Source organism: Dellaglioa sp. BT-FLS60, assembly GCF_054941065.1.
Map to the genome: position 1 here is coordinate 1 of NZ_JBSOLI010000025.1, position 43,497 is coordinate 43,497.

At 34.6% G+C, this 43,497-nt stretch carries 41 protein-coding genes, 1 tRNA gene and 1 other RNA gene; 7 read left to right on the forward strand and 36 right to left on the reverse strand.

All coding sequences use genetic code 11. The features are described 5' to 3' along the window. Positions 1 to 232: 232 nt before the first annotated feature. From ACVQ8P_RS00675 to ACVQ8P_RS00695, 5 genes are all read right to left on the reverse strand, one after another. Positions 233 to 1,579, reverse strand: coding sequence for a glucose-6-phosphate isomerase (locus ACVQ8P_RS00675; protein ID WP_462296924.1), 1,347 nt, complete (start codon positions 1,577 to 1,579; stop codon positions 233 to 235). Between the two features lie 98 nt (positions 1,580 to 1,677). Beyond that, a complete protein-coding gene (locus tag ACVQ8P_RS00680) occupies positions 1,678 to 3,051 on the reverse strand; it encodes an APC family permease (protein WP_462296925.1) in 1,374 nt (457 codons plus the stop codon). 22 nt (positions 3,052 to 3,073) lie between these two features. Then, the gene (locus ACVQ8P_RS00685) at positions 3,074 to 3,976 is read right to left on the reverse strand and encodes a GRP family sugar transporter (RefSeq protein ID WP_462296926.1); all 903 of its coding nucleotides are present in this window, start codon (positions 3,974 to 3,976) and stop codon (positions 3,074 to 3,076) included. 255 nt (positions 3,977 to 4,231) lie between these two features. After that, on the reverse strand, positions 4,232 to 5,404 hold the full coding sequence (locus ACVQ8P_RS00690) for a class I SAM-dependent rRNA methyltransferase (RefSeq protein ID WP_462296927.1): 1,173 nt from the start codon (positions 5,402 to 5,404) through the stop codon (positions 4,232 to 4,234). Then, positions 5,401 to 6,072 (reverse strand): VanZ family protein, encoded by a 672-nt coding sequence (locus tag ACVQ8P_RS00695; protein WP_462296928.1) that lies wholly within the window; start codon positions 6,070 to 6,072, stop codon positions 5,401 to 5,403. Before ACVQ8P_RS00695 ends, ACVQ8P_RS00690 begins: the two co-directional genes overlap by 4 nt. A 153-nt stretch (positions 6,073 to 6,225) precedes the next feature. Here ACVQ8P_RS00695 and ACVQ8P_RS00700 point away from each other — a divergent pair, with 153 nt between their 5' ends. Next, positions 6,226 to 8,400, forward strand: coding sequence for an LTA synthase family protein (locus ACVQ8P_RS00700; protein WP_462296929.1), 2,175 nt, complete (start codon positions 6,226 to 6,228; stop codon positions 8,398 to 8,400). A 163-nt stretch (positions 8,401 to 8,563) separates the two neighbouring features. Here the strand turns inward: ACVQ8P_RS00700 and dltD are convergent, their stop codons facing one another. The 11 genes from dltD to ACVQ8P_RS00755 all read right to left on the reverse strand — a co-directional run bounded on the left by dltD (position 8,564) and on the right by ACVQ8P_RS00755 (position 20,314). Beyond that, complete coding sequence (dltD, locus tag ACVQ8P_RS00705; RefSeq protein WP_462296930.1) at positions 8,564 to 9,814, reverse strand: D-alanyl-lipoteichoic acid biosynthesis protein DltD; 1,251 nt, start codon at positions 9,812 to 9,814, stop codon at positions 8,564 to 8,566. Next, entirely contained in the window at positions 9,815 to 10,051 is a 237-nt protein-coding gene (dltC, locus tag ACVQ8P_RS00710) for a D-alanine--poly(phosphoribitol) ligase subunit DltC (protein WP_462296931.1), read from the reverse strand. Positions 10,052 to 10,075: 24 nt separating this feature from the next. Continuing rightward, positions 10,076 to 11,272 carry a D-alanyl-lipoteichoic acid biosynthesis protein DltB gene (gene dltB / locus ACVQ8P_RS00715; RefSeq protein ID WP_462296932.1) on the reverse strand — a complete coding sequence of 399 codons (1,197 nt, stop codon included), beginning with the start codon at positions 11,270 to 11,272 and terminating at the stop codon, positions 10,076 to 10,078. Then, positions 11,272 to 12,801: a D-alanine--poly(phosphoribitol) ligase subunit DltA gene (gene dltA, locus ACVQ8P_RS00720; RefSeq protein WP_462296933.1), complete on the reverse strand. Its 1,530-nt coding sequence runs from the start codon at positions 12,799 to 12,801 to the stop codon at positions 11,272 to 11,274. The genes dltB and dltA overlap by 1 nt, the downstream gene beginning before the upstream one ends. 15 nt (positions 12,802 to 12,816) lie before the next feature. After that, a complete protein-coding gene (locus ACVQ8P_RS00725; RefSeq protein WP_462296934.1) occupies positions 12,817 to 12,966 on the reverse strand; it encodes a teichoic acid D-Ala incorporation-associated protein DltX in 150 nt (49 codons plus the stop codon). A 268-nt stretch (positions 12,967 to 13,234) separates the two neighbouring features. Then, positions 13,235 to 14,677: a sensor histidine kinase gene (locus tag ACVQ8P_RS00730; RefSeq protein ID WP_462296935.1), complete on the reverse strand. Its 1,443-nt coding sequence runs from the start codon at positions 14,675 to 14,677 to the stop codon at positions 13,235 to 13,237. After that, a complete protein-coding gene (locus ACVQ8P_RS00735; protein WP_462296936.1) occupies positions 14,677 to 15,402 on the reverse strand; it encodes a winged helix-turn-helix domain-containing protein in 726 nt (241 codons plus the stop codon). The genes ACVQ8P_RS00730 and ACVQ8P_RS00735 overlap by 1 nt, the downstream gene beginning before the upstream one ends. A 130-nt stretch (positions 15,403 to 15,532) precedes the next feature. Beyond that, complete coding sequence (locus ACVQ8P_RS00740) at positions 15,533 to 16,147, reverse strand: cadmium resistance transporter (protein WP_462296937.1); 615 nt, start codon at positions 16,145 to 16,147, stop codon at positions 15,533 to 15,535. Between the two features lie 26 nt (positions 16,148 to 16,173). After that, a complete protein-coding gene (locus ACVQ8P_RS00745; protein ID WP_462296938.1) occupies positions 16,174 to 17,601 on the reverse strand; it encodes a hypothetical protein in 1,428 nt (475 codons plus the stop codon). Positions 17,602 to 17,603: 2 nt separating this feature from the next. Beyond that, a complete protein-coding gene (locus ACVQ8P_RS00750; RefSeq protein WP_462296939.1) occupies positions 17,604 to 19,850 on the reverse strand; it encodes a transglycosylase domain-containing protein in 2,247 nt (748 codons plus the stop codon). A gap of 140 nt (positions 19,851 to 19,990) precedes the next feature. Continuing rightward, on the reverse strand, positions 19,991 to 20,314 hold the full coding sequence (locus ACVQ8P_RS00755) for an ArsR/SmtB family transcription factor (RefSeq protein ID WP_462296940.1): 324 nt from the start codon (positions 20,312 to 20,314) through the stop codon (positions 19,991 to 19,993). Positions 20,315 to 20,464: 150 nt separating this feature from the next. Between ACVQ8P_RS00755 and ACVQ8P_RS00760 the strand changes: the two genes are divergently transcribed. Together ACVQ8P_RS00760 and ACVQ8P_RS00765 are read left to right on the forward strand one after the other, a co-directional pair. Further along, entirely contained in the window at positions 20,465 to 21,199 is a 735-nt protein-coding gene (locus tag ACVQ8P_RS00760) for a peptidylprolyl isomerase (RefSeq protein WP_462296941.1), read from the forward strand. Positions 21,200 to 21,272: 73 nt separating this feature from the next. After that, on the forward strand, positions 21,273 to 21,599 hold the full coding sequence (locus tag ACVQ8P_RS00765; RefSeq protein WP_462296942.1) for a heavy metal-binding domain-containing protein: 327 nt from the start codon (positions 21,273 to 21,275) through the stop codon (positions 21,597 to 21,599). A 49-nt stretch (positions 21,600 to 21,648) separates the two neighbouring features. Here ACVQ8P_RS00765 and ACVQ8P_RS00770 read toward each other — a convergent pair whose 3' ends face one another. Together ACVQ8P_RS00770 and ACVQ8P_RS00775 are read right to left on the reverse strand one after the other, a co-directional pair. Beyond that, a complete protein-coding gene (locus ACVQ8P_RS00770) occupies positions 21,649 to 22,227 on the reverse strand; it encodes a TMEM175 family protein (protein ID WP_462296943.1) in 579 nt (192 codons plus the stop codon). Positions 22,228 to 22,478: 251 nt separating this feature from the next. After that, the gene (locus ACVQ8P_RS00775; protein ID WP_462296944.1) at positions 22,479 to 23,108 is read right to left on the reverse strand and encodes an NAD(P)-dependent oxidoreductase; all 630 of its coding nucleotides are present in this window, start codon (positions 23,106 to 23,108) and stop codon (positions 22,479 to 22,481) included. A 123-nt stretch (positions 23,109 to 23,231) separates the two neighbouring features. Here ACVQ8P_RS00775 and ssrA point away from each other — a divergent pair. Continuing rightward, positions 23,232 to 23,602: a transfer-messenger RNA gene (ssrA, locus tag ACVQ8P_RS00780) on the forward strand. A 286-nt stretch (positions 23,603 to 23,888) separates the two neighbouring features. Here the strand turns inward: ssrA and ACVQ8P_RS00785 are convergent. The 4 genes from ACVQ8P_RS00785 to ACVQ8P_RS00800 form a co-directional block, all read right to left on the reverse strand. Further along, complete coding sequence (locus ACVQ8P_RS00785) at positions 23,889 to 24,695, reverse strand: Cof-type HAD-IIB family hydrolase (RefSeq protein ID WP_462296945.1); 807 nt, start codon at positions 24,693 to 24,695, stop codon at positions 23,889 to 23,891. 72 nt (positions 24,696 to 24,767) lie between these two features. Further along, complete coding sequence (locus tag ACVQ8P_RS00790) at positions 24,768 to 25,574, reverse strand: Cof-type HAD-IIB family hydrolase (RefSeq protein WP_462296946.1); 807 nt, start codon at positions 25,572 to 25,574, stop codon at positions 24,768 to 24,770. A 33-nt stretch (positions 25,575 to 25,607) separates the two neighbouring features. Continuing rightward, positions 25,608 to 25,886 carry a hypothetical protein gene (locus ACVQ8P_RS00795; RefSeq protein WP_462296947.1) on the reverse strand — a complete coding sequence of 93 codons (279 nt, stop codon included), beginning with the start codon at positions 25,884 to 25,886 and terminating at the stop codon, positions 25,608 to 25,610. Positions 25,887 to 26,010: 124 nt separating this feature from the next. Further along, positions 26,011 to 27,393 carry a L,D-transpeptidase family protein gene (locus ACVQ8P_RS00800; protein ID WP_462296948.1) on the reverse strand — a complete coding sequence of 461 codons (1,383 nt, stop codon included), beginning with the start codon at positions 27,391 to 27,393 and terminating at the stop codon, positions 26,011 to 26,013. A gap of 441 nt (positions 27,394 to 27,834) precedes the next feature. On the opposite strand from ACVQ8P_RS00800, the gene trpX reads away from it, so the two are divergent. From trpX to ACVQ8P_RS00815, 3 genes are read left to right on the forward strand one after another with little or no spacing between them, the layout of a single operon-like run. Then, positions 27,835 to 28,833: a tryptophan ABC transporter substrate-binding protein gene (trpX, locus tag ACVQ8P_RS00805; protein ID WP_462296949.1), complete on the forward strand. Its 999-nt coding sequence runs from the start codon at positions 27,835 to 27,837 to the stop codon at positions 28,831 to 28,833. Then, positions 28,830 to 29,723 (forward strand): ABC transporter permease, encoded by an 894-nt coding sequence (locus ACVQ8P_RS00810; protein WP_462296950.1) that lies wholly within the window; start codon positions 28,830 to 28,832, stop codon positions 29,721 to 29,723. The genes trpX and ACVQ8P_RS00810 overlap by 4 nt, the downstream gene beginning before the upstream one ends. After that, positions 29,720 to 30,490 (forward strand): ABC transporter ATP-binding protein, encoded by a 771-nt coding sequence (locus ACVQ8P_RS00815; RefSeq protein WP_462296951.1) that lies wholly within the window; start codon positions 29,720 to 29,722, stop codon positions 30,488 to 30,490. The genes ACVQ8P_RS00810 and ACVQ8P_RS00815 overlap by 4 nt, the downstream gene beginning before the upstream one ends. 41 nt (positions 30,491 to 30,531) lie before the next feature. On the opposite strand, the gene ACVQ8P_RS00820 is transcribed toward ACVQ8P_RS00815, so the two are convergent. From ACVQ8P_RS00820 to glmS, 14 genes are all read right to left on the reverse strand, one after another. Then, positions 30,532 to 31,698 carry an MDR family MFS transporter gene (locus tag ACVQ8P_RS00820; protein ID WP_462296952.1) on the reverse strand — a complete coding sequence of 389 codons (1,167 nt, stop codon included), beginning with the start codon at positions 31,696 to 31,698 and terminating at the stop codon, positions 30,532 to 30,534. 27 nt (positions 31,699 to 31,725) lie between these two features. After that, positions 31,726 to 33,000, reverse strand: coding sequence for a cation:dicarboxylate symporter family transporter (locus tag ACVQ8P_RS00825; protein WP_462296964.1), 1,275 nt, complete (start codon positions 32,998 to 33,000; stop codon positions 31,726 to 31,728). A 140-nt stretch (positions 33,001 to 33,140) separates the two neighbouring features. After that, positions 33,141 to 33,623: a universal stress protein gene (locus ACVQ8P_RS00830; RefSeq protein ID WP_462296953.1), complete on the reverse strand. Its 483-nt coding sequence runs from the start codon at positions 33,621 to 33,623 to the stop codon at positions 33,141 to 33,143. A gap of 40 nt (positions 33,624 to 33,663) precedes the next feature. Continuing rightward, on the reverse strand, positions 33,664 to 33,837 hold the full coding sequence (locus ACVQ8P_RS00835; RefSeq protein ID WP_462296954.1) for a hypothetical protein: 174 nt from the start codon (positions 33,835 to 33,837) through the stop codon (positions 33,664 to 33,666). A 60-nt stretch (positions 33,838 to 33,897) separates the two neighbouring features. Next, positions 33,898 to 35,049 carry an aminotransferase class I/II-fold pyridoxal phosphate-dependent enzyme gene (locus tag ACVQ8P_RS00840; protein ID WP_462296955.1) on the reverse strand — a complete coding sequence of 384 codons (1,152 nt, stop codon included), beginning with the start codon at positions 35,047 to 35,049 and terminating at the stop codon, positions 33,898 to 33,900. 89 nt (positions 35,050 to 35,138) lie between these two features. Next, complete coding sequence (locus ACVQ8P_RS00845) at positions 35,139 to 36,818, reverse strand: oleate hydratase (protein ID WP_462296956.1); 1,680 nt, start codon at positions 36,816 to 36,818, stop codon at positions 35,139 to 35,141. Beyond that, positions 36,815 to 37,171, reverse strand: a complete 357-nt coding sequence (locus ACVQ8P_RS00850) for an ArsR/SmtB family transcription factor (RefSeq protein WP_462296957.1) — start codon at positions 37,169 to 37,171, stop codon at positions 36,815 to 36,817. Before ACVQ8P_RS00850 ends, ACVQ8P_RS00845 begins: the two co-directional genes overlap by 4 nt. 126 nt (positions 37,172 to 37,297) lie before the next feature. Then, on the reverse strand, positions 37,298 to 37,996 hold the full coding sequence (locus ACVQ8P_RS00855) for a ribonuclease H family protein (RefSeq protein WP_462296958.1): 699 nt from the start codon (positions 37,994 to 37,996) through the stop codon (positions 37,298 to 37,300). 144 nt (positions 37,997 to 38,140) lie between these two features. Beyond that, the gene (locus tag ACVQ8P_RS00860) at positions 38,141 to 38,293 is read right to left on the reverse strand and encodes a hypothetical protein (RefSeq protein WP_462296959.1); all 153 of its coding nucleotides are present in this window, start codon (positions 38,291 to 38,293) and stop codon (positions 38,141 to 38,143) included. A gap of 151 nt (positions 38,294 to 38,444) precedes the next feature. Beyond that, positions 38,445 to 38,516, reverse strand: a tRNA-Asn gene (locus ACVQ8P_RS00865). 72 nt (positions 38,517 to 38,588) lie between these two features. Next, entirely contained in the window at positions 38,589 to 38,897 is a 309-nt protein-coding gene (locus ACVQ8P_RS00870; RefSeq protein ID WP_462296960.1) for a hypothetical protein, read from the reverse strand. A gap of 372 nt (positions 38,898 to 39,269) precedes the next feature. Continuing rightward, positions 39,270 to 40,334 carry an ABC transporter ATP-binding protein gene (locus ACVQ8P_RS00875; RefSeq protein WP_462296961.1) on the reverse strand — a complete coding sequence of 355 codons (1,065 nt, stop codon included), beginning with the start codon at positions 40,332 to 40,334 and terminating at the stop codon, positions 39,270 to 39,272. A 149-nt stretch (positions 40,335 to 40,483) separates the two neighbouring features. Further along, the gene (locus ACVQ8P_RS00880) at positions 40,484 to 41,194 is read right to left on the reverse strand and encodes a glucosamine-6-phosphate deaminase (RefSeq protein ID WP_462296962.1); all 711 of its coding nucleotides are present in this window, start codon (positions 41,192 to 41,194) and stop codon (positions 40,484 to 40,486) included. Between the two features lie 141 nt (positions 41,195 to 41,335). Next, positions 41,336 to 43,153: a glutamine--fructose-6-phosphate transaminase (isomerizing) gene (glmS, locus tag ACVQ8P_RS00885; RefSeq protein ID WP_462296963.1), complete on the reverse strand. Its 1,818-nt coding sequence runs from the start codon at positions 43,151 to 43,153 to the stop codon at positions 41,336 to 41,338. Positions 43,154 to 43,497: the final 344 nt, after the last annotated feature.

Sequence of the window (43,497 nt, forward strand, 5' to 3'; positions counted from 1 at the left end):
AAAGGTCATTAAACGCGTTAGTTTTGGTTTTAGAAACTTTTATAGATTTCGCATCAGAATATTTTATACCCTTAAGATTCATACAAAAAAAGGCCTAATCACTAAGTGATTAGAACCTTCATAATATCATTCACCAACAACAGTTGACGAAGAACCTAAAATGATTAGAACCTTCATAATATTATCCACCAACAACAGTTGACGAAGAACCTAAAAATTTAGGCAATTTATCTTAAAGACGTGCGTTTAATTCTTTTGAAAGATCTTCGAAGCCAGGTTTGCCTAATAATGCAAACATGTTCTTCTTGTATGCTTCAACACCTGGTTGGTTGAATGGGTTAATACCGTTCAAGTAACCAGATACAGCAACAGCTGCTTCAAAGAAGTAGATCGTGTAACCTAATGTGTAAGCATCTTGTGTAGGAATGTTCAAAATCATATTAGGAACATTACCATCAGTATGAGCCATAACAACACCTTGGAATGCCTTTGTATTAACAAAGTCCATTGTCTTGCCTTCTAAGTAACCTAAGCCATCAAGATCGCCTTCTTCTTCAGGAATAGCAGTATCATTAACGGGAGTTCCCACGTTGATAACAGTTTCCATCAAATTACGACGGCCTTCTTGAATATATTGACCTAATGAATGTAAATCAGTTGAGAAGTTAGCTGAAGATGGGTAAATACCCTTTTGATCTTTACCTTCAGATTCGCCCATCAATTGTTTCCACCATTCTGAGAAATATTGTAAACTTGGTTCGTAATTTTCTAGAATTTCAGTTGTGTAGCCTTTACGGTATAAAATGTTACGTAAAGCTGCATATTGATAAGCTTCATTTTTTGTTAAATCAGCATTTGAGTATTCAACACGAGCGTCTTCAGCACCTTGCATCAAGGCATCAATATCAGCACCTGAAGCAGCAATTGGTAATAAACCAACAGCAGTAAGAACTGAGAAACGGCCACCAACGTCATCAGGGATAACGAATGCTTCGTAGCCTTCAGCGTCAGCTTCAACTTTTAAAGCCCCAACTTTACGATCAGTTGTTGCATAGATACGTGAGTTAGCTTCTTCTTTACCGTATTTTGCAATCAATTTTTCTTTGAATACACGGAAAGCAATTGATGGTTCTGTTGTTGTCCCAGATTTTGAAATAATATTAACTGAGAAATCACGGTCGCCAATCAAATCAACTAAATCATGCACGTATGAAGGACTGATTGAGTTTCCAGCGAATAAGATTTGGGGTGCATTTCTTTTTTCAGCTGGTAATAAGTTATAGAATGTATGGTTTAAGAATTCAATAGCTGCGCGAGCACCTAAATATGAACCACCAATACCAATAACGACTAAAACTTCTGAATTAGATTGAATTTTTTTAGCTGCTGTTTTAATACGAGCAAATTCTTCTTTATCATAGTCCTTAGGTAAATCTAAGAATCCACGGAAGTCACTACCTGCGCCTGTACCGTTGCGTAATTCACTATCTGCTGCAGTAACAAGAGCTTGCATTTCGCCAAGTTCATTGTCTTGAACGAATTTTGATAAGTTAGAACTATCGAATGAAATATGTGCCATTTTAATTATCTCCCTCATATTCTTTATTTAACAACTTACATTATACAATACTTACTAGAAAATATAACAGTTAAACGGAACTTTAATTACAAAATTGATTATTTTTTTTGCTTACTATGTGAATAGCCATAACCATAGTAGGCAATTAGCCCTAAAATAATCCAAATTAAGAAGGCAATCCAAATATTAAGTGGTAACTGAATCATCAGATAAATTGAAATAATAATAGATAAAATAGGTAATAACGGTACAAAAGGCACTCTAAATTGACCTTTACTTGGTTGACCAAATTGTTTTCTTAAACTAATTAAAGCTAAAGCTAAAATAACAAGTACCGACAATGTCACGATATTGGTTAATTTAGCCAAACTCTCGATAGACATCAACCCACTGGCAATTGCGATTAAGATGCCAACCGTCCATGATGCTGATTTAGGTGCATTCGTTTTCTTGCTAATTTTTGTTAGGTATTTGGGCAATAAACCGTCTCTAGCCTCCGAATAAAGCATCCTCGATAAACCATACGCCAAAGAAATCAAAACGCTTAAAAGCGTCATTATGGCACCAACAGAGATAACATTCCCAATAAGGCTTTGATTAACAAAACGCATCGCAAATGCAACCGGATCGCTCACATTTAATTGTGTATAAGGGACAATCCCCGTCAGCACTAACGTTACAATAATATAAAAAATAGCTGAAATACTAATTGCACCAATGATTCCCTTTGGGATTGTCTTTTGCGGATCAACCACCTCATCTGAGGCCATTGCGATTGATTCAAAACCTAAGAAGGCAAAGAACACCAGTGCAGCCCCACTCATAACACCGCTCGTACCAAATGGCATAAATGGCTGCCAGTTACCTGGCTTGATATAAAAGACCCCTACCACGACAAACAAAATAATAATTGCAAACTTCACAAATACCATAACTTTACTTAAGCGCAACGCTTTTTTAGCTTCAAATGTTGTCAACCACGTAACTAATAGCGTAATTACAACAGCGATAATGTCAACATACGACCCTTTTGAGGCATTATATGAAGCACTCAGCGCAACTGGCAGCTGAATATTAAGACCCATCAAGAAGCCTTGCATATACGCTGACCAGCCCGAAGCTACAGACGCGCCAGCTAAAATATATTCGCAAATAGTAAACCAACTGACGAACCAAGCGATAAATTCGCCAAAAATAACATAAACATAATTATATGAACCACCAGAAACCGGTATTCTCGATGAAAATTCTGCATAAGAAAAGCCGTTCATTATCACTGCAACTGCAGCAATAACAAACGACAAAATAAGAGCAGGGCCGGCCTCTTGACTGGCAGCAGTTCCCGTAACAACGAAAATCCCCGTACCAACAATTGCACCCAAGCCTAAGAGAATAAGGTCACTGGTTTTAAGAGTTCGTTTCAATTTACTGACATTATTAGTTGCCGCAAATTCCTTTTTTCTTAAATCCATTGGCTAGCTCCCCTTTACTATTTTATAAAGTTTTCATAATTCCTAACATAATAACACCAACAATAACAAGAATTGATCCAAGTGTCACATAGACCATTTCACGACTGGTTTTCTTTTCACCTAACAAGTAGATGCTACCAAATGTTGAGATAACAATACCCATTTGAGAAAATGAGAAACTAACCGCTTGACCTAATCTAGGAATTGATAAGAACATAAAGATGTTACCAGCGCCCCAAATAAGTCCTGTTAAAATATTTTTAAATGTTGCCGATTTCATAATAACTTCATGTGCAAGAAGTGCGTAGAATCCAGCACCGATAACCATACCAACTGCCTGTGGCAAAATTGTTGCCATTGTGAATGCTCTTGATTCAGCAGCTGCCATATTAACTGTTGCGTAATGAACAACAATTGTATAGCCGACATACCCTACTGTAGACAAGGCGATAGCACGTACTCCTGCAGCTGTGTTTTCAGCTTTATGTGAGTCAGACAAAACTGAACTTTTTTTGTCTCTTAATGATGTCAAAGCAGCACCTGCAATAATAACGATCATTGCAATTGTTCCAATAATAACCATTTGAGTTGTCTTCCATTCACTGAATAAAATGACACCTGCTAAAGCATTACCTGCTAACTGCAACCCAGTTGAAACAGGAACAGCTTTTGAAATACCAATTGCTTTCATCGCATGAAATTGTTGGTTTTGACCTAAACTCCAGAATAAACCTGAAATAATACCAATAATCCAAACTTTACCGCTCATTTCTGGTTGATAAATGCCATAAATGGCAATTCCAAAAATTAAGGCACCCCATGTCATACCAACTGTTTGTTGGTTGGCAGTTCCACCAAGTTTTCCACTTATAAGTCCAATACTCCCCCATGCAATTGCAGGGATTAATGCCATTAAGATAATCATAATTAATTCAATCCTCTATTCTCTCTCATTATTCTTTTTCGCGATTTAACTATTTTAGCAGTAAAGTAACCGCATTTACAACCCTAAAATCAAAAATTTAATGATTGCCGTAACAACATTTGAAACGGGTTACATGCGAACCTCATCAAAACCGCGCAAGAACGTTTAAAAACAAGCATTTTCCTTTATTAATTTATTTTTATTTTATGCACAAAAAAAGCAATCTTATTCATAAATAATAAGATTGCTTTTTGATTAATCAACTTTAATGACTAATGTTTTTAAATAATTACCTTGACGGTATTCTTTATTCGTCACAAAATCACTCGATAATCGGAATGTTTCAAGTAACGTGAACGAACGATTCTTGTTTGCGAATGCTTCCGTAATTTGTTCTTTTAATTTTTTAATGCTTAGCCCTGCTGCATTTGTTGAGAACATAATGACACCATCTTTTTGTGTAATATCAATGGCATCTTCAGCAAGTTGGACATAATCCTTTTGAACTGAGAATGTTCTTTTCTTTGAACGAACAAAACTTGGTGGATCCAAAATAACCAAATCATAAATAATATGATGTTTCTTCGCATAATCTAAATATCCGAAGACATCCATTCCACGAATTTCTTGCTTTTCAGGATCAATGTTATTTAGTGCAAATTGTTCTTTTGTCCGGTCGATATTTTTATGAGAAACATCAACACTAACTGTTTTAAGCGCACCACCGACTGACGCAGCAACTGATGTGGCACCTGTATTACTAAAGCCATTAAAAACCAATTTTCCTTCAGCGTACTTGTTCATGATTGCTTTACGCATTTCACGTTGTTCTAAGAATAAACCTGTCGTTGCTTCATTAAGATATGCGGCAAATTGAAGCCCATTTTCTTTAACGATAAGTGGTGTAGGCGCATCTTTTCCGCGGACTTTAAAGGTTGAAGGTTCGCCTTTTGTATCATAACGAAGATTAGCATAAATACCTTTGTAACTTGTAACGGCATCAGAAAATGCGCTATAAATCATATCTTTGTGTTGATAAAGACCTAAACTGTACCATGTAAATACATAGTAATCATCGTAGTAATCAATTGTTAATCCACCAATACCTTCTCCTTCACCATTAAAAAAGCGGAAAGCATTTGTATCTTTATTAGTAAATAATGACTTACGGTTCATTCTGGCATTATTAAATAATTTCGAGAAAAAGTCCTCATCTATACGTGCTTCTTCATTTCGTGAAAAAATCCAGCCATCCCCACGATTTTGTTCGGCAAAGTAACCATAAGCAACAAATTGATTATGTAATGTTAAGGCAACCCATTCCCCTTCTTTAAAATCACGTGTTGTTTGTAAATCTTCTTTATCAATTAATGGATACCCATTTTTAAACTTTTTTGCTGCATGTGAAATAATTTCTACTTTTCTCAATGACTAGCACTCCTTTTATTTTTTAATATTTTTTTCTTAGTTAATATTCGATTTAAGATAAGATATAGCCCACAGCCTATTAATGTGCCAAACGAGTTAAAAATCACGTCGTCTATATCACTAATTCCGGATCCTAGTATAAACTGTCCACATTCAATGCTGATTGACAAACCAATACCCACCAACATTGTTTTTACTAGAGAATGCTTTTTGAACTGCTTTAATCTGGGTAAAATAATTCCTAACGGAACAAACCAAAGAATGTTACCATATAGATTATACACGAAATCGAACGAAGATTGTCCATTTGTCAATTTAATTGTTTCAATTAATGGTTTCCAGTTAATCATTTGAAAATTATAGTTGGTACTTAGTCTGATATCCCAAGGAAAATAGACATGTCTAAAGACTGTTAATTCAATTAATAAAATGAGGTATGCCGCTAATAAGAATCTCACAAATTCTATTTTAAAACTTATCTTCTTCCTTTGATAGAATCCTATACCTGTTCGGATAACGAGATAGACGATTAAATAAAAAATAGTTTTATCAACACTAAGAAAGATAAGATGAATTAATGGGAAGTGATTAATCCCTTGTGAGTAATGCTGTAATACAAATTCATATAATTTTGATAAAAATAGCATTATCTCAGCCCCACTTTCCATTCTCTTTCCACAATTTTAACAAATAAAAGCACCTTTTTTTAATACACACCTTAATTTTCATGAAAATTTAATAACTTAAAAATGCATTAATAAGCTGTGACATAGATTGACACAAATTTACTATAACCTGTAAACTAGAATGACGACTTTAGCATGATCATACTTGAAAGGACGGTTCAAACCGTGCAAACACTCAAACGATTCAGAACATTTCTCAATACAAAGCTTGGCTTTTTCACCTTACTCTTATTTCTTTTTTGGTTGAAAACAATCACTGCATACCTAGTTGATTTTAAACTAGGTGTTTCAGGAATTTATCAATATTTTATTCTCTTATTAAATCCCATTGGAACGACAATGTTACTACTTGGGCTCGCACTATACATAAAAAAGCCAGTCATTTCATATCTAGTCATGTTTCTTATTTATATCGCAAACTCAGCATTATTATTTTTCAATATCATCTACTATCGAGAATTCACTGATTTTATGACAATTAACACTATGTTAGGCTATTCCAAAGTTTCTGAAGGCATTAGTGGTAGTTCCTTTGCCCTAATGAAACCACATGATATTTTTTACATTATTGATTTAGCCTTGATTATTCTTTTATTTTTAACTCGTTTTTTAAAATTCAGTCCGCAACCTTTTAAAAAGACTCACGCTTTTGCAATTACATCATTCTCAATTATGCTAACATTAGCAACGTTAACTCTGGGTGAAATTGATCGTCCGCAATTAATTACAAGAACATTTGATCGTAATTATATCGTTAAGTATCTAGGAATTGACTCCTATACAGTTTACGATAGTTTTAAAACAGTTAAAAATAATCGTGTTCGTGATACTGCTGAAAGTTATGATTTAAATGATGTGCTTGATTTCACAAAATCACATTATGCGGCGCCAAATCCAAGTATGTACGGCATTGCAAAAGGTAAAAATGTCATTGTCATTCATTTAGAAAGTTTCCAACAGTTCTTAATCAACTTTAAAGTAAATGGTAAAGAAGTAACGCCTTTCTTAAACTCGCTTTATAACGGCAAAGAAACCTACAGTTTTCCCAACTTTTTCAATCAAGTCGGACAAGGTAAGACTTCCGACGCTGAAAATCTCTTAGAAACAAGTGTTTACGGCTTAGCTCAAGGATCAGTTTTCACATCGCTTGGATCTGAAAATACTTTTGAAGCAGCTCCAGCCATCTTAAATCAAACTTCCGGCTATTCTAGTGCGGTATTCCATGGTAACACCGGTTCATTTTGGAATAGAGATTCAGTTTACAAGAGTATGGGTTATCAATACTTCTTTGATTCAAGTTATTATGATACTTCTGCAAACAATACACTTGAATATGGCTTGAAAGATAAATTATTATTCAATGATTCCGTTAAATATTTAGAAAAATTACAACAACCATTCTATGCTAAATTCATTACCGTTTCAAATCATTTTCCATTTGGTATTGATGCGCAAAATAAAGACTTTGAAGTTCCAAATACAGGTGATACATCCGTTAATAATTACTTCCAAACAGCTCATTATTTAGATGAATCTGTTAAAGAACTTTTCACGTATTTAAAAAAATCTGGTTTGTACGATAACTCAATGATTGTCCTTTACGGTGATCATTATGGTATTTCAGATTCAAGAAATGTAAAACTAGCACAACTTCTGGGTAAATCATCCGAAACATGGAGCTCATTTGATAATACGCAATTACAGCGTGTGCCATTCATGCTCCATATTCCTGGAACAAAAAACGGTGGTGTTCAAAAACAATATGGTGGCGAAGTTGACGTCTTGCCTACGCTGCTTCATTTGTTAGGTATCGATTCATCATCCTATGTTCAATTTGGGACTGATTTATTCTCTAAAAATCATGATCAAACCGTTGCCTTCAGAAATGAAAACTTCATTACCCCTGACTATACCGTTTTAGATTCAAATATCTATGACAATGCTACTGGTAAAGAAGTCACTCATCCGTCTGCAGCTGTTGAAAAAACAATTACAAAAGACCAATCACAGGTCAGTACCGAATTAAGTTTATCAGATACTGTTAATAATCAAAATCTGTTACGTTATTACACACCTAAGAATTTTAAACCGGTCCAACCAAGTGCCTATAATTATAAGAATCAATATAGCAAATTATTAAAGTTGCAAGAAAGCCTTAAAAAGAACTCGACAAGCCTCTATTCAAAAAATGGCAATAAATCAACGACAGATTTATATAAAACGGATGCTCCTGAATTAAAAGCATCGTCAAGTTCTTCATCAAGTTCCGCTATTTCTAGCTCAACCACGAGTAGTTCAAGTTCAAAATAAAAAATAAACATTACTGAAATTTATTTTTCAGCAATGTTTATTTTTTTATTCTAGCCAATTTCACACAATAATCATACTTATTATTTAAAATAACTAGTATTGCCTCATCATCTATAAAAAAATAAGGCCCTATTGCATTACACAATAAGACCTCATTTTATCACTAATTTAATTTTTGTTGCCAAGCATCTGAATAATACTCATTACTTAAATGATACTTTGGCTTAGCCTGCTTTTGCGTTAAGAATGGGTTCACATAACTATCAACAGCAACCCAGCCTTTCCAGCCCAAATGAATGGTATCTTCCATGAAGTATTTTTCATTACCACGTTGGCTGAAATCAGCAATTCGGTTAAAACCTTGAGATTTTAATTGATGTGTAATTTTACTATCATAATTAGCCAGCATCTCTGTTGACAATCCCGTATAATTTGACCACCGTTTATTAACAGGTGGGATAATAAATAAGACATCCGTATGCTGCTTAGCAAACTGATTTAAAACTAATTGAAAATCTGAAAATTCTACTGAACGATTATAATTCAAGTTAACTTGCTTATTCGCCAATTTACCAACTGTTTTATTCAAATGACGTTTCCAGTAACTATTTTTGATTGCAAAATCATTATCAGTCGTTGCTTTGGCGCCAAATTGCCCCGCAAGAACATTTAATGCATTCAAATCATATTTAGCTGGAAGGTTTTTAACTTGCTTATTAATAATCGGTAATCGGTTCATCATTGGGTGCCCCGAAAATAGTTGATCTTCATGCTGTAACATTGTTAATTTGATACGAAACTGACTGGCATCAAATTCAGATAAAGGATGACCGTTAGCAATCTTATGCATTGCTTTCAACACAGCCTCATTACCCTCACCAGACATCAAATCGATAAACCTACCAGCTGCGTAACGGTCTGTCTGACTATTCGCATTTGCAGATAATAACCACTCTGTTGTTTGTAATGGCGAGTAAAAATTGTTAAATACCCCTTTTTTGACACCGCCTGGCACAAACCATTGTGGTGATACCACGAAGACCGCTTTTTTATTCTTTAATTGACCCTTTATACCTTGTAAATCAAAGTAATGCGTAAGTGATTGCGTTCCACCTGTACCCATTAAAAATGGCCGATATGACCGTTTATATTTTTGAGCTAGGACAGAGGGATGCATTGAATCCATTCGAGAAAATTCTGATGACCCAATAAATGCCACGTAACCATCTTCCAACGCTTCCTGTCGAATAGCAGAACCTTTTAAAACCTTATTAGATTGAGAGATTGCCGCTTTTCCTTCAGTTTTTGCAGAACTGAAACTATATTTGACTGGTGCAAGTAAAATGACAAGTAATAAAATAATTGCCACAATAACAGGCCCAATAATCATGAATAATTTCTTCTTAAATCCCATCTAGATCATACTTTCTACTTTTTCAATAATTAGATTTGGTGTTGCCCATTCAGAACGTTCGAACTCAGAAATTGGCACATTAATCCCTAATCCGTCTTGTAATTCCAAAATTAATTGAATTGAGCCCATTGAATCTAATAAGCCCTCGTCAAAAATGTTTAAATCTAAATTATTTTTTACCTCATCACTATTTGTTACATTTTCTAAAATCTCTAAAACTTTTTCTTTTGTATTCATATCCATTCTCCTTTTATTATTCATTTATGAAAAAAACAGTTTATCTAAAAATCCTGAAAAGATTAAAAAACTAAAACAAACGACATTAAACGTAATCACGATTGCTAGAATTTCAGTTGCTTTATTACTTGGAATACTGGCTTTATGCTTCTTCTTAAATCTTAGCCAAGTATCATTGATAATAATGGCAATCGCGTGAAATAAACCGTATACGATGTAATACCATGTGACACCATGCCAAAATCCCATAAGCAAGAACAAAGCAAAATAGCCAACGGCTGCCGTCTTTATCTGATTTTTAATTAATTTATGTTTCATCATGAAAAAAACTAATCTCATGTAAACATAATCACGGAACCAAAATGACAATGTCATATGCCAACGATTCCAAAAATCTTTAATGTTGTGTGAAATAAAGGGTCTATTAAAGTTCATTGGTGTTTCAATTCCCATAAAGTAACTGATACCAACCGCGAATAAACTATATCCGGCAAAATCAAAAAACAAATCCATACTGTACGTGTACATATAGCCAACAAGTGCCCACGATATACCACCATCTATTAACGCCATATGTGCAACATGTGGTAATAATATTGTTCCAAAAAAGTATGCTAATAGAAATTTATATAGAAATCCTAGAAAAATGTAATAAACACCTTTTTGTAGCATTTCTAGATACTTTTCTCGACTCGGAACACTTTGATAATCCTTGACGAATCTTCTATATCGATCAATTGGACCCGATGAAATTGTTGGAAAGAATAATAAGAATTGTAAGGTTAGCATCAAATTAAATGTCTTGATACTCCCATCACGTGATTCCATAATCATTTGAACAACTTTAAATGTCAGGTAACTAATCCCTAAGAATCCCAATATTGAAGGAATTCCATCATTAACTGCTGGTGTAATCTTGACGATTGATAACGGTGCTATCGCCAAAAGAACCGCTACAATAAAGACCCAAGTTTGATTATACTTTTTACGATAGGACATGTATAACCAAATTATTAAAATTTCAAAAATAACATACAAAACTAAATGAAATCCTTCTTGAAACTTTGGACCACCAAAAATTAAAAAGATAAATACTAACGAGACAAGCGTTTCATAAACTCTGAATCGCTTTCCGTAAAGTAAACCAACAATAATTGGCATGAAAAAAATTATCAGATATAAAAAGTACATTGGATTGACATAAGGTTGAAATGAAACCATTAGGCATTTACCTCATTTATCAATTTTTTCCGATCAATTTTTCCATTTTGAGTTAACGGTAGCGTATCAACATAGACAAACCTTTGTGGAATCATATATGACATCATTTTATCCATTAAATCCTTTTTAATTGCTGCTGTCAATTCGGTATCCCGTTGAAAAGGATGCTCTTTTTGTACAATATAAGCAATTAGTTGCGAGACCTTATGATCCTTATTATATTTTGGAATAGTAATGGCTTGCTTCACAAACATATGCGAAGACACATAATGGTCAACTTCTTCTAATTCAATTCGGTAGCCATGCAGTTTAACTTGAAAATCGATTCTACCTCGATATAAAAGTAACCCCTCAGCAGATTTAACTACTGCATCCCCTGTTCGATATGCAGCCTTGCCATCCATTTTAAAGAAGGCACTAGCCGTTTTCTCAGGATTATTGAGATATCCTTTTGAAACACCAGGTCCAGCAATAATCAACTCGCCCTCGTCTCCATTTGTAACTATTTCATTTTCTGAATTAACGACGACCATTTCCGTATCCGTTTTTGAATAACCAATTGGCAATCGTGGATATTCTGCCAAAATTTCATTTGTTATCTCAATACTTGAAACCGCAACCGTTGTCTCCGTTGGTCCGTACAAATTAAATATTTTTGCCTCTGGAAATCTCTGTTTCAGTGCTGCAGCTGTCTTATGCGTCAATTCTTCCCCACAAAACAAAAAGCGGCTAAGGTCTGGCAAATGATCAGCATCAAAAGTTGGCTCTAATAAACAAATATCCATAAATGAGGGTGTCGAAACCCAAACTTGTAAATCTAATGTAGGTAACGTTTGAAATAGTGCCTTAAAGTTATCCGTAACCTCTTGAGGTAAGACGGATAACTTTCCTCCCATTACCAACGTTGGATACACATCCATCACTGATAAATCAAACGAGTATGGCGCTTGAGATAAACTATTGGGCTGTTCTGGTAATGAAAAATCAGTTATCATCCAGTTCACGTAACTTATCAAATTATTATGACTAATTTGAACCCCTTTTGGCTGTCCAGTTGTACCTGACGTGAATATAATATAAAAAGTTTCCTCACCAGATACCTGATTTCTTGGATTAGGTATTTCAACCCCTTGAACATTTTCAGTAATTTCAGCTAATTCAGCTGGCAAAATTACAGGTAGATTGAGCTTAACTTCAGGTAACTCCGCTACTGCTATACAAGCAACTGGTTTCGCAATTTTTTGAATTGATTCCAAACGTTCAGCAGGTGAATGCGAATCAATTGGAATATACGCATGGCCGGCTTTGACACTACCCAGAAAAGCAACTAACATATTGAATTTTTGGTTACCGTACACCATAATTGGCGATTTTTTATCTAAGTTTAAATGAATAATATGTAGCGCTAATGCATCAGATTTTTCTTTTAATTGTTGATACGTGTTTGTCTCACCTAAATTGTTATATACCACACGATCAGGATCAGACATTGCGATCATATCAATTTTTTTAATGACGTTCTTTATCAATTTTTTAGCTCCCCTCTAAAATTCATTGTAAATAAAAGTACCATTATTTATTCCTCTATATGAATAGAGATAAACTAACATCGCCAATACGATAAAATAAAAGGCGGTTCGAACAATAAATATAAAAAAATCATTTTCTTTTAAATCATGCCACTTTTGACCCATAGTTAGTTATCACTCCTTATTGAATTCGTTATAACATTATATATCTTTTTTTTAGAATTTAACATTTAGCCTTGTCATCTTAGCATAACAATTTTGTAATATGATTATAAATACCCTGAAAATAAGCCTTTTTAATAATTAAAAATTAAAATTAGCTAAGAATAAAATAACAATTAACTCATCTTCAATTAATTACATCATTCAATTATAAAATAAAAAAGGATAATTTATGCTTTAATACAGAAATCATTCCGTAATTATTTTTTAATTAAAATTCTTGATCTGGAAATGTCAGCGTAAATGTCGTTCCTTTGCCTTCAATACTTGTCACTTCAACTTTTCCATGATGAAGTTCCATTAATTGATGCACAATTGATAAGCCTAGTCCAGATTCTCCATATTTCGTATTTTTACGAGAAGGATCAGCTTTATAGTAACGTTCCCAAATATTCTTCAACTGATCTTCTGTCATACCAATACCCGAATCAGTTATTCTGAAAATACTTTCGTGATACCCACGTTCAGCTGAAATATGAATCGTCCCCGACTCAGTAAATTGAATGGCATTTTGCGTGATATTGAAAATAATTTGAACAAATCGATCATAATCTGCAAAAACCATGACCGTTTTGGGAACATTTAATTCAATCTGATCATGTGCGGCTACCGCTTTTTTCGTCAATTGTTCAACAATATTATTAAGAACCACAACTGCATCAAAATGACTTGGCGCAAGTGTTATTTGATTTGAGCGAATTTTTTCATAATCTAAATTCTCGTTAACCAACCGAATTAAACGTTTGGTTTCACTTTGCATTAATTCAATACTCTTCCCTTTACTTTCTTCAGGAATTGCGTCATATGCTAATCCTTCAAGCAACCCATTGATGGTTGTTAAAGGCGTTCTCATCTCATGAGCAGCATCCGCCATGAACTGTCTACGCCGGTCTTCTTGACGCTTAATTTCTTTTTCAGACTCTTGAAGTGACGAAACCATGCCATCAAAATCTTGGGCCAAATCATCAATTTCATCACGATGTCCACTTTCAATATGAACATCAAAATTGCCATCAGCAACCATTTTAGTTGCTCGTCTTAAACGATTGATTCGAGAAATAGAATATCTCGCTAAAAGATAGCTTAAAATAATTCCAGCAATCACAGAAACAATAAAAGCGATAACCAAGTTTCGGGTCATTTGACTCATATTTGCTCGAATATTTGACACATTAGAGCCAACCGATATGACCGCATATAACTTACCATCATAGAAATAAGGTTTCAAAATATCTGTCATGCTAATTGCTTTAATATCTGTTTTCAACTGTCTATTCGTGTGTGGCGTACGATGAACCACCTCACCTTTTTCCAACTTTGCCCACTGTTCAGCTGTTATATTAGCTTGTACCGCATTAGCAGGATAGATAATTTTAGATTTCTTTGTATAAATAGTAAACCGGACATTCTGCGTTTTTAAAATTGATTCTGCATTTCGTAAATTATTTAAATTTAGATTAAATTGGGTTTTTGACCCAATTGTTTTTAAAGCCATTGATTCCGACATTAAACTATCTGAATAGCCTTCCAATTGAGTCCAGGTATTCTTATAAACCATGTCACTTGTAAAATTTAAAAATAGGACACCAAATACAATAACCAATGTGATAATAACGGCAAAGAAAGCCAACATCTGTTGGTAAAGTAACTTCATTAGCGACCAACTCCCGAATCATCAAATTTATAACCAACACCCCAAACTGTTTGAATCACTTGAGGACCCACTTTTTCAATTTTTTGACGTAACTTTTTAATATGGGCATCGACCGTTCGCTCATCACCGAAAAACTCATAATCCCAAACTAATTCTAACAATTTTTCACGAGAGAAAACTTGTTTAGGCTTATTCGCTAATGTCTTTAATAAATCGAATTCCTTTGGTGTTAAATCATCAATTAAAATATCCTGTAAATACGCTTCTCGACGAGCTGTACTTAATTTAAAATGAGCCGTTTCGATATCAAAATGACTATTTTCGTCATCTTTTTCATCATCAGTCCCAACACTAGGCTTTTCTGCGCGACGGTGCAGAGCTTTAATTCTAGCAATTAGCGTAATTGGACTGAATGGTTTTGTTACATAGTCATCTGCGCCCATTTCTAGCCCAAGGACTTGATCACTTTCAGTATCACGAGCCGTTAAAATGATAATCGGCACATTAGCTGAAACTTTTCGAATAGTAGCACTCACTTGCATGCCATCCATCCCAGGTAAATTTAAATCAAGTGTAATAATATCCCAACTATCAGGATCCTCATTGAACATTGCGACAGCGTCATTACCATCATAAGCGTATTGAACATCCCACTTTTCTTTTTGAAAAAACATCGACATCATCTCAGAAACTGCCTTGTTATCCTCTACCATTAATAATTTCATATTATCCCTCTTCCATTTTCAACTTAACTATCAAATTGAATTTTTTCTAACTTTGAACGGTCTTATTCGATTATAATAATTAGTTTATCTAAGAAATGTTAATATTTTTAGTCTTTTTTCATAATTTAGTTTAAAGAAATGAAATTAATTTAGCAAAAGTCCCATTTTCATATACAATAGATAAACCTAGGAGGATATATACCGCCGCTGTAATCCAACGACCATATTTATCAAAGGCTTTAGCAATCAAGGGGATTTTCCCAAAGAAATAACCCATGATACAAAATAAAGTCATCATAAAGAAAAATGTAATTAAAACAACAATCAACTGATTAGTTGTTAATGTGACAAAAAATGGTACATAAATACCAATATTGTCAGCACCACATGTAATAACAGTTATTGTCGCGACATCGATAATAATTCTTGTCTTTCCATTCACATGTAGTTGGCGATCAACCGATCCTTCGCCATCATCCTCATCTGTAACGAGCACCATAATCCCCATTATAATTGGAATAAAGCCCAACAAACCTAGTATCCATGGTTCTGGTATCAATCCAAGCACAAGACTAACAGTTAATGCCGTGCATACTAAAATTGTGGTTCCTAAAATATCACCTAAATAAACATACGTAAACGCTTTTGATTTTTTAAGTCGTCCAAATACAATCATCAAGATAACTAAATAATCAATACTCGTGGAAATATATGCTGTGACGCCAGAAAGAATTATTTTCGTCATTTTTTTTGCCCCTAATCTATCACTATTTATTCGATAATTGTACGATCCGCTTTTTTATTTTGTTCAGTATCAGCACTTGGACTAACTGCTGCTGAACTACTTTCACTACTTGCTGATGCACTCGATTCTGAACTTGCCGATGACTCTGATGATTCACTAGAAGCACTTGATTCATCAGCTGAGCTGGATTCGGCTTTTTGAACTGGTTTACTCAAAGTTCCTGTATTTGAACCCGAATGCACTGTATTGGCAGCCGTTCCGTTAGACCTCATCTGTTGGATGATGACCTTTAATTCATCCGTTCGTTTAAGCAAATTACCTTTAGCTGGTTCTGATAATACAGCTCTTGTTTGAGCCCATTTCTGAACAAATACAATGTCTATATCATTTTTATCAGCCCATTTTTGTGCGTCGGACTGAGATGTAAACTCAGGAATTTTTATGTAATCTTCCGCTTGCTTTTCTTCAGCTTTTTGTTTTATTAATGTATTAGTCAACGTTTTATTAAGTGCAATCAAATCTTTGTCCGCTTGTTTTTTATTTGAAAGATCTTTTTTATAGTTATCAAATACGCGGTATTGTTCCGTTTGCTTTGCCAAATTTTTGGCAATCGCTTTTTCAATTTGGTTCAAAAAAGCCAAATTATTCCACGAATAGTGCAATTGGCTTACGGCAGACGTATACGTATCTAATTGCTGATCTGTACTTTTTTTCAAAATTTCTACGCTACCTGATACAGAATCATAAGTTGCCGTCTTCATCACAATCGTCATTATGCCATTGATTGCCACTGCATCTTTTGCCAAATTTGTTTGAAGTCCATAAATGCGTTTAGCAAACCCGTCTTTATTGGAAGAATTAATCAATAATTGATTAATATACTCAAATTGTGCATGATTCAATTTTTGAATCGTTTTAGGTGTCACGCTCACTTTAAGTGTTTGATTATCATGCTTTACAAATAGATCTTGATATAACAAATTAACTTTCACTTTTTTTGCTAAATTATCATACTTTGTTTGATACTCAGCACGTGAATCAACAGAAATATTCGATAATACTTTAGCTAATTTTGTTATTTCTTTTGTGGATGCCTTAGCTGTCAAATCATCTGTACGACTATCATAGCTCTCCGCATAAATCTCATTAAATTTTTGTTTAGCCGCTTTTGACTTAGGATTGGCATCATAGAGTGAATCTGGTGTCTGTTTAGCCATCGTCAATTTTGAACGACCATTTTTAGACCAATCAAGACTAATTTGATAACGGTTCACAACCGTATACACACTCCAAATACTCAAGACAATGGTTACAAATAATAACCCCCGGAATGCCCATTTCCAAAATTGACGTAATGGGCTATTTTCAGAACGATTCTGTTTAAAAGTTGCTTTGTCTTTCCCCTTAACAAATTTTCTACCTTTTTTCCCATGACTTTTTGATCTCGGTTCCATTTTTACTCACCCTCTAACGTCTCTTTGGCTGACTTAATTCTATCATTCGCTTTATCCAATTTTTTCTGAGTCGTTGCTAACCTTTTATTGGTTTCTTTTTCCCATGAGCCAATTTTATACGATCTCGGTTTTTTCTGATATGAAGGATCTTCTAATTTAACGGTTAAAGCATCCTTATCCCTTTTTTTAGATAAGTAAGTTTTATATGTTTTAGCTTTTTTTAACTTAATGGTTGCTGGCTCTTTAACACCCAACGCCAACGCTTTATCATTTGGTTCATATTGAGCTGTCAGACCCATTCCTGATAATCGTGTCACCGTTGACGGCTGTGCCCATTCACTATTGTCAGCATCTGTTTCTTTTGAAAAATGTACCATAAGATCACGATACAAATTCACATTTGTCATTGCAGAAGCAGCATCCGTAATATAATGTTTTTTTAGCATTGGCTTATCATAGCCTAACCACATAGAAATTGAAGTTGACTTCGTAAAACCGTTCATCCAAACATCCATATTTGCATTCGCTGGGAACCTTGCCGAAGCCGAGTAGCCAACTGTTCCTGTCTTCATTGCTTGATGTACCCCCTCTATTCTCGCGGATGGTGCTGTTCCGCCAGTATTTGGTACACCTTCCATCATTGAAGTCAGCATAAAGGCTGTTGATGCTTTCATTGCCCGTTTTCCCGTTACCGCATAAGTCTTAACACTATTATCTGAGAATTTTAAACTAGTCACGTAACGGGCAGCATGATAGGTTCCGCCATTTGAAACAGCACCATAGGCAGTTGCCATTTGTTCAGTAGAAACATCTAAGCCAATTGCTTGTGATCCGGCTGGCGCATTAGTCTGAGCCATACCTATTTGTGACAAGAATTGTCCGGCTTTCGCACTCCCAACAGCATTTAACGTTCTAATCGCTGGTGTATTAGCTGAAAGGCGTAACGCATTTTGCATTGTTATTGAATTGTAACTCACATTATCAAAATTTTTAGCAACCAAACCAGTTCCTGGATAGCGGTATTCAGTTCCGTCTAATGCATGTGTTGTTGCCCAACCAAAATACTCGATAGCAGGCCCATAATCCAACAACGGCTTAATTCCTGAACCAGACGAACGCTGTGTAGATGTTGCGCGATTGTAACTAAACGCCCTTTTTTGATGGCGACCTCCATATTGAGCAACAATATTCCCCGTTTTAGGATTTGTAATCGTAATCGCCGATTGCTCAGTTGAATCTTGATAATATTTTTTGTTATCAGCTGCTTTTTTAACATAGGCATTTTTACTTGGATCAAGTGCCGTTGCAATCTGTAGCGGCGTTTTGGTTAAATCATAACCCTTGGCGCTTACTTGGTCTAACGCTGATGCGACATAAGCATTGTTTTTGAGAATCGTTTTTGTAACAGAAGTTTCCATCCAATGACGTTTTTTCAAATCTTTCGTCACTGGTTCTGCAATTGCCGTTTTATATTGGTCTTTTGTAATGACTTTCTTTTCAAGACCCGTTTTTAGAACTGTATCACGACGATTTTGAACTGCTTTAGGATTGGAATATAAATTATAGATGGATGGTGCTTGTCCTAGCCCAGCTATAATTGCCTGCTGACTAATACTCAATTGTTTCAATGTTTTACCAAAATAAGTTTCTGAAATCGTTTGTGCCCCATAAGAACCTTCACCCAAGCTCATTTTATTAACATAAAACTCTAATATTTGTTTCTTACTATAATTGTGATACAACTGTTGCGCTAAAAAGAATTCTTTAATTTTTCGGTCAACAGTTCGATCTTTATTGCTTGTTGAAAAAACAGTTAGTTTGATTAGTTGTTGCTCGATACTCGATCCCCCTCGAACAGTCCCCTGCCCTGTAGCTGATTTAACAGTCGAAAGAGCCGCATTTAATAAGCCAGATGGCGAAAATCCGGCATTTTTATAAAAAGTTTGATCCTCAGTTGATAATAAGAGATTACTATACGTTTTTGGAATATCTTTTGACTTAACATAGACCCGCTTGTTTAAAGCTGAAGACCAAATTAAATTGCCATCCTTATCGTACATATTTGAACTTGCATCTGACGTCAGCTCTTGACTTGTAACTGTTGGCACAGACTTAATAACCGTTGCAACATAAATACTAACCACGGCTGTTCCTAATAAAAATAAAATAACAACAGTCATCATACTTCCGAATAACCAAGGATGACGATGACGCCATTTTATTTTTTCCGTCATTTTTCGTTTTTTCATTAGGCCATCTCCGGTTCTATGGCATCATTTATATCGTTCATTATGATATGTTCCAGTTGTTCTATGTATAACCCCAATTTTCCCCATTCAACTCTGTTAGTGCTGAACATAAATATACCCCCATAATAGTTACTCAATGATTATTTTTTTTGATGTCGCAAAACATGACTAACGTGCTTCAATGTTTGCGTTAAAATGTTAATAATATGTGGATCTTCAAGTCTATAATAACTAGACTTACCAGATTTTCGCACCGCAACTAACTGATGCTGCTTAAATAATTGTAATTGATGTGAGACAATTGATTGTTCAATATCTAACTTATCTTTAATTTCAGACACAGTTAATTCTTCTTGTTCAAGCAAGTACATTATTTGCATTCTAGTTGGATTACTGAGTAATTTAAATATTTTTTGGGCTTCAGCTGCATCTTCTTCTGAAATAAGTATCAAGTCATCTTTCAATCGTAAGCCCCCTTTAACGTATGTTAAATATAACATTTATAAGTAACATATTCAATCAGTTATATCCCCGTTCAAGTTAAGACTTGAATAACTTCTAGCTCCTACGTTAAACTAGGGTAATCAAATACATAAAGAAAGTTTGGGGTCACCATGAAAAGCAAAAAAACAATTGGTTTAATCGCATTAATTATCATCATTATTCTTGGAGGAATTGGCTTTTTCTTCTATCATCAAAATACAAAAACGTCTAGTGATTCAGATGAAGCTGCCTCATCAAGTTCTGCATCAAACGTCGCATTACCACAACTCAGTTCAAAAGTTACAAAAAAAGAAGCTGTTGTTGAGCTTCAAACAACTAAGGGAAATATTAAGATTAAATTATTCCCTGAATATGCCCCAAAAGCTGTTAAAAACTTCGTTACGCATAGTAAAAAAGGTTACTATAACAATACCCTTTTCCATCGTGTCATCAATGAATTTATGATTCAAGGTGGCGATCCTAAAGGGGATGGAACAGGTGGCGAAAGTATTTATGGTCATACTTTTGGCCCTGAAATTTCAAGTAGTCTCTACCATATCCGTGGTGCCTTAGCTATGGCGCAAACATCAGAACCTAACTCAATTGGTAGCCAATTCTATATCGTTCAAAATAATGAAGATGTCAGCACAAGTGATGACATTCAAGATGGCACACCTTCAAAGATTATTGACGCCTACAAAAATGGTGGTACACCTTCATTAGATGGTACATACACCGTCTTTGGTCAAGTGATCAAAGGGATGGATGTGGTTGATAAAATTGCAGCTGTTAAAGTTAATGCAAGTGATAAACCGGATACCGATGTAAAAGTTAAAACAATCAAAGTCCTTCAAGAAGCAAAATAACCAATTCAAATTATTGGTCTATCATGAATTGACTATGGTATTCTAAAGACATCATTAAAGGGAGGTTTTATCTATGGCAGACAAAATATTAGTGGTTACAACAGAACTTATTCCAGGTAAAGAATATGAAATAATTGGAGAAGTTTTTGGCCTGACAACACAGTCTAAAAATGTTCTTAAAAATATTGGTGCTAATCTTAAAAACATTGTCGGTGGGGAAATTAAAGCCTACACCGAAATGATGACTGAATCACGAGATACAGCCATTGATCGATTACGCGTAAATGCAGTAAACATGGGCGCAGATGCAGTCGTTATGATGCGTTTTGATTCTGGTTCTATTGGTCAAGATATGCAATCAGTTGCTGCATATGGTACCGCCGTTCGTTATATTAACTAATAACGAAAAAAACAGTTTCAACAAAATTATTTTTTGTTGAAACTGTTTTTTATTTATCTTGATAAAAATTCTCAATTAACCGATTAGGTCGAAGCCAAATTAATGGAACCATAAAACAAAAAAATAACACTAACTCTGGCCTGATAAATGCAGAGAGCAATCCACCAATAGAAAAAGATAGTGATATCCAGTTTTTCTTATCTCCTTTGATTGCTTTTGCTAAATTTGATTCAGGTCCGTTTGCTCTAATTAATTCATACGTTAAGACAATATACATTATATTAAATAATAAAAAAATAAATCCATATAAAAACGCTGGCGCAAATTTATCATAATGTTCGCCAACCCAACTTGTCGCAAATGGCATGAAGGACATAACAAACATAAAACTTGTATTAGCGAGCAGTACACGCCCATTAATTTTATCTGCAATCTGGAACATGTGGTGATGGTTATTCCAAGTCACTCCAATTAAAAAAAAGCTTAAAATATAAGCTAAAAAAGTACTTTGTAACGGTATCAAATCTGAAAATTTAGAACCTTCAGGTGCTTTTAATTCTAAAACCATGATTGTCATAATAATAGCCACCACGGCATCTGTGAACGCTTCTACCCTATTTTTAGACATAAAATCTCCCTCACCATCTCTTTATAAATTGAGTATCGCAATATTTAGTTGTTAAATCAAATGAAGACACTTGTATTGTTTAAATCATCAAAATAAGCTTAATAATATTTTATCCACATATGTAATCATTTTTCCAAAACAATCCGAATTTGACCGATACTAAGTTATCATAAGAAAAGCTTAAATAACAGTTACCAAAGAAACTTACTAATTAAAAAAGCCACTTTTTTAAAGTGGCAGATTATTAAACTTTATTGAGAAACAACACTGATTCGTTCTTGATGATGTGAATTTGATTCAATCTCATCAACTAATGCGACAGCATAATCTGCATAACTTATTTCGCTTTTACCTTGTGAATTTGAAGTTAAAATGTCACCAGCTAGTTGATAATGACTTGTTTTTTTGCCATTAGCATTAAAAAATGCAGCTGGTGAAAGATAGACCCAATCAAAATTTGTAACGTTACGAAGCTCAGTTAGAGCAATACGCATATTTTCGGCCGTTGGTTTAGCAGCTTCAGGAAAATCAGGTGTGTCACCAAGTAGCGTTGTTTTTTTTGCATCAATATAGAGACTACTTGCACCACCCACAACAATAAGTTTGACATTCGTATTGGCTAAAATAGTTGTTAAATGTTTCAATGACGTTTGGTGAAGATTTTCTTGACCAATTGGGGCATTAAAAGCATCTACAATAATATCAAAATCTGTTAAATCAGTTGTTGTTAATTTAAAAAGATCTTTTTCTAAAAAAGGAACATCTTCCGATAATTTATGTTTATTTCTAATAATAGCAGTAACATCTAAATTGCGAGAAAGTGCTTCTTTTAAGGTCGCCTGACCTTGTTTACCTGTGGCACCAATAATACCAATTTTCATTTTATAACTCCCCTTCTAATTATTAATTCCACAATAGTTGATTGTTATTTTTTTGTCAAAGAATAAGTCAGTAGCTTTCGTCTTTATTTTAACTGATAAATATGGTATGTTTATAGTTGTTATGGGGACGTTCAGGATTCGACAGGTATAGGTTGAGCTTGGATTGCGTTTCGAAGTTTGCGTCTTCGTTAAAACGCTCAGTTAAATTATAACTGCAAAAAATAATAGTAATACTTACGCTTTAGCTGCTTAATAGCGCTTTAACGTAGATCCTCCTAGTATCGTCCATGTGCTAGATCTGGGTCCTAAATTAAGTGGACTTACGCTAACTTCTTCCACCTGGAGAAGTTAGAAGAGACTAATCAGGTTAGTCAGACGTGTTAGCCCTGTTATACGGCGCTACGGCTGGTGAAATTTAAATAGTATAACTATGAACGTAGATGTTTGAGTGGCAATATGCTTGGACGCGGGTTCGACTCCCGCCGTCTCCATTAAATAAAAAAAGTGCTTATAACTTGCTGAAAAGCTTGTTATAAGCACTTTTTTATTTTTTTAAACTTACTATTGACTCTTCATATCACCAACAACAGTTACTACAGAGCCACTATTTGTTCATTAATCTTGGAAAGCTTGTGCGATAAACATAATGGTAAAGCTTATTATCCACAAACTGTTCCCCCAGTATCATACAAGTATGACACCTTCATTATATTAAAGTTCAAAAATATTAACAACAATTATTGTTAAAAATATTTATATAAGTTAGTTTAAACTATTTATTTAGTACTTACCTGCCAGAACATCATCAATTAAATCCAAGACACTATCATCTTCATTTGACCCTATTCGATGGTCTGCCATTTTAACTGCCATCTCTGATGCCTTAGCCATTGCAAAACTTAGCGGTGTGTAAGCTAACATTTCAGCATCATTATCGTTATCACCGACAGTCAAGACTTCCTCATCTTTAACATCCCACAATTCCTGCAGAGCATTCAGCCCATTTTGTTTCGTAGCTTCCTTAACATTAATATCAATGAAGCCAAATCCCGAAACTTTCGCAACTAATGAATTATCAACATTTTCTTTCAACTCCACTGCAAATTTCTTATATTCATCGAGCGGTCCATTAATGGTGACTTTAGAAATAATCTTATCAACCTTACTCAAATCTGGTACTTTAACAATATCTGGGTAGTACATGCTAGCCATTTTGACAAATTTTTCAGACTCACCTTCATCGATATAACCACTCTCATCCGTTGAAGCTAAAATACCATAACTTGGTGAAACTTTTTGAACGTAGGCAATCGTTTCTTCATACACCTTTGGATCAATATTGAATGATCTGATATGGTCATCACCATCATAAATAACTGCTCCATTGTCTGAAACATACCCAATTTCGCCAGAAATAGCCTTAAAAATAGCTTTAATTTTCATAATTTGATTGCCACTTGCGACAACAAAATGAATCCCTTTATTTTTCATTTCAACCATCTGTTGATTAAATCTAACTTCATCAAATGTTTTATCATTTCTTAAAAAGGTCCCGTCTAAATCAACCGCGATTATCTTAACTGTCAAAATAAATTCCTCCACTTATACTTTAATACCTTTATTATACCGTATAAGTAAACGGATACAAAGGGGGCTACTTTAAATTTTATGATCCAAAATAGCATCAATACTGTCAAGAACACTATCATCTTGATTCAATCCGATAATATGTTTAGCTGTTTTTTTAGCAAGCGGCGACCCACTTGCCATTGAAAAACTATTTGGCGTAAATGCCAACATTTCTTGATCATTATCATTATCTCCAAATGTCGCGACTTCCTCATCAGAGATGTGCCAGCGATTTTGTAGTAAATTAATGCCATTTTTCTTTGTTGCATCTACTAAATTAATATCAATATACCCAAACCCAGACGCTTTCGCCTGTAGTTTATGGTTTAATTCAGCGTTTAATTGCATAGATATCTTTGCATACATTGACATTGGAAAATGTCCCGTTAACATAGAAACTTCATGGTTAAGTGATACTAAATTATCAACCCCAGTCACTTTTGGGTAATAATCTAGTAAATCTTGAATAAACTCAGCAGACTCCCGCTTATCATAAAACCCGCCTTGATTATTCACCGCTAGTAACCCTGTTTCAGTAAACGTTTCTTTTAAATACTGAATTGTCTCCTGATAGATAGTATTTTCAAAAAGATACTCTTTCAACACTTCTTTTTTATCCTGAACAACTGCACCATTTTCAGCAACATAACCAATCTTATCTTCAAATGCTTTAAAGTATCCCGCAATTGCTAAAGTTGGATTACCACTTGCAACAACAAAATGAATATCTTGTTGTTGCATACGTTCAAACTGACGTGCAAATCTTGCTTCATCATATGATTTATCATCTCTTAAAAAAGTCCCATCTAAATCTACAGCAATTAATTTAATCGTCATCCCTGTCACCTCTAATAGTATTATACAGGATTTCTAAACATAACTGTATTCTTCAACCGGCGTATCGAACCAATCGTAACGCATTATGACTCGCATCACACGGTTCACGGGAATCCATAATCCTGTTCTAACAATATCTCTCATTGTTGCCAAAAATATTTTATCATTTTTTGTACTAATTGGCTGTTTTATTTTTATAATTTCTGAATCTTCCGTTTTTACAGTAATCACATTATTGTTTAACGCAATGACTTGTGCTGAAACGATGTTATCTCTTTTTGCTGCGGCATTTTGACTGTTATTATTTTCCATTTTGTTAAACTTCCTTTCTATGTATAAATTCATACTACCTTATTTTTATGACTTATCTATGAAGTAATTACTAACAAATCATAAAAAAAGCTTAACCAGTTTAATAACTAGTTAAGCTTTTCGATTAATAAACAACAACGGGTTCATTTTGTGACACATTTGCGAACAACGTTAACATATCTGATGGTTTTGTATTCACGCAACCACCTGATCCATCTGCAAGATAAGCTGTTTTAGACCAATTTGTTCGCCAACTAGCATCATGGAAGCCAATACCACTATTTGTGAATTGCGCCCAATTATTAACTTTGACTGAATAATTTGATTTTCCAACTTCGCTCCCTTTAAGGATTGATGGTGTCTCTTTGTACATAATATACCAAACACCCTTAGTTGTATCTTCGCCAGTATTATGTTTACCGGTTACAACATCAGTCGTTAAGACAACTTTACCATTTTTATGAATCCAAACTCTTTGTTGTGCAATAGAAACTTCTGCGTACGTATCACCAATACCACCATTTGTCGTTGTTTCATACCCAGTACCATACGTATTGTACCCAACACCATATTTATCATTTGTTGCATCAATAGCTGCGGTCCCATCTTCTAATGCTGTTAAAATATGTTTAACTGAATCATTCGTTCCAAGTGCCCAACCATATGATTGCCCACTAACCGAAACAGTCCCACCCGTAGCCGTTTTAAAACTATACTGCTTATTTAAGGTCGCTTGTTTTTTGTTAATTTCAGCTACTTTTGCAGAAATACCACTTGTATCAACAACAAAGTTACCGTCTTTAACGGTAACTTTCGTAAGAATATCCGAACCCTTCAACGTGTACTTCGTTGATTGAACCGTATAAACAGTCTGACTAGCAGCGAGTGTATCCAATTTTTTAGTATCAGCCTTAACTGTTGCACTATCAGCTGATAGTGGTTGAAGTTCAGTTTCTTTCAACTTCGTAACACTACTATAACCTGTCTTATCATATGCAGCTAAAATGGCCTTCACGTCATATTGATTCCCTTTTTTTGCAGGAATTACTGATACTTTACCATCCTGTAATACCGGATTAGCATCAACTGCAGCTGTTCTGGTCTTATTTAACTCAGTTAACTTCGTTTTTAACTGACTCTTCAATTGTGCTCTAATTGTTGTATCCAACTTTTGTGGAACAATTGCATAATTTTTCTTAGCGCTTGATGGTAAGATCGTCCGTTGTTTCTTCAATAATGTTTTAATTGCTGCTGTATCTTTATCAGTAAATCCAGTAGCCGTATCTTTTGCATCAATAATTTTCGTTTTACCAACGTAAATGTCATTTTTAGACGTTTCAGTTTTTAATTTACCAATAACTTTATCCACACTTAATCCACTGACATCAGTCCCATTAATTGTAATCCCTTTATTAAAATGTGTACTCTGATTAAAACTTGCGCCACCCAGAATCCCCAAAACTAAAATACTTCCAATACTAATACCAATCTTTAGAGACTTTCTCATAACCTTCCACCTCATATATAAATTCATAATTACCTTTATAATAAAATTATCATACCGCACTGTAACTATTGAATCAATTTTATTGCTTCTTAATTGTACTCTTTATCTCTTTTAAAATCTTCCAATTAATATTTGACAATAATCTCAGATTTATCTATACTACACATATTAAACAACTCAGAAAGGAAATCAAGCCTATGACTTATTCACAAACAAACCTTAATAATCGTTGGCAAAGCCGGTCATTCAGATTGTAATCTGTTCCTACAGATATAGTCTGTCTATTCAGATTGTATCTGTATACCGGTTTGATTTCTATTAATCATAACCCTCTGTATGGATATCAGTACATTCATGCGGAGGGTTGTCTACTTTAAGGCAGTCCTCGAATCTGAGAACTGTCTTTCTTTTTTTATCAAAAAATAAAGGAGTCCTATAAAAATGAAACGATTAATTGGAACAATTATTGCGCTATTCTTATTTTTAATTTTTGCCTTTTTTTCAACACGTCAACCAACACTATCACCTTCTAAAAAAGTACCCACTGTTGGTATTCTTCAGTTAACAACTCATCCAGCCTTAGATGCCATTCATAATGGTATTATCGCTGGATTAAAAGAAAAAGGTTACACACCTGGAAAAACGGTTCACATTGATTTCCAAAATGCTGAAGCAGATCAAAGTAATTTAAAATCTATGAGCGACAAATTTAACAATGAGAATGTCGATCTCATGATTGGTATTGCCACACCTTCCGCACAATCTTTAGCAAACGTAACCAAGAAAACACCAATTATTTTGGGTGCTGTTACTGATCCTAAAGGTGCCGGACTAATTAGCAATAATAATCAGCCTGGTAACAACATCACGGGTGTTTCCGATCAAGCACCCATCAAGGCACAGTTGGCTTTAATGAAACAATTGATGCCCCATATGAAAACCGTTGGTGTACTCTATACATCCAGTGACGATTCAGCCACAAAACAATATCAACAATTTAAAACGGCTGCCCTTAGCTCAGGCTTAAAAGTTAAGTCTGCAACTATCACCTCTACAAATGATGTAGATCAAGTCTCACAAACATTGGTTTCATCAGTCGATGCCGTTTACGTACCAACTGATAATACCGTTGCATCAAGTATGCAGACATTGGTTAAAAATGCAACACAAGCTAAAATTCCTGTCTTCCCAGCTGTCGATACCATGGTTAAAAATGGAGGTCTCGCAACAATTAGTATTAATCAATATGATTTAGGTGTCGCCACTGGGAAAATGGCAGCAGCTGTTCTTTCAGGCAAAAGTACGCCTGCAACAACACCCATTAATTTTGTAAAAAAAGGGGATCTCGTCATTAATTTAAAAACTGCAAAAGCTTTGAATATCGCAATTCCACAAAAATTAATCGATCAAGCCAAAAGCAAAGGAGAATTAATCAAATGACAATTATTGTATCTGCTATCGGACAAGGTCTTCTCTGGGGCATTTTGGGGCTTGGCCTTTTCCTCTCATTTAGAATTTTAGATTTTCCTGATATGACTGTTGAAGGTACTTTTCCAATGGGTGCCAGCGTAACCGTTATCTGTTTGGTTCATGGTATCAATCCACTTCTCGCAACCTTATTTGCCTTTTTAGCAGGAACGTTGGCTGGTCTTGCAACAGGCTTACTTTACACAAAAGGTAAAATTCCAATTTTATTAGCCGGAATTCTCGTCATGACAAGTTTATACTCAATTAATCTAAGAATTCTAACTAAAGCCAACGTTAGTTTAATTGGCAAAGATACTATCTTTTCAGCACACTTCTTAGCTAATCTTCCTGCAGCATTTGATTCAGTCGTCCTAGGTCTCATTTTAGTCGCGATCAGCATTAGTCTTCTAGCCTTCTTTTTAAACACCGAATTAGGTCAAGCATTCATTGCAACTGGTGACAATGAAAAAATGGCTCGCTCGCTTGGCATTCAAACTGATCGCATGAAAATTCTAGGATTAATGGTTTCTAACGGCTTCATCGGACTTGCCGGTGGATTAATTGCACAAAATAATGGTTACGCTGATATTAGCATGGGCATTGGAACCATCGTGATTGGGCTTGCGGCTATTATTATTGGTGAAGTCGTTTTCGGAAATTTATCCCTGACAGCCCGCTTAATTGCCGTTGTCATTGGTAGTATTTTCTATCGATTTGTCATTTTAATTGTCTTAACATTAGGCTTCAATGCCAACGATTTAAAATTGATTTCAGCTATTATCTTAGCACTCTGCTTAATGTTACCTACGCTTAGAAAAGCACTACGCTTAACCACACTATTTGAAGGAGGTCACTCAAAATGACTGAAGCTATTTTTACACTTTCAAACGTTATTACGACTGTTAATACCGGGACTTCTGAGGAACAACAAATTTTAAAAAATTTAAATTTAACCATTAATAAAGGAGACTTTATCACAGTTATTGGCACAAATGGGGCTGGTAAATCAACCCTCTTTAATACGATTGCGGGAAACATTAAACCAACAAGTGGCCACATTTTATTACGTCATAAAAATATTACAAGCGAAAATGATATTAAACGAACAAATTACATCAGTCGTGTTTTTCAAGATCCTAAAATGGGAACAGCGCCTAGAATGACCGTTGCTGAAAACCTTTTGTTAGCCCTAAACAGAGGGCGCCGACGTCGTTTTAAACCGCGACATTTAAATCAAAAAATAGCACAATTTCAAGAATTAACTGAAAAAATGCCAAATGGTTTATCAAAACATTTAAATACACCTGCCGGAAACCTATCTGGTGGTCAACGTCAGACATTGAGTTTCTTAATGGCAACTTTAGTACAACCTGACTTACTCTTATTAGACGAACATACAGCTGCACTCGATCCTAAAACTAGTCAGGAACTGTTAAAATTAACCGCCGAGATTGTTGAACAAGAACACTTATCTTGTCTGATGATTACACATCATCTAGAAGATGCCTTAGCATATGGCAACCGAACTATCATTTTAAATGACGGTCAAATTCAATCTGATTTATCTGGTGAAGCACGTTCGCATTTATCTACAACAGATTTATTGGCCTACTTTAACGACTTAGAATAGCAAAATGCCACAACTTTTTAATAGAAGTTGTGGCATTTTTATTATGATTGGATATTTGCTTTTTTAGTTGCAATCACAACGACTGCTAAAGCAAGTAAAATTAATAATGTCGAACCAACGAATAGTCCGTTATATGATAAGCGTTCAATCACGATACCCCCAACTAATGGACCTAAAGCTTTACCAATAGATGCGGCGATATTAATGGTCCCTTGTGCTTTACCTTCTTGACCCGGCTCGGCTAACTCATTAATCCAAGCTGGAATAGCTGGAAAAGCAACCATTTCACCAAGTGTCAATAGCACCATTGAAAAAACGAAATGAGAAAAATCTTTTGCAAAAATAAGTGTTGTGAACGATAACGCGAATAATCCGATACCCATAACAATTTGTCTGAACAATGATTTAGCAATTGTTCTGGTCACAAGTGATACGAGTGGCTGTCCAAAAACAATTAAGCCCGCATTGATTGTCCACAATAAACTATACTGACTTAATGGAATATTTAATTTATCCATATAAATCGATAAATTACTTTGCCATTGTTCATAACTCAACCAGATGACAAGGAATGTTATCCACATTGCAATGATAATCCACACTTTAGGATTAACATGACTCGTTTTTTCTGATTTAGTTGGCATGACCTTTTTACGTTTAGGATCAACACGATAAGCTAAAATAGCAATAAGCAAGAAAGCTGAATATAAAATCAATGCTGATACGAAAACCATTGTTATACTGACCTCAATCACATATCCGACAAGTAACGTTCCAATCACGATACCTAAATTCAACGCTAAATAAAATAAATTAAAAACATAGCGACTATCTTTTCTTCTAATCGTTGCCGCAAATGAATTTAAAATTGTTGCTACAAGTCCATTACCTAGACCCAAAATAACTAATAAAATTGGGTACGCTGGCCAGCCGTGCATGAAAACCAAACCTAAAACAGCTAACCATGCAATTACAATTCCCAACAACGTTGCATAATAAGGTCGCCATTTATCAAATAAATAGCCACCGGCATAATTACCAATAATTGTTGCCACTGAGTTTATTAATAAAACAATTCCTGAAAAAGTTAAACTTTTCCCTAAATAGTTATGCATATAAATGGTTGTTAACGGCCAGACAAAACTTGAACCAGCACTACTAATGACAGAACCGATTAATAACCACGTTAATTTAATTTCTTTCGTCATTTTTTTCCGAAAGCCCCCTTTTTAAGGTCACTTAATGTGTAATTTTTCTAGATACTTTTGATTCTTGTCGCGATCAAATTCATTTTCTGATTGTGCAATAATCACAGCTGCTAATGAATTACCGACAACATTAACCGTTGTACGACCCATATCAATTATTCTATCAACTCCAGCAATAAAAGCCAACCCCGAAGCTGGAACTCCGATAGTTGCAATTGTCGCTAACAAGACAACGAATGATGCTCCTGGCACGCCAGCCATCCCTTTAGACGTAATCATTAACACAACTAATAATGTAACCTGTTGACCAATTGATAGGTGAATATGATAGGCCTGTGCTAAAAATAAAGCCGCGATTGACTGATAAATAGCTGATCCATCTAGATTAAATGTATAACCTGTTGGAATAACAAAAGAGACAATTCCTTTTTTAACACCAAAATCTTCCATTTTTTCCATAATTTTAGGTAATGCAGCTTCAGAACTAGCCGTTGAAAAGGCAAGAATCATTTCGTCCTTAATAACTTTCAATAGCACAATCAAATTAATTTTAAATAATCTAGCAACAAGTCCCATTACCACAATAACAAAAAATGCCATCGTTAGATAGGTCACAAGGATAAAAAAGCCTAATGGTTTTAATGCTGAAACACCAAGTTGCGCAATTGTAACACCAATTAGCGCAAAAACACCAATAGGTGCTAACTTCATTACCCAATTGGTTACTTTAAACATGACTTCAGATACAGCAGAGAAAAAATCAATAATTGGCTTTCCTTTTTCGCCTAGTGTTGCTGTTCCAAGTCCAAATAAAACTGAGAAGAAAATAATGGGCAACATATCACCATCAACAAGTGCTTTAAAAATATTGGTTGGTACGATATTCATTAAAATAGAACTCAGTCCAGTTGAGGTCGCTTTTTCAGTTGAAACATATTGACTAATATCAACTTTACTTAAAGCTGTAATATCAATAAATTGTCCTGGTTTAACTAAATTACCAACAATTAATCCTAACGCAATCGCAATTGTTGTCATAATTTCAAAGTAAATTAAGGTTTTACCACCGATTCTACCTAATTTGTGAATATCTCCCATATTGGCAATTCCGACGATTAAACACGAAACAACAATTGGTAATACAATCATTTTGATCATATTAATAAAGATGGTTCCAAGCGGTTGAAGCGAATTAATAATGAGCTTATTTTGATACCCAACAGCACCAATAATAATTCCCAATACTAATCCGATTAATATTTGCCATCCAAGACTAACTCGGTACGTTTTATAGGCTTTCACTTTAACCATCCTCACTGTATTTTAATTTAACACAGTTAATCTTATCATGAATCCGAACAATAATGTTGATTTTAATAAAAAAAAGAGTGAAAAACTTAAAAATAAGTTTTTCACTCTTTTAGCATTCTCATTTAAAGGGCTTATCTAATAACACTAACAGAACATTGCGCATTTTGAGCCATATAACTCGCTTGAGACCCAATAAATATTTTTTTTGAATTACTTGGCACATTTGTTTTTGAGCCACAAATAAGAATATCCGGTTTGAAATCTGGAATAATATTCTCAACAATCTCAGGCCCTGGTCTACCCGCAGAAACAATCGCATGCACATTTTCGACACCAAAATCACGTGCTTTATCTACGTATCGTTCAATACTTTCTTCCAATAACTGCTTTTTCTTCTTAATAACATCTGGTGACATAGAATCAAAAATATTCATATCATTTGTTTCCAAAATAGAAACAATTCCTAAAGGCACTTGTTGCAATTTGGTTAATGCTACCGCATAATTAAAAGCCAAAATGGATGATTCTGAATCATCTTCATCTATAGCCACTAAAACGCGTTCGAAAGTTACCGGTGTTATGTCAAAGTCCAATTTTTCTAATCGATTATTCATAGCGTCACTCCTCACTTACTAGATTGTCATTTTTGCCAGCCTACTTACGCCAATTACTAGGACTCCAAAGTTGTCCTTCCATTGCGCCATGCAAGCTTTCAATTTCAACTGCTTGGTCTTTTAGTAATATAATAGTTGCTTCAATCAATAATTTATTTTCTGTTGTTTCAATTTTTTTTAACTCAGTAATTGTCCAATCAAGATTTCCATCCATTTAAAATCACTCCTTTATCTACTACTACAAACGTACCATAAATTGCGCATTATTTGGCATTTAATGCTCAATATTCGTTAATGCAACGACTACCTTCGATAATTGCTCATCACTTGCAGCAAAACTTATTCTAAAATAACCTTCACCATATTCCGTAAAAGCACTGCCAGGAATAACTGCAACCTTTTCTTGCAAAGCAAGTTGCTGACAAAATGCAATAGAACTTACTTTCAATTTTTCGGGTATTTGGACAAATAAATAAAATGTCCCATCTGGTTCTATTAAATGATACCCGATTTTTTTTAAGCTTGTAACCAATCTATCACGGCGTATCCGATAAACCTCTCTCATTGGGGTACTATCTTGCTTGCCATTTTTAACCGCTTCAAGTGCAGCAACTTGTGACAACGTTGCCGCTGTTGTTACGTGATACTGATGCACCTTTTTCATTGCGGTAATTAATCGGGTTTCTGCCAACACAAACCCAATCCGCCACCCCGTCATGGCATGCGATTTAGATAATCCCATAATTAAAATTGTCCCTTCCGGATACAGACTGGCCATCGAAATATGCGGCTGATCATACGTTAACTCACAATAAATTTCATCGCTCATTACCCAGATATCGTGCAATTTTAAAACATTTTTAATTGCGACTAATTCATCTTGTTGATAAGAAACGCCAGTCGGGTTCGTTGGATAGTTAAAAATAAAGCCAACAATTTCTTTATCCGCATTTTTATTTAGCGTTTCTTCAATTAAATCTGCAGTGACCTTAAAATCAGTCGCACGAGTGTCCATAAAAACAGGTTTAACACCTTGTAATTCCATTAATGGCAGATAGGCTGGATAACATGGAACAGGCATTAAAACGTAATTTCCAGGCGCAGTAACTGTTTTTAGTGCCGTTGCAATGGCCTCAGTAGCACCAACCGTCACTAAAACATTCTCCGCACTGTACGCTAAGGCATATTTTTCATTATAATAATCTGCTGTTGCCTGTCGTAAATCCGGATTTCCCGCTGATGCTTCGTAATGTGTTTGTCCATTATCTAGTGCCTTTTGAACGCTGTCCATAATGTGTTGCGGCGTAATAAAATTAGGTTCTCCCAACGTCAGTTTACTAATCCCCTCTATTTTTGAGACCCATTCATCAAATCGACGAATACCTGATAATTGTATTTGATTAACTGCTTCATTAATTTTAATCATGCCGATCACCTTCTCCGAGTTAGAATAAGCTTTAATTATACACCAAAAAAATAACGATTTATAAAATTAATTATAAATCGTTATTTAGCTTATCTAAACATCGTTTTCGTTGCTTTAGCCAAAACTTTTGGCATTTTTTCATAATGATGTAATGGGGTCAATTGTGTGTCAGAAATGCCTAAGAATTTATACACAGCAACTTGTGCACAACGGAATGAATATTGTTCCGTGAAGACCATATCAAATGGCATCTCCGCAAATTGACTAATAAACGCTAAGTTCTTTGAATGTTTTGGTACAACATCCGGACGATCACCAATGGCACGACGGTTAAATAGCGCACTTGCATATGGCATATAAACTGGAATAACATTCACTACACTAGCCATAATTTCATCTGTATGACGACTAATATTATCAACTGCAGTATCTGTTTGAGCGAGATGCCCTAATAATTCTTCCAACATCTCACGGCCTGTCATTTCGATAAATGGTTTTTGAACAAAATCACCTTTACGACGAGGGTATAAGCAATAGCCCCAGAAGACAGTCTCATTTTCTTTTTGAGCGTGGAAATGGGGTTGATGATGAACAACGATTGATAATAAATTATTACTATCAACCCAAGTATTCAATGCATTACCTGGCTCTTGTTGTGTAATACGTGCAATTTCGTTAACTGCTAAATGATTATCCGTTGTGACCGTAAAACTCATCCACTCACTTTGTTGACGATCATTAAAGAATTTATCTGGCTTACCCAAATTATAAAAATGGTCAGTCGCTTGTTTCCAAAGTTTAGCACTAGGTGCATATTCCATATTTTCAACAATTGGTGTATCGATATCACCCATCGATGAACTATCCGTAATTGATCCATTTGTATCAAAGACTAAGTCGCCATCATTAACAGTGATTTCACCAACTTGATTATCATTATCGACTTCTTCATAGACAAGTCCATTAACGACAATATCATCACGTAATGGTGTATCTTTAAATTTAAATTCAGTAATTTTACGATTATCCACAAAAGTAACACCACGATCTGTTAGATAACGACGCATTGGTAAAATAATACTTTCATATTGGTTGTATGGCGTTCTTGTGACACCTTCCAACGTGTTAATTCGGCTAAATTCAAGAATCATACGGTTCATATAACGGCGTAATTCCATTGCTGAACTTTCTTTTTTGAAAGCAAAAGTTGTTTGCCACATATACCAGAAATTAGTTGTAAACATATGAGGGCTATTTTCAAACCATTTTTCAATACTAATATCATTGATTTCTGCTTCTTTTGATTCTGGCATCATCATTAATTTTGTAAGTAAGACACGATCTCGTGTATTAAATTGCATATGACGGTAATCATTCTTACCACCTTTATTTCGGATGCCATCCATTTTATCAATTAAACGTGCAATATCATGTGTTGGATGGGCATGATCAAAATCTAGTATTTCATCAGTAACCGTTTTTTCAGGATGATCTAATGAAGGAACTTCTCGAAGAACATCCCATAGATTTTCATATGTTTCTTCATTCAACATACGGCCACCTTTTGCAAGAAAGCCTTTTTGATTGCCCAAACTTTGATTGCCATATTCAGTGACATAGTCTTTGACCGCAGCACCATCATTAGCACCATGTTTTTCTAAACCAAACATCGTAATCTGGTCACCATGCCAGCCACCATCACGAATTAAATAAATACCTGCTGCTAAATTACCAATACCGGTACCAATCATATACGCTTTTTGAGTCATAAGTCTGATTCCTCCTTTAATTTTTCTCCTTCACGAATCATTTTAATTAAATGCTCTAATCGATTTAATGTCTTGTCAGGTGTTAAAAAATAAAATCGTTTTAATCCAACTTGCTTAAAATCAATTAATTCAACATTTTTCAAAACTTTTAAATGATGCGAAACTGCTGGTTGCGACAAAGCCATGCGATCAACTAGCTCAGTCACCGTTAACTCATGTTGATATTTTGACCCCAATAAAATGATTAATCGCTGACGTTTCTCATCCGCCAGGGCATTCAAAATATCCAAATTTGAAATAAATTCTTTTAATGCTTCCGACTGCCCTGGTTCTAACTTTTCAGATGCCATCATTAACCATCTCCTTATATCTATCTTCATGAATATAATAACATCATAGCGGCATAATAGCAAGCGCTTTCATTAAAAGTATAGACAAAAATAGACTTCTATATTAATAGAAATCTACCTTATCTGTTCTTACATCCTATCCATCGTTTCATTTAAAAGCTCATCAACTTTATTATTGCCTTCATTATCTGCATGGCCCTTTGTCCATTCAAAATCAATTTTAGTAAAAGCCGGTAACAATTCAGCAACTTGTTGCCAAAGCGCTACGTTAAGCACCGTTTGACCATCAGCTTTCTTCCAACCTCGACGTTGCCACCCCGTCAACCAATTTTTCTGAATAGCATTCAAAACATATTTAGAATCTAAAATGAATACAATATGTTCTTCCCGCAAGCCCAAATCAATTAACTTTTTCATAGCCTGCAAAAATGCCGTGATTTCCATATAATTATTCGTCTTACCTTTTTCACCATCTGTACCAGAGAATGTTTCACCCGGTGTCTTAATATAAAAAGCCCACGCAGCTGTATCTTCATTTAAAACATGTCCACCTAATTTATTTCCATGATTTCTTGAACCACCATCTGTCCAAACTTGAATAGAGTTTGGCGTTAAAACAACTGACTTATCGACTGCTACTGATCTTTTTTTACCACCAGTTGTTGGTTTAGGCGCCCCATCATCCATCCAATTTTGCGCCTCGTCTCGTGTTTCAAATCCTTTATATCGTGCGCCTTCAAATCCATTAACCAATTTCGCTACATCAGGCCACTTCGTAAAAATACCTGTCTTACGTCCTTTGTATACTGCATAAAAATTCTTAGCCATTTTAATCACTCCGTTAGTCAGTTTATTGATTCTTTTATTGTAAGCTAAATAACAACAAAAATATATTTAAATAAAAATTATCTTTCTCAAGACGCAAAAAAACCACTGTTACAATCAACAGTGGCCATCATTTATTTAACTAAATTATGCTTTTTTTGCTGCAGCTGCTGCGTCGCTAGCTTTGCTTTCTTTTAAGAAAGTAGCAAGTTCTTGTTGTTTACGACGACGGTTCTTTTTGTTTGGAGTGTTAACTGGACGACGATCGTTACCGACACCTGTATGGTTGTTTGATGACATTTCGCAATCCCCCTTTCTTACAATCTCTTAATTTTAAACTGTATTCAGAAATAATTCAAGTTAATCATTAATTTCTTACAATGGACTCAAAAAGTTAAGTTCATAAATAAAAAAAGATAATCGGCAGTCAGTCGACCATCCTCTATGAATACTGCTCAGGTAGGGATCGAACCTACGACATCTTGATTAACAGTCAAGCGTTCTACCGCTGAACTACTGAGCAATCATTTCATTTCTGTCTATACTATTTTATACCACAGATTAACCCATTTTGTAAAGATATTTCTGGCATTTCCTATTCAATATGATTGTCTCTTAAGATAGCATCTAAGTCATTTTGAGCTTCTTCTGTCTTATGCCATTCTTGATAGTCAGTAAATGCTTCTAGTGGCATTTCAAAATTCTCGTTAATATATTTTTCATAATTGATTACGTGTGATGATCTAGGAATATTTAGCTGTAAAATACGGACTTCCTTCAATAACGCTCTTTGAACTGCGAGTTCTGCCCGACCATTTTGTACCATATTCGACAATTCAAAATATTTAGAGCCATCATTTCTAGTGATTTCCTCAATCAATGATAAGATTTCATGACTTTTCATATTAAACCCAACTTTCCCTATTTATTCTCTTCAATTAAGTATAAACACATTTGACGATAAGTACAATATGCACAAAAAAAGCCACTACATCGCAATAGTGGCCAGCATAAGAGAGAAAGAGAATTGATAAAGGTAATTCACATACCTTACAAAGTAAAGATACCACGATATGTAAGCGTTGTCAATATCATTATTTTTCTCCAAAATAAATAATGACTCTTCTTACCATGTACAAGCCTATCGCCGTTACACATTATCTTAGTCAATCGGTCCCTTCCCTACGATAATCGCTGAACTCAATTCTGTTTTAAATGTCCTCTTATTAACGATAAAAAAACATCAACCTAATTATTTAAGTTGATGTTTCACCTATTATTTTGTATTCACTGGATGAATAATACTTGTTGGATGTTCAACAATATGACTAATTGAATGTCCCGATACGTTAGCCAAACTAAAGAATACGATTGCAATCAAAGTCACAATTGTGAGTGCTTTACTTGGTTTAGACATTTTTTCATTTAAAACTGAACCATAAAAATCTTTTTTAACTTTTTCGGCAACAACTTGTTTTGAGACGTCAGAATTTGCTTCATCAGCATCTTCTTTATCAATCTCACTAGCAAGATAGTCTTCAATACTAAACGCCTTTTGCGCTTCTTTTTGTTCCATTTGATAGGTTGTTTTTTCTTTCTTTGATAATTTTTTAAACCAATCAATATATTCTTTATATTTAGAAACGACTTCTTCAGTAGGACCTACTTGCTTTAAGTCGCCATATTGAACCCATGCGACACGATCACATAACATTTCAATTTGTTTCAATGAATGACTAACAAAAATAATTGTTTTACCTTGTTCTTTAAATTCATTAATCTTATCGACACATTTTTGATAGAACGTATCATCACCAACTGATAATGCTTCATCAATAATCAAAATATCAGGATCAATATGCACCGCAATAGCGAACCCTAATCGAGATTTCATACCACTTGAATAGCTTTTAACGGGTTGGTAAACAAAATCACCAAGATCAGCAAAACCTATAATATCTTCTAAAATATCATCAATTTGTTTATTCGTTAATCCTTGCATTAACCCTTTTAATCGAATATTTTCTAACCCCGTTAGTTGACCTCTTAATCCAGCCCCAATAGCGATAATTGACGTTTCGCCACGGACATCCACAATCCCAGTTGTCTGTGGAATGATACCTGAAATAATATTTGATAATGTTGACTTACCTGAACCATTAACACCGATTAAACCTAATGTTTCGCCACTCATAATATCAAGTGAAATTCCTTTTAAAGACCAAAAATGAGGTACCGCAGCACTTCTAAAAGAAAACAATGATTTAATATGTTCAGACTTTGTTTTAAATAAGTCATATTCTTTTGTCACATTTTTTACTCTAATTTTATAATCTACCATTTTTTCAACTTCCTAAAAACGTATTTTCTTACAATCGTCATTATGTTACTAAACTTACTATCAACCGTCAAGCAAGCGTTAGACACAAATAGAACCAATTCATTTATTCTAACGCTTTAAATGAATTAGTTCCACATATGAATGCAACTTTATTTATTTTTTAATAAACTTGCAGCAGCTTCATCAATAATAACAGTCACATCATCATGATTTTGCAAGAAACTTGCAGGTAAATCTTCTGTTACGGGGCCTTCAATCATCCCTTTGATTGCTTCTGCCTTACTTTCGCCAAAGGCTTCAAGTAAGATTTTTTTAGACTTCATAATTGAGCCAATACCCATTGAATAAGCATATTTAGGCACATCATTTTCATTATCAAAGAAACGTGCATTTGATTTGATTGTTGATTCTGTTAAATGAACTTTATGTGTCAAAATATCTTTAGGTGTACCTGGTTCATTAAACCCAATATGGCCATTTTTACCAATCCCTAAAATTTGTAAATCAATGGGATTATCTTCAATAATTTTATCATAACGCTTCGTTTCTTTTTCTGCGTCACTTTCAAGTCCGTTAGGTAAGTAAGATTTTTTAAATGGTTTTTTGCTAAATAAATTTTCATTCATAAAATACCGGTAACTTTGTGAATCTTTTTCGCCTAAACCAACATATTCATCTAAGTTAACAGATATTGAATCAGTAAAATCTAAATCACTTGCTGAAATGGCAGCATAAGTTGTCAATGGTGTGCTTCCTGTAGCTAATCCAAAGATTTTTGCGTTGGCTTCTTTAGCAGCTTTGAAAACTTCGTAGCCTTTTTGGCCACCCTCATTTTGGTCTTTAACAATAATTAATTTCATTTCATTGTCCTCTTTTCAATTGTTTATCGTCCTAATTGGTATAGTCCAATAATACAACGTTATGTTATCAAAATCAAGAGGTCTATACCAAATAAAAAAATAATGTCACCTTATTAGGCAACATTATTTCATTTATTTCTTTTATTCAACGGTAACACTTTTTGCTAAGTTACGAGGTTTATCAACGTCATATCCACGATTTAAACTTGTGTAGTAAGCCAATAATTGCGCAGGTACAATACTTACTAAAGGCGTTAATAAGTCAGAAACATCTGGTAAAATAATCTGATCACCCTCATTTGCCAATGACTCTGTTGAAATTATAATCGTATTCGCACCACGTGCTAAAACTTCTTGAACATTACCACGTGTGTGACTAGCAGTTGGTGCATCCGTAATGATTGCAACAACTGGTGTTCCTTCTTCAATTAAGGCAATTGTTCCATGTTTTAACTCACCAGATGCAAATCCTTCAGTTTGAACATATGAAACTTCTTTTAATTTTAATGCCGCTTCAATTGAAACATCATAATCGATACCACGTCCAATGTAAAATGCATTACGCGTCTCACTTAAGAATTCTTTTGCTAAATCATTAATTGATTCTTTATCATCAACCATTGCTTGCATTGCATTAGCAACTGTTGTTAATTCATGATAAACATCAAAATTAATTGCTTTAGCTTGTCCTGTTACAGTTCCTAATGCTTTTGCCAAAAGGGCTTCAACCGCAATTTGAGCCGTATAAGCTTTCGTTGATGCAACCGCAATTTCAGGACCCGCATGCAACAACAATGTGTATGTTGCTTCACGAGAAAGTGTTGAATTTGCTGAATTTGTAATCGTTAGACTTGGGTACATCATCTCATTAACTTTTACAAGAACTTGACGACTATCAGCCGTTTCGCCACTTTGTGATAAGAAAATAAAGAATGGCTTTTCTGAAAGTAATGGCATGTGGTAACCAAATTCTGAAGCAACGTGAACTTCCGTTGGTACATTAGCCAAGCCTTCAAACAATTCTTTTCCAACTAGTCCAGCATGGTAACTTGTCCCTGCAGCAACAATATAGAGACGGTCAGCAGCTTTCATTGCCTTCAAAATGTTGTCATCAATTTTAACAGTTTCTTCATTTTCAACATATTCACTCAATAAACGACGCATAACAGCTGGTTGTTCATCAATTTCTTTTAACATATAAAATGGGTATGCACCCTTTTCTGAATCACTATCATCCATTTCTACATGGTATGAATCACGTGAAACAGCTTCGCCATTTTTATTTTCAATTTCAATAGAATTTGGTTTAACAATGACCATTTCGCCATCCATTAATTCGATGAAATCATGTGTTTCTTTCAACATAGCCATTGCATCACTGCAGACAACGTTAAAGCCATCACCAACACCAATTAATAAAGGACTTTTATTTTTAGCTACAAACAAAGTTTCTGGTTCTTCACGATCCATCATTAAGAATGCATATGATGACCCTTCAAGTAAAGATAAAACTTTTTTGAAAGCCTGTTTAGCCGTTAAATTTTCTTTATTTGCAAAGTAGCCGATTAATTGAACGACAACTTCTGTATCTGTTTCACTAACAAAATTAACATCTGCTAAATATTGTGCTTTTAATTCAGAAAAATTAGTAATAACACCATTATGCACAAGGTAAAAGCGACCATCTTCAGAAACATGAGGATGTGCGTTAAATTTACTTGGTACACCATGAGTAGCCCAGCGTGTGTGCCCAATTCCGGCAGTCCCATGAACATCATTACCAATTGCTGCTTTTAAATTTGAAATTCGTCCAGCTTCTTTAACAAGGTAATCTTCACCCGTTTGATTATCTACAAAAATACCAGCTGAATCATATCCTCGGTATTCCAATTTTTCTAACCCATTAATTAAAATTTCAACCGTATTTGTTTTTCCCGTTACGCCAACAATTCCACACATAGTTTATATCACCTTTTTAAATGTATTTTTAGATATTAATTAAAATTGGTATAGACGTTTAATTAACAAGTAACCCTTACCAATATCTAATAATATACCTTTCTAGAATTATTTTGTCAACAATTAATATATTGGTCTACATTAAATGCTATCCTTATTAAATAAAAAAAGCGTTATTTGAATTTTCATCCAAATAACGCTTTAGTCTTACTTTTAAAGGGTCTACAATATCTGTTGTTGGTAATAGAAATTAATTCTATTACTAATAACAGTTTTTTTGTATAATGACAAAAAAAGACCCAAAAGCCATAAGACTTTTGGGTACGGTTTATCCAAATCCATTA

Coding starts and splice junctions, on each gene's coding strand:
- ACVQ8P_RS00730 (WP_462296935.1), bottom strand. CDS start 14,677: ATGAAGTTACTTTACCAACAGATGTTGGCTTTCTTTGCCGTTATTATC.
- ACVQ8P_RS00840 (WP_462296955.1), bottom strand. CDS start 35,049: ATGATTAAAATTAATGAAGCAGTTAATCAAATACAATTATCAGGTATT.
- ACVQ8P_RS00820 (WP_462296952.1), bottom strand. CDS start 31,698: ATGACGAAAGAAATTAAATTAACGTGGTTATTAATCGGTTCTGTCATT.
- ACVQ8P_RS00685 (WP_462296926.1), bottom strand. CDS start 3,976: ATGATTATCTTAATGGCATTAATCCCTGCAATTGCATGGGGGAGTATT.
- ACVQ8P_RS00850 (WP_462296957.1), bottom strand. CDS start 37,171: ATGATGGCATCTGAAAAGTTAGAACCAGGGCAGTCGGAAGCATTAAAA.
- ACVQ8P_RS00695 (WP_462296928.1), bottom strand. CDS start 6,072: ATGGAAAGTGGGGCTGAGATAATGCTATTTTTATCAAAATTATATGAA.
- ACVQ8P_RS00750 (WP_462296939.1), bottom strand. CDS start 19,850: ATGAAAAAACGAAAAATGACGGAAAAAATAAAATGGCGTCATCGTCAT.
- ACVQ8P_RS00795 (WP_462296947.1), bottom strand. CDS start 25,886: ATGGAAAATAATAACAGTCAAAATGCCGCAGCAAAAAGAGATAACATC.
- trpX (WP_462296949.1), top strand. CDS start 27,835: ATGAAACGATTAATTGGAACAATTATTGCGCTATTCTTATTTTTAATT.
- ACVQ8P_RS00745 (WP_462296938.1), bottom strand. CDS start 17,601: ATGGAACCGAGATCAAAAAGTCATGGGAAAAAAGGTAGAAAATTTGTT.
- ACVQ8P_RS00870 (WP_462296960.1), bottom strand. CDS start 38,897: ATGAAAAGTCATGAAATCTTATCATTGATTGAGGAAATCACTAGAAAT.
- ACVQ8P_RS00760 (WP_462296941.1), top strand. CDS start 20,465: ATGAAAAGCAAAAAAACAATTGGTTTAATCGCATTAATTATCATCATT.
- ACVQ8P_RS00790 (WP_462296946.1), bottom strand. CDS start 25,574: ATGACGATTAAATTAATTGCTGTAGATTTAGATGGGACTTTTTTAAGA.
- ACVQ8P_RS00725 (WP_462296934.1), bottom strand. CDS start 12,966: ATGGGTCAAAAGTGGCATGATTTAAAAGAAAATGATTTTTTTATATTT.
- glmS (WP_462296963.1), bottom strand. CDS start 43,153: ATGTGTGGAATTGTTGGCGTAACGGGAAAAACAAATACGGTTGAAATT.
- ACVQ8P_RS00835 (WP_462296954.1), bottom strand. CDS start 33,837: ATGGATGGAAATCTTGATTGGACAATTACTGAGTTAAAAAAAATTGAA.
- ACVQ8P_RS00815 (WP_462296951.1), top strand. CDS start 29,720: ATGACTGAAGCTATTTTTACACTTTCAAACGTTATTACGACTGTTAAT.
- ACVQ8P_RS00740 (WP_462296937.1), bottom strand. CDS start 16,147: ATGACGAAAATAATTCTTTCTGGCGTCACAGCATATATTTCCACGAGT.
- ACVQ8P_RS00770 (WP_462296943.1), bottom strand. CDS start 22,227: ATGTCTAAAAATAGGGTAGAAGCGTTCACAGATGCCGTGGTGGCTATT.
- ACVQ8P_RS00735 (WP_462296936.1), bottom strand. CDS start 15,402: ATGAAATTATTAATGGTAGAGGATAACAAGGCAGTTTCTGAGATGATG.
- dltD (WP_462296930.1), bottom strand. CDS start 9,814: ATGGGATTTAAGAAGAAATTATTCATGATTATTGGGCCTGTTATTGTG.
- ACVQ8P_RS00700 (WP_462296929.1), top strand. CDS start 6,226: ATGATCATACTTGAAAGGACGGTTCAAACCGTGCAAACACTCAAACGA.
- ACVQ8P_RS00875 (WP_462296961.1), bottom strand. CDS start 40,334: ATGGTAGATTATAAAATTAGAGTAAAAAATGTGACAAAAGAATATGAC.
- ACVQ8P_RS00775 (WP_462296944.1), bottom strand. CDS start 23,108: ATGAAAATTGGTATTATTGGTGCCACAGGTAAACAAGGTCAGGCGACC.
- ACVQ8P_RS00845 (WP_462296956.1), bottom strand. CDS start 36,818: ATGACTCAAAAAGCGTATATGATTGGTACCGGTATTGGTAATTTAGCA.
- ACVQ8P_RS00800 (WP_462296948.1), bottom strand. CDS start 27,393: ATGAGAAAGTCTCTAAAGATTGGTATTAGTATTGGAAGTATTTTAGTT.
- ACVQ8P_RS00810 (WP_462296950.1), top strand. CDS start 28,830: ATGACAATTATTGTATCTGCTATCGGACAAGGTCTTCTCTGGGGCATT.
- ACVQ8P_RS00830 (WP_462296953.1), bottom strand. CDS start 33,623: ATGAATAATCGATTAGAAAAATTGGACTTTGACATAACACCGGTAACT.
- dltC (WP_462296931.1), bottom strand. CDS start 10,051: ATGAATACAAAAGAAAAAGTTTTAGAGATTTTAGAAAATGTAACAAAT.
- ACVQ8P_RS00860 (WP_462296959.1), bottom strand. CDS start 38,293: ATGTCATCAAACAACCATACAGGTGTCGGTAACGATCGTCGTCCAGTT.
- ACVQ8P_RS00680 (WP_462296925.1), bottom strand. CDS start 3,051: ATGGATTTAAGAAAAAAGGAATTTGCGGCAACTAATAATGTCAGTAAA.
- ACVQ8P_RS00855 (WP_462296958.1), bottom strand. CDS start 37,996: ATGGCTAAGAATTTTTATGCAGTATACAAAGGACGTAAGACAGGTATT.
- dltB (WP_462296932.1), bottom strand. CDS start 11,272: ATGGTTTCATTTCAACCTTATGTCAATCCAATGTACTTTTTATATCTG.
- ACVQ8P_RS00765 (WP_462296942.1), top strand. CDS start 21,273: ATGGCAGACAAAATATTAGTGGTTACAACAGAACTTATTCCAGGTAAA.
- ACVQ8P_RS00675 (WP_462296924.1), bottom strand. CDS start 1,579: ATGGCACATATTTCATTCGATAGTTCTAACTTATCAAAATTCGTTCAA.
- ACVQ8P_RS00880 (WP_462296962.1), bottom strand. CDS start 41,194: ATGAAATTAATTATTGTTAAAGACCAAAATGAGGGTGGCCAAAAAGGC.